General features: G+C 73.2%; 39 protein-coding genes and 1 pseudogene (1 of these 40 running past the window's edge). 23 read left to right on the forward strand and 17 right to left on the reverse strand.

What is annotated here, in order from left to right; genetic code table 11:
- The 3 genes in view from AB0F62_RS01340 to AB0F62_RS01350 are tightly spaced (each overlapping or abutting the next) and all read left to right on the forward strand, a layout consistent with a single transcriptional unit that may run on beyond the window.
- Positions 1 to 1,040, forward strand: the 3' portion of a protein-coding gene (locus AB0F62_RS01340; protein ID WP_361790656.1) for an acyl-CoA dehydrogenase family protein. Its footprint begins 106 nt before the window's first position; only the last 1,040 of its 1,146 coding nucleotides appear in the window; its start codon lies beyond the left edge, outside the window; its stop codon occupies positions 1,038 to 1,040.
- On the forward strand, positions 1,037 to 2,503 hold the full coding sequence (locus AB0F62_RS01345) for an aldehyde dehydrogenase family protein (protein WP_361790659.1): 1,467 nt from the start codon (positions 1,037 to 1,039) through the stop codon (positions 2,501 to 2,503). The genes AB0F62_RS01340 and AB0F62_RS01345 overlap by 4 nt, the downstream gene beginning before the upstream one ends.
- Complete coding sequence (locus AB0F62_RS01350) at positions 2,503 to 3,552, forward strand: Zn-dependent alcohol dehydrogenase (RefSeq protein ID WP_361790662.1); 1,050 nt, start codon at positions 2,503 to 2,505, stop codon at positions 3,550 to 3,552. The genes AB0F62_RS01345 and AB0F62_RS01350 overlap by 1 nt, the downstream gene beginning before the upstream one ends.
- A gap of 6 nt (positions 3,553 to 3,558) precedes the next feature.
- Here AB0F62_RS01350 and AB0F62_RS01355 read toward each other — a convergent pair whose 3' ends face one another.
- Complete coding sequence (locus AB0F62_RS01355; RefSeq protein ID WP_361790665.1) at positions 3,559 to 4,581, reverse strand: helix-turn-helix domain-containing protein; 1,023 nt, start codon at positions 4,579 to 4,581, stop codon at positions 3,559 to 3,561.
- A 70-nt stretch (positions 4,582 to 4,651) separates the two neighbouring features.
- Between AB0F62_RS01355 and AB0F62_RS01360 the strand changes: the two genes are divergently transcribed.
- Complete coding sequence (locus AB0F62_RS01360; protein WP_361790668.1) at positions 4,652 to 5,986, forward strand: MFS transporter; 1,335 nt, start codon at positions 4,652 to 4,654, stop codon at positions 5,984 to 5,986.
- 23 nt (positions 5,987 to 6,009) lie between these two features.
- Here the strand turns inward: AB0F62_RS01360 and AB0F62_RS01365 are convergent, their stop codons facing one another.
- Positions 6,010 to 6,633 (reverse strand): flavin reductase family protein, encoded by a 624-nt coding sequence (locus tag AB0F62_RS01365; protein ID WP_361790822.1) that lies wholly within the window; start codon positions 6,631 to 6,633, stop codon positions 6,010 to 6,012.
- An 82-nt stretch (positions 6,634 to 6,715) separates the two neighbouring features.
- Between AB0F62_RS01365 and AB0F62_RS01370 the strand changes: the two genes are divergently transcribed.
- Positions 6,716 to 7,342 carry a hypothetical protein gene (locus AB0F62_RS01370; protein ID WP_361790671.1) on the forward strand — a complete coding sequence of 209 codons (627 nt, stop codon included), beginning with the start codon at positions 6,716 to 6,718 and terminating at the stop codon, positions 7,340 to 7,342.
- A 10-nt stretch (positions 7,343 to 7,352) separates the two neighbouring features.
- On the opposite strand, the gene AB0F62_RS01375 is transcribed toward AB0F62_RS01370, so the two are convergent.
- From AB0F62_RS01375 to AB0F62_RS01385, 3 genes are all read right to left on the reverse strand, one after another.
- The gene (locus tag AB0F62_RS01375) at positions 7,353 to 8,189 is read right to left on the reverse strand and encodes an enoyl-CoA hydratase (RefSeq protein WP_361790673.1); all 837 of its coding nucleotides are present in this window, start codon (positions 8,187 to 8,189) and stop codon (positions 7,353 to 7,355) included.
- Entirely contained in the window at positions 8,182 to 10,389 is a 2,208-nt protein-coding gene (locus AB0F62_RS01380) for an acetate--CoA ligase family protein (protein ID WP_361790676.1), read from the reverse strand. Before AB0F62_RS01380 ends, AB0F62_RS01375 begins: the two co-directional genes overlap by 8 nt.
- Before the next feature lie 268 nt (positions 10,390 to 10,657).
- Entirely contained in the window at positions 10,658 to 11,851 is a 1,194-nt protein-coding gene (locus AB0F62_RS01385) for an NAD(P)/FAD-dependent oxidoreductase (RefSeq protein ID WP_361790679.1), read from the reverse strand.
- A 132-nt stretch (positions 11,852 to 11,983) separates the two neighbouring features.
- Between AB0F62_RS01385 and AB0F62_RS01390 the strand changes: the two genes are divergently transcribed.
- From AB0F62_RS01390 to AB0F62_RS01405, 4 genes are all read left to right on the forward strand, one after another.
- Entirely contained in the window at positions 11,984 to 12,436 is a 453-nt protein-coding gene (locus AB0F62_RS01390; RefSeq protein WP_361790825.1) for a DoxX family protein, read from the forward strand.
- Entirely contained in the window at positions 12,433 to 12,849 is a 417-nt protein-coding gene (locus AB0F62_RS01395) for a Zn-ribbon domain-containing OB-fold protein (RefSeq protein WP_361790681.1), read from the forward strand. The genes AB0F62_RS01390 and AB0F62_RS01395 overlap by 4 nt, the downstream gene beginning before the upstream one ends.
- Positions 12,850 to 12,866: 17 nt before the next feature.
- Complete coding sequence (locus AB0F62_RS01400) at positions 12,867 to 13,427, forward strand: GNAT family N-acetyltransferase (RefSeq protein ID WP_361790684.1); 561 nt, start codon at positions 12,867 to 12,869, stop codon at positions 13,425 to 13,427.
- A 313-nt stretch (positions 13,428 to 13,740) separates the two neighbouring features.
- Positions 13,741 to 14,571, forward strand: a complete 831-nt coding sequence (locus AB0F62_RS01405) for a glycoside hydrolase domain-containing protein (protein ID WP_361790687.1) — start codon at positions 13,741 to 13,743, stop codon at positions 14,569 to 14,571.
- 86 nt (positions 14,572 to 14,657) lie between these two features.
- Here AB0F62_RS01405 and AB0F62_RS01410 read toward each other — a convergent pair whose 3' ends face one another.
- Complete coding sequence (locus AB0F62_RS01410; RefSeq protein ID WP_361790690.1) at positions 14,658 to 15,824, reverse strand: acetyl-CoA acetyltransferase; 1,167 nt, start codon at positions 15,822 to 15,824, stop codon at positions 14,658 to 14,660.
- Between the two features lie 71 nt (positions 15,825 to 15,895).
- Here AB0F62_RS01410 and AB0F62_RS01415 point away from each other — a divergent pair, with 71 nt between their 5' ends.
- Positions 15,896 to 17,098 (forward strand): acyl-CoA dehydrogenase family protein, encoded by a 1,203-nt coding sequence (locus AB0F62_RS01415; RefSeq protein ID WP_361790693.1) that lies wholly within the window; start codon positions 15,896 to 15,898, stop codon positions 17,096 to 17,098.
- A pseudogene (locus AB0F62_RS01420) lies at positions 17,095 to 17,562 on the forward strand (nitroreductase family deazaflavin-dependent oxidoreductase); the annotation flags it as partial. The gene AB0F62_RS01415 and the pseudogene AB0F62_RS01420, both read left to right, overlap by 4 nt.
- A 382-nt stretch (positions 17,563 to 17,944) precedes the next feature.
- Here AB0F62_RS01420 and AB0F62_RS01425 read toward each other — a convergent pair.
- Positions 17,945 to 18,592, reverse strand: a complete 648-nt coding sequence (locus tag AB0F62_RS01425; RefSeq protein WP_361790696.1) for a TetR/AcrR family transcriptional regulator — start codon at positions 18,590 to 18,592, stop codon at positions 17,945 to 17,947.
- A 193-nt stretch (positions 18,593 to 18,785) separates the two neighbouring features.
- On the opposite strand from AB0F62_RS01425, the gene AB0F62_RS01430 reads away from it, so the two are divergent.
- Together AB0F62_RS01430 and AB0F62_RS01435 are read left to right on the forward strand one after the other, a co-directional pair.
- Entirely contained in the window at positions 18,786 to 19,586 is an 801-nt protein-coding gene (locus tag AB0F62_RS01430) for a VOC family protein (protein WP_361790699.1), read from the forward strand.
- A 135-nt stretch (positions 19,587 to 19,721) separates the two neighbouring features.
- On the forward strand, positions 19,722 to 22,091 hold the full coding sequence (locus tag AB0F62_RS01435) for a PQQ-binding-like beta-propeller repeat protein (protein ID WP_361790702.1): 2,370 nt from the start codon (positions 19,722 to 19,724) through the stop codon (positions 22,089 to 22,091).
- Positions 22,092 to 22,396: 305 nt separating this feature from the next.
- Here the strand turns inward: AB0F62_RS01435 and AB0F62_RS01440 are convergent, their stop codons facing one another.
- The 3 genes from AB0F62_RS01440 to AB0F62_RS01450 are packed head-to-tail and all read right to left on the reverse strand — an operon-like array spanning position 22,397 to position 24,702.
- A complete protein-coding gene (locus AB0F62_RS01440; RefSeq protein ID WP_361790705.1) occupies positions 22,397 to 23,176 on the reverse strand; it encodes an enoyl-CoA hydratase/isomerase family protein in 780 nt (259 codons plus the stop codon).
- Positions 23,145 to 23,552, reverse strand: coding sequence for an OB-fold domain-containing protein (locus tag AB0F62_RS01445; RefSeq protein WP_361790708.1), 408 nt, complete (start codon positions 23,550 to 23,552; stop codon positions 23,145 to 23,147). Before AB0F62_RS01445 ends, AB0F62_RS01440 begins: the two co-directional genes overlap by 32 nt.
- A gap of 1 nt (position 23,553) precedes the next feature.
- Positions 23,554 to 24,702, reverse strand: coding sequence for a lipid-transfer protein (locus AB0F62_RS01450; RefSeq protein WP_361790711.1), 1,149 nt, complete (start codon positions 24,700 to 24,702; stop codon positions 23,554 to 23,556).
- Positions 24,703 to 24,759: 57 nt separating this feature from the next.
- On the opposite strand from AB0F62_RS01450, the gene AB0F62_RS01455 reads away from it, so the two are divergent.
- Positions 24,760 to 26,328 (forward strand): FadD3 family acyl-CoA ligase, encoded by a 1,569-nt coding sequence (locus tag AB0F62_RS01455; RefSeq protein ID WP_361790714.1) that lies wholly within the window; start codon positions 24,760 to 24,762, stop codon positions 26,326 to 26,328.
- 58 nt (positions 26,329 to 26,386) lie between these two features.
- On the opposite strand, the gene AB0F62_RS01460 is transcribed toward AB0F62_RS01455, so the two are convergent.
- The 3 genes from AB0F62_RS01460 to AB0F62_RS01470 form a co-directional block, all read right to left on the reverse strand.
- The gene (locus tag AB0F62_RS01460; protein WP_361790717.1) at positions 26,387 to 26,530 is read right to left on the reverse strand and encodes a hypothetical protein; all 144 of its coding nucleotides are present in this window, start codon (positions 26,528 to 26,530) and stop codon (positions 26,387 to 26,389) included.
- Between the two features lie 424 nt (positions 26,531 to 26,954).
- Complete coding sequence (locus tag AB0F62_RS01465) at positions 26,955 to 27,089, reverse strand: hypothetical protein (RefSeq protein ID WP_361790720.1); 135 nt, start codon at positions 27,087 to 27,089, stop codon at positions 26,955 to 26,957.
- A 176-nt stretch (positions 27,090 to 27,265) separates the two neighbouring features.
- Entirely contained in the window at positions 27,266 to 30,202 is a 2,937-nt protein-coding gene (locus AB0F62_RS01470; RefSeq protein WP_361790723.1) for a BTAD domain-containing putative transcriptional regulator, read from the reverse strand.
- Between the two features lie 347 nt (positions 30,203 to 30,549).
- Here AB0F62_RS01470 and AB0F62_RS01475 point away from each other — a divergent pair, with 347 nt between their 5' ends.
- The 7 genes from AB0F62_RS01475 (at position 30,550) to AB0F62_RS01505 (ending at position 39,264) form a co-directional block, all read left to right on the forward strand.
- The gene (locus AB0F62_RS01475) at positions 30,550 to 31,218 is read left to right on the forward strand and encodes an AMP-binding protein (RefSeq protein WP_361790726.1); all 669 of its coding nucleotides are present in this window, start codon (positions 30,550 to 30,552) and stop codon (positions 31,216 to 31,218) included.
- An 888-nt stretch (positions 31,219 to 32,106) separates the two neighbouring features.
- The gene (locus tag AB0F62_RS01480; RefSeq protein WP_361790729.1) at positions 32,107 to 33,342 is read left to right on the forward strand and encodes an amidohydrolase family protein; all 1,236 of its coding nucleotides are present in this window, start codon (positions 32,107 to 32,109) and stop codon (positions 33,340 to 33,342) included.
- A 166-nt stretch (positions 33,343 to 33,508) separates the two neighbouring features.
- Positions 33,509 to 34,381 (forward strand): TIGR03619 family F420-dependent LLM class oxidoreductase, encoded by an 873-nt coding sequence (locus AB0F62_RS01485; protein WP_361790732.1) that lies wholly within the window; start codon positions 33,509 to 33,511, stop codon positions 34,379 to 34,381.
- Positions 34,382 to 34,393: 12 nt separating this feature from the next.
- Positions 34,394 to 35,158 carry an SDR family NAD(P)-dependent oxidoreductase gene (locus tag AB0F62_RS01490; protein ID WP_361790735.1) on the forward strand — a complete coding sequence of 255 codons (765 nt, stop codon included), beginning with the start codon at positions 34,394 to 34,396 and terminating at the stop codon, positions 35,156 to 35,158.
- 93 nt (positions 35,159 to 35,251) lie between these two features.
- On the forward strand, positions 35,252 to 36,373 hold the full coding sequence (locus AB0F62_RS01495; RefSeq protein WP_361790828.1) for an LLM class flavin-dependent oxidoreductase: 1,122 nt from the start codon (positions 35,252 to 35,254) through the stop codon (positions 36,371 to 36,373).
- 161 nt (positions 36,374 to 36,534) lie between these two features.
- The gene (locus tag AB0F62_RS01500) at positions 36,535 to 38,274 is read left to right on the forward strand and encodes a D-aminoacylase (RefSeq protein ID WP_361790738.1); all 1,740 of its coding nucleotides are present in this window, start codon (positions 36,535 to 36,537) and stop codon (positions 38,272 to 38,274) included.
- A gap of 159 nt (positions 38,275 to 38,433) precedes the next feature.
- Positions 38,434 to 39,264, forward strand: a complete 831-nt coding sequence (locus AB0F62_RS01505; RefSeq protein WP_361790741.1) for an LLM class F420-dependent oxidoreductase — start codon at positions 38,434 to 38,436, stop codon at positions 39,262 to 39,264.
- A 7-nt stretch (positions 39,265 to 39,271) separates the two neighbouring features.
- Here the strand turns inward: AB0F62_RS01505 and AB0F62_RS01510 are convergent, their stop codons facing one another.
- The 4 genes from AB0F62_RS01510 to AB0F62_RS01525 form a co-directional block, all read right to left on the reverse strand.
- A complete protein-coding gene (locus AB0F62_RS01510; protein ID WP_361790744.1) occupies positions 39,272 to 40,378 on the reverse strand; it encodes an ADP-ribosylglycohydrolase family protein in 1,107 nt (368 codons plus the stop codon).
- A gap of 141 nt (positions 40,379 to 40,519) precedes the next feature.
- A complete protein-coding gene (locus AB0F62_RS01515; RefSeq protein ID WP_361790747.1) occupies positions 40,520 to 40,999 on the reverse strand; it encodes a hypothetical protein in 480 nt (159 codons plus the stop codon).
- A gap of 17 nt (positions 41,000 to 41,016) precedes the next feature.
- On the reverse strand, positions 41,017 to 41,757 hold the full coding sequence (locus tag AB0F62_RS01520; protein WP_361790750.1) for a hypothetical protein: 741 nt from the start codon (positions 41,755 to 41,757) through the stop codon (positions 41,017 to 41,019).
- 204 nt (positions 41,758 to 41,961) lie between these two features.
- Positions 41,962 to 44,535, reverse strand: coding sequence for a bifunctional FO biosynthesis protein CofGH (locus AB0F62_RS01525; RefSeq protein ID WP_361790753.1), 2,574 nt, complete (start codon positions 44,533 to 44,535; stop codon positions 41,962 to 41,964).
- 123 nt (positions 44,536 to 44,658) lie between these two features.
- On the opposite strand from AB0F62_RS01525, the gene AB0F62_RS01530 reads away from it, so the two are divergent.
- Both AB0F62_RS01530 and trxA read left to right on the forward strand, forming a co-directional pair.
- Positions 44,659 to 45,078, forward strand: coding sequence for a MerR family transcriptional regulator (locus AB0F62_RS01530; protein WP_361790756.1), 420 nt, complete (start codon positions 44,659 to 44,661; stop codon positions 45,076 to 45,078).
- Positions 45,075 to 45,410, forward strand: a complete 336-nt coding sequence (trxA, locus tag AB0F62_RS01535) for a thioredoxin (RefSeq protein WP_361790759.1) — start codon at positions 45,075 to 45,077, stop codon at positions 45,408 to 45,410. The genes AB0F62_RS01530 and trxA overlap by 4 nt, the downstream gene beginning before the upstream one ends.
- The last annotated feature ends 164 nt before the right edge of the window (positions 45,411 to 45,574 follow it).

The raw sequence follows: 45,574 nt of genomic DNA on the forward strand, positions 1-45,574 counted from the left end.
TCGGCGCCGCCGGATGGATCGGCCTCGGATGGCGCGGCGACTACGGCAACCGGCGCGCCACCCTTCCCCAGCAGGTCGCCTGGGGCGAGGAGTACGCCCGGGCCGGGGCGCCCGCCCGTTCCGGGCACATCGGCGAGAACCTGCTCGCCCCCACCCTGGAGGCGCACGGCACCGATGCCCAGCGCGACCGCTTCCTGCCCGCGATCGCCCGGGGCGAGGAACTGTGGTGTCAGGGCTACAGCGAGCCCGGAGCGGGCTCCGACCTGGCCGGCGTCCGCACGGCGGCCACCGCGGACCGCGACGCCGAAGGCCCCTGCTATCGCGTGAGCGGCCAGAAGATCTGGACCTCACTCGCCCAGGACGCCGACTGGTGCTTCGTCCTGGCCCGCACCGACCCCGCCTCCCGCCGCCACCGCGGACTGAGCTTCCTGCTCGTGCCCATGGACCAGCCCGGCAGGATCGAGGTGCGCCCCATCCGCCAACTCACCGGCACCGCCGAGTTCAACGAGGTCTTCTTCGACGGGGCACGCGCCGACGCGGCCCATGTCGTCGGCGCGGAGGGCGACGGCTGGCAGGTGGCCATGGCCCTCCTGGGCTTCGAGCGCGGGGTCTCCACCCTTGTGCAGCAGATCGGCTTCGAACGCGAACTGCGCCAGGTCGTCGACCGTGCCGTGGCCTCCGGGGCGGCGGCCGACCCCGTGCTGCGGGACCGGCTGGTGCGCCAGTGGGCCGAACTGCGCACGATGCGCTGGAACGCCCTGCGGACGCTGGGCACCGCGGATCCGGCCGCCCCCAGCGTCGCCAAACTGCTGTGGGCCGGCTGGCACCAGCGGCTCGGCGAACTGGCCGTCGCCGTACGCGGAGCCCCCGCCGCGACCGGACCCGCGCCGTGGGAGCCGGAGCGGCCCTACGAACTCGACCAGGCCCAGCGGATGTTCCTCTTCAGCCGCGCCGACACCATCTACGGCGGCTCGGACGAGATCCAGCGCACGATCATCGCCGAGCGGGTGCTCGGCCTCCCGAAGGAGCCTCGCGGATGAACAGCGACGGGACGTACGCCCATTGGATCGGCGGCCGGTGGCACGAACCGGCCGGAGCTCACTATCCAGTTGTCAATCCGGCCACGGAGGAGACCGTCGGGCTCGCCCCCGAAGCGGGCCCGGCGGACGTGGACGCCGCGGTGCGCGCCGCCCGGGCGGCGTACGAGGACTGGTCGCGTACGAGCCCGGCGGAACGCGCCGCGATCCTGGAGCGGATCGCGGACGTCCTCGCCTCGCGGTCGGCGGATCTCATACCGCTGCTCCAGCAGGAGACGGGAGCGACGATCCGCGTCGCGTCGAGCATGCAGATTCCTACGGCGGTGGACCGCTTCCGTCGCTACGCGCGGGGCGCGCTGGAACCGGACATGATCCCCTTCGCGCCGCAGCCCGTGAAGGCCTCGCCGCTCGCCCCCGGCGGGCTGGTCAACGCGGCGGCGGCACGGCGTCCGCTGGGTGTGGTCGCCTGCATCACCTCCTACAACTTCCCCCTGGTGAATCTGGCCGGCAAGGTCGCCCCCGCCCTCGCCATGGGCAACACCGTCGTCGCCAAGCCCGCGCCCCAGGATCCGCTGACCTGCCTGCTGCTGGGCGGGATCATGCGGGAGGCGGGCCTGCCCGACGGGGTGTTCAACGTGATCACCGGCTCGGGCGCCGCGGCCGGCGAGGCACTGGTCGCGCACCCCGGTGTCGACATGATCAGCTTCACCGGCTCGACGGCGGTCGGGCGGGCGATCGCCCGCGTCGCGGGCGCGTCGATGAAGCGGACCCTGATGGAGCTGGGCGGCAAGGGGGCGGCGATCATCCTGGAGGACGCCGCGCCCGGCGTCCTCAGATCGGCGATATCAGCTGTCGGTTCAACATGGGCATTCCATTCAGGTCAGATCTGCACGGCGCCGACCCGTGTGCTCGTCCCCCGCGGTCAGTACGAGCAGGTGATCACCGCCCTTGAACAGTACGCCCGATCCCTCACCCTCGGGGACCCTGTGGATAACTCCACCGTCGTCGGTCCGTTGATCACCGCCGCCCAGCGCGACCACGTCGAGGCGTACATCGCCGGGGCCCGCGAGCAGGGTGCCCGCGTCGTCGCCGGCGGCACGCGCCCCGACCTCAAACCCGGCTACTACGTGGCCCCCACACTCCTCGCGGACGTCACGCCCGGCATGACCGTGGCCCAGGAGGAGATCTTCGGCCCGGTCGTCGCCGCCCTCCCGTACGACACCGAGGACGAGGCGGTCGAGATCGCCAACGGGACCCCGTACGGCCTGTACGACTACGTCTTCGGCACCGACACCGCGCGCGCCTGGGCCCTGGCCGCCCGCCTGCGCAGCGGCAACGTCGGCATCAACACCGTGCAGCGCCATCCCGAGACACCCTTCGGCGGCTTCAAGCACAGCGGGGTCGGCCGGGACGGCGGGAGCTTCGGGCTGCACGCCTACAGCGAACTCCAGGCGGTGGTGTGGTGATGAGAGGCGTGATCTTCGACGGAACGCAACCCGCGGTCGTGGACGACCTGGAGGTCCGGGCCCCGGGCCCCGGCGAGGTACTGGTCCGCATCCGGGCGGCCGGGCTCTGCCACAGCGACCTGTCCGTCATCGACGGGGTCATCCCCTTCCCCGTCCCCGTCGTCCTCGGTCACGAGGGCGCGGGGGTCGTGGAGGCGACCGGCGCCGGGGTCACCCATGTCGCGCCCGGCGACCACGTGGCCCTGTCGACCCTCGCCAACTGCGGCACCTGCCCGGACTGCGACCGGGGCCGCCCGACCATGTGCCGCAAGGCCATCGGCCGTCCCGGCAGGCCCTTCAGCCGGCAGGGGGAGCCGCTGTTCAACTTCGCCTCCAACTCCGCCTTCGCCGAACTGACCGTCGTCAAGGCCGTCCAGGCCGTGCGCATCCCCGCCGGGATCCCCCTGACCTCGGCCGCGCTCATCGGCTGCGGGGTGCTGACCGGGGTCGGCGCCGTTCTCAACCGCGCCCGGGTCGACCGCGGAGACACGGTCGTGGTCATCGGCACCGGGGGCGTCGGCCTGAACGTGCTGCAGGGCGCACGCCTCGCGGGCGCCTCGCGGATCGTCGCCGTCGACACCAATCCGGCGAAGGAGGAGCCGGCGACGCTGTTCGGCGCCACCGACTTCGTGGACTCGGCGGAGGCGGCGAGGGCGCTGCTGCCCACCGGCGCCGACCACGTCTTCGAATGCGTCGGCCATGTCGGGCTCATCCGGCAGGCCGTCGACCTCCTGGACCGCCACGGCCAGGCCGTCCTGCTCGGCGTGCCGCCGGCCGACGCCGAGGCGTCGTTCCTGGTGTCCTCCATGTACCTGGACAAGTCGATCCTGGGCTGCCGCTACGGTTCCTCGCGGCCGCAGCGCGACATCGCCCTCTACGCGGACCTGTACCGGCGGGGCCGGCTCCTGCTGGACGAACTGGTCACCCGTACCTACCCGGTGGAGGACTTCGCCAAGGCGGCGGAGGACGCCCGTGGCGGACGCGTGGCCCGGGGCGTGCTGACGTTCTGAGGAGGATCAGACCGCCGCCGTCGCCCGGAAGGTGCGCCGGTAGGCGGTGGGAGAGACGCCGAGGACGGTCTGCAGATGCTGCCGCATGGAGGCGGCCGTGCCGAACCCGGCCCTCTGGGCGACCTGGTCGACCGAGAGGTCGCTCGACTCCAGGAGGTGCCGGGCGCGCTCGACGCGCTGCTGCGTCAGCCACTGCCCCGGGCTGGTGCCCACCTCCTCCCGGAACCGGCGGGTGAAGGTGCGCACGCTCATCGCCTCGCGCTCGGCCAGCTCGCGCAGTGTCAGCGGCTGGTCGAGCCGGTCCAGCGCCCAGGAGCGTGCCGCGGCCGTGGTGGCCTGCTGGGGCTGGGGCACGGGCCGCTGGATGTACTGCGCCTGGCCGCCCTCCCGGTGCGGCGGTACGACCGTGCGGCGGGCGCTGGCGTTGGCGACGGCGGTGCCGTGGTCGCGGCGCACGATGTGCAGGCACAGGTCGATGCCGGAGGCGACACCGGCGGAGGTGAGGATGCCGCCGTTGTCGACGTACAGGACGTCGGGCTCGACCCTCACCTGGGGGAAGAGCCGTTGGAAGTGGTCCGTGCTCGACCAGTGCGTGGTCGCGCGCAGTCCGTCCAGGTAGCCGGCCGCGGCGAGGAAGTAGGAGCCGGTGCAGATGGAGACGAGCCGGGTGCCGGGGCGGATGCGGGCGAACGCGGCCGCCATCTCCTCCGGCAGCCGGCCCTCGGCATGCGCGACGGAGCGCTCGTGCGCGGCGGGGACGATGACGGTGTCGGCCGTCTCCAGCGCCTCGGGCCCGTGGGCGACGTTGATCTCGAAGTCGGCGTCGGCGCGCACCGGCCCGAGACCGTACGGGGAGCACGTCACCACCTCGTACAGATCGACCCCGCCGGCGTCCCTCGCGCCGCCGAAGATGCGGTGCGGGATGCCCACTTCGAAGGGGATCACGCCGTGCTGCACCAGGACGGCGACACGATGTGCCGGTGCCCGGAGACCGGCGGACTTCGAAGGCGTCTCCATGGATGCGGACATGGCCTGATCCTTGCACAACGTGGCCATCCGGCCACTCGTTCCGTGAAAAGCGATGCCGGATCCTGACCTGGTGACGCAGACCCCCGAGCTTCCCGCGCGGCCCCTGGCGGACAGCGGACCCTCCCTTCCCCGACCCCTCCGTACCCCCCGGATCCACCGCGCGTGGTCGGTGGCCGCCGCCGCCTTCGTCACGCTCATCGGCGCCGCGGGATTCGCCTCGCTGCCCGGCCTCCTGATCGAGCCGCTGAACGAGTCGTTCGGCTGGTCGCGGGGCATGATCGGTTTCGCCGTCTCGGTCAACCTGGCGCTGTACGGGCTCACCGCCCCCTTTGCCGCCGCCATGATGGACCGGTTCGGGATCCGCCGGGTCGTCGCGGCCGCGCTGCTCACCATCGCGACAGGCGCCGGGCTGACCGTCTTCATGACCGCGAGCTGGCAGCTCGTGCTGCTGTGGGGCGTGCTGGTCGGACTCGGCAGCGGCTCCATGGCGCTGGCCTTCGCCACCACCGTCACCAACCGGTGGTTCGAGCACCGGCGGGGCCTGGTCACGGGCATCCTGACCGCGGCCGGCGCGGCCGGCCAGCTGATCTTCCTGCCGCTGCTCGCGGTGATCGTGGACCACTCGGGCTGGCGGGCGGCCGCACTCACCGTCGCGGGCGCCGCGCTCGTCGTCGCGCCCTTTGTCTACCTGCTGCTGCGGGACCACCCGGCCGACGTGGGTCTGGCCCCCTACGGCGCCAAGGAGTTCGTGCCGAAGCCCCCTCCGGTGACGGGGGCGGCCACGCGTGCGCTCAAGGCGCTGGCGAGCGCCGCGCGCGGCGGCCCGTTCTGGCTGCTGGCGGGAACGTTCGCGATCTGCGGCGCGTCGACCAACGGCCTGGTCAAGACGCATTTCGTACCCGCCGCCCACGATCACGGGATGCCGGTGACGGCCGCCGCCTCCCTGCTCGCCGTGATCGGCGTCTTCGACATCGTGGGCACCGTCGCCTCCGGCTGGTTCACCGACCGCTTCAGCCCCCGGCGGCTGCTGGCCGCGTACTACGGACTGCGCGGACTGTCACTGGTGTTCCTGCCCGTGCTCCTGGGCGACGCCGTCCACCCGCCCATGGTGCTGTTCATCGTCTTCTACGGGCTCGACTGGGTCGCCACCGTGCCGCCCACCATCGCCTTGTGCCGCGAGTTCTACGGTGCCGACAGCGCCATCGTCTTCGGCTGGGTGCTCGCCTCCCACCAGGTGGGCGCGGCACTGGTCGCCTTCCTCGGCGGCGCGGCGCGCGACGCCTTCGGTTCCTACAACCTGGTCTGGTACGCCTCAGGGGCGCTGTGCGCGGTGGCGGCGCTGATGTCGCTGGTCATCCGGCGGAGGGCGACACCGGCCGCCGGGACGTTCCCCCTCGCGGCGTAGCCGGCCGGGAAGAGCGTCCGCGGTCAGGGCGCCAGATGGCCGAAGCGGCCGCGGTGGAAGAGCAGCGGGGCTCCGTCGTCGCCTTCGGCCGTGCAGCCCAGGTCCCGTACGCGGCCGACCACCACGAGGTGGTCGCCGCCCGTGTGCACGGCGTGGATCACGCAGTCGATCCACGCGGGCACGCCGTGCAGTCGGGGCGAGCCCGTCACGGGCGCCGGATCCCATGCCACGCCGGCGAACTTGTCCCCGCCGCTCACGGCGAAGGAACGGCACACTTCCTGCTGGCCGGCACCGAGGACGTTCACACAGAACACCCCGGCGCGTGCGATGCGCGGCCAGCTGGTGGACGTGCGCGCCACCATGAACACGACCAGCGGCGGATCGAGCGACAGCGACGCGAACGACTGGCAGGCGAACCCGGCGGGGCCGCCCTGGGCGCGGTCACCCGGCGCCGCGATCACCGTCACACCGCTCGCGAAGTTCCCCAGTACCTTGCGGAATTCGGTCTGGTCCACCGGCGCGCGCTCGTCCGGTCGTACGGCCCGCAGTTCGGGCGGCGGCAGCGGATCCACCCGTCCGGCCGTCGTCGCCGCCCCGGCCGACCGGAGGTAGCGGACGACGGCGGCCGCCATGCCTGCTTGTCCCATCACACCCCCATTGAAACTGACGGATCGTCAGATAGGAAGGGGCTCACAACACCCTTGGCGGTCCGGGCGTAGCGTGATCCGCATGGGGTGGAGTGGAGGGCCGAGGCCCGCGGCGGGGAGTGCGGACGACCCATGGGGCGACGCCGGTCGTGCGGCGGCGGTCGCGACGTACTGCGCGGTGGCGGTGGTGGCCGGAACGGCCGATCTCGTGGTGTCCCCTGCCCTGAAGTCGTCGTACGGGCCGTACGAGGGCGCGCTGGGCCTCTGCTTCCTCCCGCTGACGCTGATCCCCGTGTGGGCCTGCGTGGTCGCCGTATCCCTCCTGCACGCACTGCCCGCGACGGTCCTGGGGCACCGGCTGGCGGCGCGCACCGGTCTGCCGCGTCCACTGTGCCTTCTGGCGGTGGAGTCCGCGTTCGCGGCGGTGCTCGCGGTGCCGATCGTGTGGCTGGACGGTTCGTACCCGCTCGCCTGGGCGGTCATCGCGGCTGCCGGCGCGGTCCCGGTCCTGGTGACGTCGTTCTACGCCCGGCGTCCGGACCCGGAGGGGAAGTCGGGGTGGGCGCGTCAGAAGCAGGTCGCCCTCCAGGTCTCGGTCGCCACGATCGCGGTGGTCGGCCTGGTGCTCGCGGGCGGCCTGCTGGCCTACGGCACCGGCCTGCTGCAGGAGTACCGGCCGCCGTCCGGGGTCGGTCAGCCCGTCGAGTGAGCGCCGGGCGTCACCGCCCCCGGAAGTCCGGCGGGCGGCGCTCGAGGAAGGCGCGCAGGCCCTCGTGGGCGTCGGCGGTGGTCATGTTCTGTTCCTGGGCGGCGGCCTCGGCGGCGAAGGCCGTGGCACGGTCGGAGTCCGGCGCGGCGTTGACGAGCTGCTTGGTCAGGGCGAGGGCGCGGGTGGGGCCGGCGGCGAGGCGTTCGGCGAGGGCGCGGACGGCCTTGTCGAGGTCGCCGGCCGGGACGACGCGGTTGACCAGGCCGATGCGTTCGGCGGCCGCAGCGGGGAGGTCGTCGCCGAGGAAGAGGAGTTCCTTCGCGCGGTGCGGCCCGATCAGGCGGGGGAGGAGGTAGGCGCCGCCGCCGTCGGGGACGAGGCCGCGGCGGACGAAGACCTCGATGAACTTCGCGGTGTCGGCGGCGAGGACGAGGTCGCAGGCGAGGGCGAGATGGGCGCCGAGACCGGCGGCGGTGCCGTTGACGGCGGCGATCACGGGCTTCTCGCAGTCGAGGACGGCGGCGATCAGCCGCTGGGCCCCGGAACGGATCGTCCGCGCGACATCGCCCGCGACCCGGTCCGCGGCGGCCGGGCCGCCGCGGAGGTCGGCTCCGGCACAGAAGGCCCGATGGCCGGCACCGGTCAGGACGACGGCCCGTACGGCAGGGTCCGCGGAGGCCTCCAGAAATTTTTGGATGAGAAGTTCCCGCAGGTCAGGGGTGATGGCGTTCATCGCCTGGGGGCGGTTGAGGGTCAGCCGGGAGACCCCGTTGTCGGTGACGTGGAGTACAACGGAATCCGCGGAGCCGTCACGCTCCGTGTTCACTCCACGGGGGGAGTCAGTCATGTACGCACTCCTGACGACAGATCGCCAGCGCGTCGAGGGCACAGGCGCCCTGCCCGCGCGGCAGCACCATCAGCGGGTTGATGTCGAGTTCGGCGAGGCCGTCGCCGAGTTCCAGTGCCATGCGCTGTACGCGGAGGACGACGTCGACGAGCGCGTCCGTGTCGGCGGGCGGCGCGCCGCGCACGCCGTCGAGCAGACGGGCGCCGCGCAGCTGCCGCAGCATGTCCCGCGCGGTCGCGGCGCCGAAGGGCGGTACGCGGACGGCCGTGTCGGCCAGGACCTCGACGAGGACCCCGCCGATTCCGGCGGTGACGGTGGGGCCGAAGAGCGGGTCGTGGCTCATACCGACGACCATCTCCACGCCGCGCTCCACCATCTGGCAGACCAGGACGCCGTCGAGGTCCAGGCTCTCGTAGCGGGCGATGTCGGCGAGTTCGCGGTAGGCGTCGCGGACCTGGCTGGCGGACGTGAGCCCGATCTTGACCAGGCCCAGCTCGGTCTTGTGCGCGAGCCGGTCCGCGGAGGCCTTCATCACGACGGGGTAGCCCACGAGGGCGGCGGCCCGGACGGCGCCGGCGGCGCTGGTGACCAGTTGTTCGCGCGGGACGCGGATGCCGTAGGCCCGGAGCAGTTGCTTGGCGGCGTGCTCGCTCAGCCGGCGGCCGGGGTGCAGCAGGGCGCGGGCCTTGCGTGCGGAGGAGGAAGGTGTGCGGGGGGCGTCGTCGAAGGGAGAGCGGTAGCCGGCGGTGAAGCGGTGGTGGTCGAGCCAGGCGCGGACGGCGGTGACGCAGTTGCCGAAGGTGCGGAAGGTGGCGACCCGGGAGGAGCCGAGCAGGGTGGTCCGGTAGGCCTCCTCGGTGCCCACGGGAGAGCCCCAGATGACGCACACCAGCTTGTCCGTCTCTTCGGCCGCCGCGACGAGATCCCGGGCGAGCCGGTCGCTCATCGGCGGGAAGGGGCCGGTGATCGGGCAGATGAGGACGCCGACCGCGGGGTCGGCGAGGAGGGAGTCGATGATCTTCCGGCCGCGCCAGTCGCCCACGGGGTGGCCCCCGTTGTCCACGGGGTTGGCGACGTTCAGATACTCCGGTATCCACTGGTGGAGTTCGGCCTGCCTGGCCTCGGGGAGGGTGGGCAGCGGCAGCCCGGCGGCGGTGGCCAGGTCCGCGAAGTGCGCCCCGGTGCCACCGGAGATCGAGTAGACGACGACCCCCTCGGCGACCGGCGGCCGCGCCCGGGCCAGCAGGGCGGCGGTGTCCTGGAGTTCGTCCAGCGCGTCGACGCGGATCACGCCGAACTGGCGGAAGGCGGCGTCGGCGACCGCGTCGGAGCCGGTGAGTTTGCCGGTATGGGTGGCGGCGGCGCGGGTGCCCGTCTCGGTCCGGCCCACCTTGACCATGACCACCGGCACCTTGTTGCGGGCCGCGCGGTCGGCGGCGAGGGCGAACGAGCGGCCGTCCTTGAGGCCTTCGGCATAGATCGCGATCGCGCCGACCTCGGGCCGCTCGGCGAAGTAGGAGAGGAAGTCGGCGGTCTCCAGATCGGCCTCGTTGCCGGTCGGCGCCCAGTGGCTGAGCCGGATGCCCAGCTCCTGCAGGGCGTAGACGGGGCGGCCCTGGTGGCCGGACTGGGTGATCAGGGCGATCGCGGGTCCCGGGAGGTCCTCACGGAAGGACTGGAAGGCGTTGAGGTTGGTGTTCGGCCCCAGCAGCCGCAGGCCGCTGCCCGCGACGGCCCGGGCGAGCCGGTCCTGGGCGTCGGCGCCCGCCTCCCCCGTCTCTGCGAAGCCGGAGGCGAAGACGACCGCGAACCGCACCTTCGTCGCCGTGAGTTCCTCGAGCACGGGGAGGGGGTCGGCGACGAGCAGGACGGCGAGATCGACCGTCTCGGGGAGCTCGGCGACGGAGGGGTGGCAGGGCAGGCCGAACACGCTCGGGCGGCCGGGGTTGACCGGATGGAGGCGGGCGCCGACCCGTTCGGACCAGGCGATGAGCTGCCGGGTGATGCCGGTGTTGGGGCGGCCCTCGGCGTCGGAGGCGCCGACCACGGCCAGGGACTCCGGCCGGAAGAAGCGGTCGAGGTCGGGCACGCGGGCGTGCAGTGGGCGCCCGCTGACGTCCACGTCGTCCCCGCGGCGGCCCGGGCCGCCGGCGTCCGCCGTGGGGTCGGTGCCACGCGTGCTGTAGGTCGATCCAAGCATGTGTCTCGCCCGTCCTGCTCGAAGGTCCAGAGAACTGACGCAATGTCAGATTACTGAACTGACGAACCGTCAGGAACGGGGAGGGTGCGAGAAACCTGTGCATCCCACGGGAAGGCGGGCCGGCCGGCTGAGGGGGGAGAGGGCCGGCCGGTCCGCCGGACCGGGGTGACGCGGGGCGGAGCGGGGGTGCTCGGAGGTGGTGCGGAGGCGCTGTGCGGTGGCGCTTGTGCTCGTCCGTGCCCCTTCGCTACCCGCCGTGGCGGCTTCGCTACCGCCGCGCCACCGCTTTGGCGATCCGGCGCGCATCGATGGCCATTTCGCGGAACATGCCGCTGATGGGATTGGTGAATCCGGTGAAGAACAGGCCCGGGGCGTTCTTCGGGCTGCGACCGCCGTGCGCCACGGGGCGGCCCCGCCCGTCGAGGACCCCGAGATGTCCGACGAGCGGCTCCAGCCCCCGCCGGTAGCCGGTGGCCGCGATGACCACGTCGGGGGTGACGCGCGTGCCGTCGGCGAGCAGCACCTCGCCGCCGTCGAAGCCCTCGACGGCGGCGACGGGCTCGACCCTGCCCGAGCGGACGGCGTCGATGATGCCGACGTCCTGCACGGGGATGGAGCCCTCCCGCACCCGCGAGTACAGCCCGTTGTCCGGGCGGGGCAGCCCGTACGCGGCCAGGTCGGGCACGGAGATCCGCTCCACATAGGGCGCGATTCCGTCGACCAGCTTCGTCGGAAGGCGACGGACCATGATCCCGGTACGCTGCGCGGGCCACCCGGCGGTGGAGCGGCGCATGATGTGCGGGGGCGTCCGCACCGCCAGCCGGACGCGGGCGGCGCCGGCCTCGGCGAGGTCGACGGCGATCTCGGCGCCGGTGTTCCCCACGCCCACGACCAGGACGTCCCGGCCCGCGTAGGGTTCTCCGTTGCGGTAGGCGGAGGCGTGCAGCAACTCGCCGTCGAACGTGTCGCGCCCGGGCCAGGACGGTATGTGCGGCGAGTGGTTGTAGCCGGTGGCGATGACGACGCTCCGTGCGCCCAGCAGGCGTCCGCCGGTGGCCGGGAGCACCCAGCCCGCCGCCGGGTCCTCGGCGGGCTCGATCCGCCCCACCTCTATGCCGGTGGTGACGTCCAGCTCGTGGAACTCGGCGTACCGCTCCAGGTAGCGGACCACGTTGTCGCGGCTCACCCAGCGGCCGTAGGCCCGGGGGATCGCGAGCCCCGGGAGCGCGGACAGGCGTCTGGTGGTGTGCAGCCGCAGGCGGTCGTAGTGGCCGCGCCAGGAGGCGCCCACCGCGTCGGACCGTTCGACGACCAGGGTGCGCACACCCCGGTGCCGCAGCGAGGCCGCGACGGCGAGGCCACCGGGACCGGCGCCGACGACGATGGCGTCCGGCGCGGCCGTGTTCGGTGGGGGAGGGGCGGCGGATGTGGAGGTGCCGGCGGATGCCGAGGTGTCGGTCATGGCGTGCTCCCGTGCCTGCGGTGTGAGGGTCACTCCGGAAGGTAGCGCGCTTTCGCCCCGGCACCTTGCGGAGGTGCGTCCACATCAGGTCAACTGACGTTCCGTCAGATATTTGCCCCGGGGAGGCACATGATGCGGACGATCTGGCTGACCGGTGCCGAATGGCTTGCCGTCCTGCGTATCGGCCTCGGGCTGTGGTGGTTGGAGAGCTGGCGGCACAAGGACAAGAAGGGCTGGTTCGAGCGGGGTACCGGCATCGCCTGGGCCGCCGGCGTCGCCGCCAAGCACCGCTGGACCGTCGTCCAGGGCGGATTCTCCGCCGTCGTCGCGCCCCGCCCCAAGCTGATGGCCTACGTCGTCGTCTACGCCGAACTCGCCATCGGCCTCGGCCTCGTCGCCGGCCTCCTGACACCGGTCGCCCTGATCGGCGGCATCGTGCTCAACCTGCTCTATCTCGTCCTCATGATCCACGACTGGGCGGAGCAGGGGCAGAACGCCATGATGATCCTCGCCTCCGTCGTGCTCCTCTTCGCCATGGGCTGGCAGACCTGGTCGCTGGACAGCCTCTGGGGGCTCTTCCTGTGACCGGCCTGCCCGAGACCGACGCCTTCACCCTGCCCTACTGGCAGGCCGCCGCCGAGGGCCGGCTGCTGATCCGCCGCTGCCTCGCCCACGGTTGCGGCGCGGCCCACCACTACCCCCGGGAGTTTTGCCCCTACTGCTGGAGCGAGGAGGTCGCGTGGGAGGAGGCCCGCGGCCACGCCGTCCTCTACACCTGGTCCGTGGTGCACAGTAACGACCTGCGGCCCTTCGCCGGGCGCGTCCCCTATGTCGCCGCCGTCGTCGACCTCGACGAAGGACCGCGCATGATGACGGAGATCGTCGGCTGCGCCCATGAGGCGCTGCGCGTCGGCATGGACCTGCGCGTCTGCTTCCGCCCCGCCGCTCCCGGCAGCGCCCTCGCGATCCCGGTCTTCCGCCCCCGCCCGGATGCCTGAATGCTTGAATGCCGGGTGTGCTGAAGCCGGTGGAGTTGGAAGCGTACGGACTGCTGCTCAGGCCCTGGGAGGACACGCCGGCCGATCTCGACGCGGCAGCGCGCGGTCTCGGCGACCCGGACTTCCGCCGGTGGAACACCGCGCACGCCCCCGAGCCCGACGAGGCCGGCGCTCGCGCTTTCCTGCGGCGCCGGCGCGACGGCTGGGCGGCCGGAGACCTCGCGTCCTTCGCCGTCACCGAGGCCGGAGTGGTGCTCGGCCAGGCCGGTGTCGGAATGATCGACCACGCCATGCGCGGCGCACGCGTCAGTTACTGGACGCTCCCCGAGGCCCGGGGGCGTGGGGTCGCCTCACGTGCCCTGGAGACGGTGACCCGGTGGGCCTTCCGCGATCTCGGACTGCATCGGCTGGAACTCGGTCATGCCGTCGGCAACGAGCCCTCCTGCGGGGTCGCCCGGCGCTGCGGATACGTCCTCGAGGGGGTGCTGCGCGAGGCGATGGTCGATCTCTCCGGTGCGCTCCGCGACGTCCACCTGCACAGCCGCCTTGCGACCGACCCGCGTCCGCCGGCCGGCTGAACCCCGCCCCGCGCCGCTCTGCCCCGCCCCGCCTCGCCCCTCCCCCTGCCCGCGCGGATTTGCCGCGCCTTGAGGGAATCTTGTGGTGATCGGGACATGGGCTTTCCCGATCGGGGTGGAGGGCTTGGCTAGGGTGCGATCCGCCCCTCGCGCGCCGCGGGCCCGTACACCGGTGATCCGCAGGCCGTACGCGCTGCCGCGCATGTGCCCCGCACGTGCCGGACGCGCACCGCACGCGCGCCGTGTCCGGGGTCTCAGCAGTGCAGGCAGGCGCACCCGTGCGGTGCGTCCCGTGTCGTGAATGGGGTGGGGGATGTCCGGTCACCGGATGTCGAAGAGGCGTCGTTACCTCGCGTGGGCGGTGGCGGCGGTCGCGGTGCTGGTCGGCGGCGGTGTGGCGGCGGAGGCCTCGATGGCGACGACGGTGGCCCGCCCGGCGCCCAAGGTCTACATGGGGCGGGCGTTCGACACCTGCGCGGCACCGTCCGCGTCGGCCATGAAGGCCTGGCACACCGGGTTCTACGGTGCGGCGGCGGTGTACGTCGGCGGGAAGAACCGGGGGTGCGCGCAGCCGAACCTGACCGCGTCCTGGGTGAAGTCCGTCAGCGCCACGGGCTGGAAGCTGATCCCGCTGTACGTGGGCGCGCAGCCGCCGTGCCAGACCAGCCGCAACCCGGAGCGGCTGACGGCCTCGACCGCCGCCTCGCTCGGCGCGACGGACGGCGCGGACGCGGTGGCCAAGGCGTCGGTGCTGGGGATGAAGGCCGGCAGCCCGCTCTACCTGGACATGGAGTCGTACGACATCACCGACACCTCGTGCAACAACGCGGTGCTCACCTATGTCCGGGCCTGGGACAAGGCGGTGCACGCCAAGGGGTACTGGGCCGGTTTCTACGGCTTCCGCAGCTCCAGCGCCAAGGCCGTCGCCACGGCGGCGAACCGCACCGACCTGCCGGACATCCTCTGGTACGCGCTCTGGGACGAGCACAAGACCACGACCTCCGACTGGCCGTTCTCCGCCGCGCTGTGGACCGGGCACCGCCGCGGTCACCAGTACATCGTCAACAGCAAGGAGAGCCGCGGCGGTTACACCATAACCGTGGACCGCAGCTACTGGGACGCCCCGGTCGCCGTCACCGGCTGACACCCGACGCCCGACGCCCGACACCTGAAGTGCCCGATGCCTGACGCGCCCGACGCCCGCGGCCGGTGGTGCGCGAGGACGGACTCTCAGTCCCGCCCCAGCACCACCGTCCCCGAGGAGCAGAACCAGCCTCCCGTCCCCGAGGCGACGGCCAGCCCCGGCAGCGCCCCGTCCGGCCTGCGCACCTGCCGCTCGCCCGCCTCCCCCCGCAACTGCCGTACGGCCTCGACGAGCAGGAACAGCCCCCGCATGCCGGGATGGCAGGCCGAGAGCCCGCCGCCGTCCGTGTTGACCGGCAGCGCGGACGCGGCGAAGAAAGGGCCGCCCTCGCCCTTGGCGCAGAAACCGAGGTCCTCCAGGGTCACCAGGGTCATGTACGTGAAGGCGTCGTAGATCTCGGCGAGGTCGATCTCGGCCGGGGTGACCCCCGCGCGGGAGAAGGCCAGCCGACCGGAGACGGCGGCGGGCGAGACGGTGAAGTCGTCCCACTCCGACATCGTGGCGTGCGAGACGGCGGTGCCGGAGCCGAGTACCCACACCGGGGGCCGGGCCGCGTCGCGCGCGTACTCCTCGGCGGCCAGGAGCACCGCGCAACCGCCGTCGGAGCGGATGCAGCAGTGCAGCTTGGTGAACGGGTCGGAGATCATCGGCCCGGCCAGGACGTCGTCGACGGTGATCGGCGCGCGGTACATCGCGTCGGGGTTGCGGGCCGCGTTCGCCCGGGCCCGGACGGCGACGGCGGCGAGCTGTTCGGCGGTGGTCCCGTACTGGTGCATGTGACGGCGGGCCGCCATCGCGTACTTGGCGATCAGCGTGTGCCCGTACGGGGCCTCGAACTGCAGCGGGCCGCGCGCCCCGAAGGACAGATTGGCGGTGCGGCGCCCCGCCTTGAGGTCGGCGCGGGCGGTGGAGCCGTAGACGAGGAGCACGGCGTCGGCGTGCCCGGCGGCGATCGCGTCCGCGGCGTGCGCGGCCATGACCTCCCAGGTCGCGCCGCCGACGGAGGTCGAGTCGACCCAGCGCGGCCGCAGTCCGAGGTATTCGGCGACCTCGACCGGCGCGAGTGTGCCGAGCCCCGCCGAGGCGAAGCCGTCGATGGCCGAACGGGGCAGCCCGCTGTCGGCCAGGGCGCGCCGCGCCGCCTGTGCGTGGAGGGCGTAGGGGGTGGCGTCGTCGACCCTGCCGCAGTCGGACAACGCGACGCCGAGGACGGCGACTTTGCGGCCGGTGCGAGTACTCTGACCCTGAACCATGAATCTGACGGTACATCAGATACTGGGTTTCCGGGGGTGCCGGATGCCCCGAGGCGCGAGGAGGACTCGCCGTGGATGCCGCGTTCACCGAGGAGCAGGAGGGGATCCGCCGCACCCTGCGCGAGCTGCTCCGCACACGCTGCGGACCGGATGAGGTGAAGTCCGCCGTCCGCACCCCGGAAGGCCATGACGGCGCTCTGTGGGGCCTGCTGGCGCGATCGCTCGGCCTGCCCGGCCTCGCCCTTCCCGCCGCGTACGGGGGCGTCGGCTGCGGCCCGACCGAACTGGTGCTGGCCTGCGAGGAGACCGGACGTGCGCTGCTGCCCTCGCCCCTGCTGGGCACGGCCGTGCTCACCGCCCCGCTGATCGGGGAGCTCGGCACCGACGCCCAGCGCCGCGCCCTGCTCCCGCGTATCGCCTCCGGCGAGCCCGCCGCGCTGGCCGCACCGCCGGTGGCCCTCGGTCTCACCGGCCCCAACACCGGCGACTGGGCGGGCGGCGGCCGCGCCGGCGGCATGCAGGCCCGCCGGGCGGACGGCGTCTGGAGGCTGTACGGGCAGGCCGACCAGGTGCTCGGCGGCCCCGGCGCCGCGCTGCTCCTGGTCGCCGCCCACACCGGCGGTTACGCGCGCAGCCGTATCCGGCTCTTCCTGGTCCCGGGCGATGTGCCGGGCCTGGTCCGCAGGCGGTCGACCGCCCTGGACGAGACCCGGCCGCAGGCCCGTGTCGAGCTGCGCGACGTCCCCGCCGAACCCCTGGGCGGCGAGGAGGCGATCGATCCGCGCGCCGCACTCGCCCGTTCGGGTGTCCTCGCCGCCGCCGCGCTGGCCGCGGAGGCCGTCGGGGCGGCCGCCCAGGCGCTCGACGCCACCTTGGCGTACGTCCGGGTCAGGGAGCAGTTCGGGCGCCCCGTGGGCTCCTTCCAGGCCGTCAAGCACCGTCTCGCCGACCTGTACGTCCAGGTCCAGGCCGCGCGCTCGGCCGCCTACTACGCCGCCTGGGCCGTCGGGAGCGCCCCGGGGGAGGCGCCGGACGCGGCGGTGGCGGCCCCGCTCGCCCTCGCGCAGGGCCTGGAGACATTGCGCGCCACCGCGGCGCAGGCCGTCCAGCTGCACGGCGGCATCGGCTTCACGTGGGAGCACCACGCGCATCTGTACGTGAAGCGGGCCGCTTCCGACGAGCTGCTCTTCGGCCCCGTACACGCGCTGCGGGCCCACGCGGCCGAGCGGGCGGGCCTCTTCACCACCGCGACGGAAGGGAGGACGGCGGCATGAGCCTGCTGCGGACCGCCGTGCAGAAGGTGTCGTCGACCCGGGCGTTCGCCAGGGTCGGACCGCATGTCGTGCCGGCCGTGGACCGGTTCGTGCACCGGGCCACCCGCGGCAAGGTGCTGCTCAGCGCCCGGATGCTGCCCGGGGTGGTGCTCACCACCACCGGCGCGCGCAGCGGGCTGCCCCGGAGCACCCCGCTGGCCTGCATGCCCGAGGACGGCGGTGCCTTCGTGCTGGTGGGCAGCAACTTCGGGCGCACGGACCATCCCGCGTGGACGGCGAACCTGCTGAAGCACCCGGACGCGGAGATCAGCCGGCGTGGCCGGGACATCGCCGTTCGTGCGGAGTTGCTGACGGGCGAGGAGCGCGCGGCGGTGTGGGCGGCGCTGCTGGAGTTCTGGCCGCCGTACGCGACCTATGCGCGGCGTGTGGACCGGCAGATCAGGCTGTTCCGGCTCACCCCGAAGACGAGCCCGGTGGACGATCCGGAGGGCGGTCCGGTAGGAAGCCCGCAACAAGGCCCCGAAGGAAGCCCGCAACAAGGCCCGCAAGAAGGCCCCGGAGGAAGCCCGCAACAAGGCCCGCAAGAAGGCCCCGGAGGAGGCCCGCAACAAGGCCCGCAAGAAGGCCCCGGAGGAAGCCCGTCGCAGAGCACCGGGGAGAGCCCGTCGCAGAGCCCGCATCGCGGCCCGTCGGCGATGTGACCCGAGGCCTCCGGAAAAGACAACGCGGGCGCCTGGACCGGCAACCTCCCCCGAGGACCGGTAGGCACCCGCGTCGTTGCAGGCAGGACTTCGACGTGAACGTAATTCAACAAGGCCGCCGGAGGCGGGCGTCGGAGCGCAGGGGTCAGCGCGCCGGCTTCTTGCCCGTCACACCCAGGTGCACCAGGAGCGCCAGATTGGGCTTCAGCTCGGCCTGCTTGACACCCCAGCTCTGGAAGCCCTTCTGGTGCGCGGCGACCGCGGCGAGCATGGCCACCAGTGATCCGGCGACCGCCGCGGGGCTGACATCCTTGTCGACCCGGCCCTTGCCCTGGAGCTCCTTGATCGAGTCGGAAAGGGAGTTGGTGAGGGGGTTGAGGATCTTCATGCGGATCTTGTAGAACCGCTTGTCCCCTTCGGCAGCGCCCAGGTCGACGACGCGCAGGATGGCGTCGTGCTTGCGCCAGAAGGAGAGGAAGCCCTCGACCAGTTCCTCCGCCGCCGTGGCGCCGGACTTGCCGGCCCAGGAGCGGCCGGCGACGAGGTCCGTCAGCGCGGCGCCCTCCTTGGCCATCTCGTCTGCCAGCTCGAGGACGGCGCCCTCGACGTCGGGGAAGTATTGGTAGAACGTTGCGGGGGAGGTACCCGCCATCCGGGCGACGTCGATGACCTTGACGTCCCGGTACGGCGACGTGCTGAGCATTTCGCCGAGGCAGTCGAGCAGCTTCTGCCGCGTCGCCTGTCCCCGGCGCCCTGCCACACGGCCGTCGACGGTGCGAACTTGTCCTGTCATGCCGTCAGTTTACGGGCTGGTGATCAGCGCGCGATTCGGTGCCTGCAAATGGGGAAGGCCATGTGTTCGATTTCTCCTCGGGCGCGGCGGAGGATCCGCCGATAACGTGTCAAGCCAGACACTCCGTCGATCCGCGCGAATCCCCACGTGAATCGGGATCGACCGCAGCTTCATCGGACGAATCGAGGACGAGATGGCCGCATATCCCGACGGCGCACCCTGCTGGGCCGACGCCATGCTCAACGACCTGGAGGCGGGCAAGCGCTTCTACGGCGAACTGCTCGGCTGGACCTTCGGGGCGGGGGAGGAGCAGTACGGCCAGTACACCCAGGCGTTCGGTCCGGACGGCAAGAACGTCGCGGCCCTCTCCCCCAAACCGGACGGCCGGATGCCGACGGTCTGGAACCTCTACCTCGCCTCCTCCGACATCCAGGCCACCGCGCGCAGGATTCGCGACTCCGGCGGTCAACTCATCATGGATCCCATGGCCGTCGGCCCCTTCGGCACGATGCTCATGGCGGCCGATCCGGGCGGCGCGGTGTTCGGGGTGTGGCAGGCCGGCACGCACCTCGGCTTCGAGGCGACCGGCCGGCCGGGCACGTACGTGTGGAGCGAGGTCTACACGCGCGAGACGGAGCGGACCGATGCCTTCTACGAGCAGGTATTCGGCTACGGCAGCAAGCGGATCGACGACGAGGCCATCGACTTCCGCGTCTTCGTCCCCGAGGGCAGGGAGATCACCCCGGACAACGCGGTCTTCGGCCGCTTCCGGATGGGGGAGGGCTTCCCGGAGGAGTTGCCCGCGCACTTCATCGTCTATTTCGCCGTCTCCGACGCCGACCGGGCCGCGGAGACCGTCGCGCGACTCGGCGGCAGGGTCACGATGGGTCCGATCGATTCGCCTTTCGGCCGTTTTCTCCTGGCGAGCGATGACCAGGGTGCCCATTTCGCCCTGATCGACACCGGCACCACGGTGGGCGAGAAGCCGTCCTGAACGCGGGCGGATCCGCAACCGAATCAAAGGTAATCGCGTGTCGACACCGCCCCGGGTTCGCAACTGATACTCATCCCAGGAAGAATCAGGGACGGACCCCGGGATGGGGGAAACCCACGGGGAGGTGGCAGGGCAGTGGTGCAGCAGCTGACGCAGCACGATCCGAGACGGATCGGCCCTTTCGAGGTGCTGGGCAGGCTGGGCGCCGGCGGTATGGGCCTGGTCTATCTCGCGCGCTCGGCATCCGGCCGGCGCGTGGCGATCAAGACCGTACGGGCGGAGCTCGCCGAGGACCAGCTGTTCCGCGTGCGCTTCGCCCGTGAGGTCGAGGCGGCTCGCGCGGTCAGCGGTTTCTACACGGCGGCGGTCGTCGACGCCGATCCCAGGGCCGCCGTGCCCTGGCTGGCGACGGCCTTCGTGCCGGCGCCCTCGCTCGAGGAGATCGTCAACGAGTCCGGGCCGCTGCCCGTTCAGGCCGTACGGTGGCTGGCGGCCGGTGTCGCGGAGGCGCTGCAGTCCATCCACGGGGCGGGGCTGGTCCACCGGGACCTGAAGCCCTCCAACGTCCTCGTCGTCGAGGACGGCCCGCGGGTGATCGACTTCGGCATCGCGAGCGGAGTCTCCAACACACGGCTGACGATGACGAACGTCGCCGTCGGCACGCCCGCGTACATGTCGCCGGAGCAGGCCAAGGACTCGCGCAGCGTCACCGGGTCGAGCGATGTCTTCTCGCTGGGCTCGACGCTGGTGTTCGCCGCGACCGGGCACGCGCCCTACCACGGGGCGAACCCCGTGGAGACCGTCTTCATGCTGCTCCGGGAGGGCCCGGACGTGTCGGGCCTGCCCGACGAGCTGCGCCCGCTGATCGAGGCGTGCATGCGCATGGAGGCAGAGCGCCGGCCCAGCCCCGCGGATCTCCAGGCGCAGCTGGCGCCGCATCTGTTCTCCTCCGCGGGGGACGACACCGGTACGGCGTCCGCGTGGCTGCCGCCCGCGGCGGTCGGCCTGATAGAGGAGCGGCGCAGTGGCGGCCGTCCCGGCGCGGGGCCGGGCGCCCCCGGCGGCGGTGCGGGTGCCGGTGCAGGCGGCGCGGGGGCCGCGGTGCCCCCGATGCCCGCGCAGCCCCCCGGGCCCCCCGTGGCGCCCCAGCCGGCTCCCGCCGAGGGCGGAGCGGGGCCGGTGCAGCTCGCCGGGTCGGCGCCGATAGGGCCCGGGATGAGGATCGCCGAGCGCAAGAACCAGGCCGCAGCCGCCGCGGCCGCCGGGGGCGGTCTCGGCTGGGCCGGCCGCGGTGGCCCGGGCGGAGCTCCGGCGGCGGTGCCCGGTCAGGGGAGCGCCCAGGGCGCGCCGCAGGGCGTCCCGCAGGCGCCGTCGGTCCCGCCGGGCGAGTGGCGGCCGTGGCGCTTCCGTATGTCGAACGACGTGTGGGGCACCCCGATCGTCTCCTCGGGGCGGCTCTACGTGACCTCCTTCGAGGTGCACGCGCTGGACGTGGCCACCGGGCGGCGGCAGTTCAAGACCCGTGACGTGGCGTGGACCATGGCCGTCTCGGAGGGCAGGATCCACGGCTCCGACGGGCCGAGCCTGTACTCCCTGGACGCCGCGGACGGCTCCGAGCGCTGGCGCACCGGCGTGGACGGCTGGATCTACTCGCTCCGCGCCGACTCCGGCACCGTCGTGACCGGTACGCGCGGCGGCGGAGTCCAGGTCTGGGACGCGGCGGCCGGACGGCTGCGCTGGGAACGCGGCGGGGCGCAGACGGAGTTCGAGGCGCCCGAGTCGGGCCCGAGCGTCGTGGACGGGGTCGTGTACTTCCACGGCGGCGGCCGGCTGCACGCGCTGGACGCGGGCAGCGGAACCGAGCAGTGGTCGTACCCGACCGGGGACGGCGGGGCCATGCCGACCCGGCCGGTGGTCGCGGACGGGGCGGTCTACGTGACCGTCGGGAACCGCGTGCTCGCCCTGGACGCCCGCAGCGGCACCGAGCGGTGGCGCTTCGACGCGCCCGCGGTGATGTTCGCGCCGCCCTCCTACGTGCCGGGGCCCGGCGTCTCGGGCGGTGGCGTCTACGTCGCCGACTACCTGGGCACCGTGTACGCCCTGGACCCGTCCGACGGGCGGGACCGCTGGCGGGTCGCGACCGAGCAGCGGCAGAGCGTGGAGCCGGTGCTCGTCGCGGGCGGCTCGGTGATGCTGGGCGCGGGCGGCGCGCTCTACACGCTCGACGCGGTCTCCGGCACCCCGAAGTGGCGTTTCGCCGCCCAGGGCGAGATCGTCGGCTCCCCGGTCGTCGCGGACGGGCGGGTGCACTTCGGCTCGAAGGACCACTGTCTCTACACGGTCGACGCGGGCGGCGGTCAGCTGCGCTGGAAGCTGGAGACCGGCGGCGAGATCACCGGTTCCCCGGTCGTCGCGGACGGTGTGGTCTACGCGAGCAGCAAGGACCGCTGCGTGTACGCCCTCAACGCGGTCAAGGGCACCGAGGCGGCCACCCGGCGCGCGTGAGGATCCCGGATGACGGCCGTCGTCGCCTCACACGGAAGGGGCTGACGACGGCCGTCGCTGGTCAACTTACGCGGCGGGGGCCGGGGGCGCCACGCGAGGGGCCGTCAGGGTGACCTCGGCCGTGGCGCCGAGCCGGTACGTCACCGGGAGGTTCGGCGGGGCATGCCCCGGCGCCGCCGTCCCCGGCGGCCACGCCCACGACCACGACGGCGGCCACGGGAGCAGGCATCGGGTGGCCCGTACTCCGCCCGCCGCGGCGGGACTTCCGCCACCGGGCCGGACGGCGGCGCGCGAAGCCGCCGCCCTCAGCGCACCCGGTGCTCCCGGTCGCGGTGCGCGAAGAGCCGGGCCTGACGCCCGGGCGGGAGGTTGCCGAGGGCGATGAGGTGCGGCGCGTGCGCGAATGCCTGGGCCCGGGCTGCCTCGTGGGCCGACCAGACGGCGCGGATCGTGCCCTGCACGGCCTCGGTGGGGTGGGCGGCCACGACGGCGGCCGCGCGCAGGGCGGTCTCGAGCAGCAGCGGTCCGGGCACGACCTCCGACACCAGCCCCGTCTCATGGGCGCGCCGGGCGCCGATCCGCTCCGCGGTGCCCATCAGGGCCATGCGCATCACCTCGCCGTACGGCATGCGCTGCGCCATGGCGATGGCCTCGTACGCGCTGACCATGCCGTAGCTGGTGTGCGGGTCGAAGAAGGTGGCGTGCTCGGCGGCGATGACGAACTCGCACTCGCCGAGCAGGTAGAAGGCACCGCCGCAGGCCATGCCGTTCACGGCGGCGATGACGGGCTTCCACAGGTCGTTGGCCTTGGGCCCGACGGACAGCAGCGGATCGTCGATGGCGTACGGGGTGGGCGGCTGCGGGACCTCGGCCGAGCGGTCCAGGCCGGTGCAGAAGGCGCGGTCGCCGGCGCCGGTCAGGACGACGGCGCGGACCTCGTCGCCGGCGCGGAACTCCCGCCAGAGCGCGCCGAGCCGCGCGGCGGTGGCGAGATCGAGGGCGTTGTGCCGCTCCGGCCGGTCGAGGGTGACGACGGCGATGCCGTCCTTCGTCTCACAGCGCAAGCCAGCGCGGGATGCCGTCATGGAACACCGCCTTCACGGGGGCGCCGATGCGGATGCGGGCGGGGTCGACGGAGTCCAGCGGGGCGTCCGGTGCCGTGACCAGGTTGCCCACCAGCCGGATCCGGGGGTCCTCGGCGAGCTCGACGAGGATCACGTTGTACGGGGCCTGCTCGGCGTAGCCGGGCAGCAGCGGCGGATGCGGGACGACGTACGACCAGACGCGTCCGCGGCCGCTCACCGGCCGCCACTGCCCGGCGAAGGAGCGGCAGTACGGGCAGCACGGACGGGGCGGGAACCGCAGCCGACCGCAGTCGGCGCATGCCTGGACGCGCAGTTCGCCGGCGCGGGCGTACTCCCAGAAGGGGGCGCCGTCGTCGTCGGGGACGGGGCTCAGCATGTCAGCTCCTCAGGATCAGGGCGGAGGTCGGTACGCCCTCGCCCGCGGTGACCAGGCAGGTCCGCGCGCCGGGCACCTGGGCGGTGGAGGTGCCGCGCAGCTGCCGCACACCCTCGGTGATCAGGTTGAAGCCGTGGACGTACGCCTCGCTCAGCCCGCCGCCGGAGGTGTTCAGCGGCAGCCGCCCGCCGATCTCCAGCGCACCGCCCTCGGTGAAGGCGGCGCCCTCGCCGCGGGCGCAGAAGCCGTAGCCCTCCAGGGAGAGCGGGACGAGGGCGGTGAAGGCGTCGTAGATCTGGGCGACGTCGATGTCCTCGGGGGTGAGGTCGGCGTGCTTCCACAGATGGCGGGCGGCGGTCCAGGCGGGGCCCGTGAGGGGGTCGTCGGTCCAGTAGTTGACCATGCCGTGGTGCTGGGCCGGCAGGCCCTGGGCGGCGGAGTGGACGTAGACGGGGCGCTGCCGGCAGTCGCGGGCCCGGTCGGCGGAGACCACGACGCAGGCCAGGGCGCCGTCGGTCTCCAGGCAGTTGTCGAAGAGGCAGAGCGGTTCGCTGATCCAGCGCGAGGTCATGTACATCTCGCGGGTGAGCGGTCGCTCGTACATGATCGCGGCCGGGTTCTGGTTGGCGCGGTTGCGGCAGGCGAGGGCGACGTTGAAGAGGTGGTCGCGGGTCGCGCCGTACTCGTGCATGTAGCGCCGGGCCAGCATGCCGATCTCGTCGGCGGGCCGGAGCAGGCCGAAGGGCCGGGTCCACTGGGCGGGGGTGGGCAGCTGGACGGTGGTGTTGGTCCAGGGGCGCGGACCGCTGCCGCGTTTGCGGGAGCGCCAGGCGACGCCCACGGTGGCCTGGCCGGTGGCGACGGCGGCGGCGAGGTGGGCGACAGTGGCGCAGGAGCCGCCCCCGCCGAAGCCCGCCTTGGAGAAGAAGGTGAGGTCGCCGAGGCCGACGGCCTTGGCCAGCTCGACCTCGTCGGTCTCCTCCATGGTGTACGAGGCGAGGGCGTCGACCTCGCCCGGCTCGATGCCCGCGTCGTCGAGCGCCGCCAGGATCGCCCGGCAGGCGAGGGCCTTCTCGGACTCGGGAAGATGCCTGGCGAAGGGCGTCGTGCCTATGCCCGCGATCGCGGTGGCGTCCTTCAATGCTGACATTCCGTCAGGCTATCGCTAATCTGACGGATAGTCAGCTCATGGGGAGGTGCCTGGCGCATGCGCGGTGACCTGGAGTGGGGCAGCGTTCCACGGCTCGTGCGGGAGGCCGCGCGGCGCTGGGGGGAGCGCGAGGCGGTGGTGGACGGCCGCATCCGCGTCACCTACGCGGAACTCGGCGCCAGGGTCGAGCGGGCCGCCGCCGCGGCCGTCGCGGCCGGCATAGGCCCGGGGGACCGCGTCGCGATCTGGGCCCCCAACACCCTCGACTGGATCACCGCGGCCCTCGGCTCCGTCACCGCCGGCGGCGTCCTCGTCCCGCTCAACACCCGCTTCAAGGGCGCCGAGGCGGCCTACGTCCTGCGCCGCACCCGTGCCCGGCTGCTCTTCGTCACCGGCACCTTCCTCGGCACCTCCTACGTCGCCTCGCTGCGGCGCGCGACGGAGGAGCACCCGTTGCCGGACCTGGAACAGGTGGTCGTCCTCTCCGACGCCGCGCCCGAGGGCCACGGCTACCGGCGGTGGAGGGACTTCCTGGCGGCCGGCGACCCGGTGTCCGGCGCGGCGGTACGGGCGCGTTCCGACGCGATCGACGGCTCCGCGCCCTCCGACATCACCTTCACCTCCGGGACGACCGGCCACCCCAAGGGCGCCGTGATCACCCATGCCCAGACCCTGCGCGTCTACGACGTGTGGGCGGACCTCGCGGGGCTGGCGGAGGGCGACCGCTACCTGATCGTCAACCCGTTCTTCCACACCTTCGGCTACAAGGCCGGGATCGTCGCCTGCCTCATGCGGGGCGCGACGATGATCCCGCAGCCGGTGTTCGACGTGGGCACGGTCCTGGCCAACATCGCCGCCGAGCGCGTCACCGTGCTGCCCGGCCCGCCCACGCTCCACCAGTCGATCCTCGACCACCCCGAACGCGCCCAGCACGACCTGAGTTCGCTGCGGCTGGTGGTGACGGGGGCGTCGGTGATCCCGCTGCAGCTGGTCGAACGGCTGCGCAGCGAGCTGAAGATCGCCACGGTGCTGACCGCGTACGGGCTGACGGAGGCGAGCGGCACCGTGACCATGTGCCGCCGCGGTGACCCCGCGGGGGTGGTGGCCGAGACCTCCGGGCGGGCCATCCCCGACACGGAGGTGCGGGTGCTGTCCGGCGGCCCGGGGCAGCCCGGGGAGGTCCTGGTGCGCGGCTACCACGTGATGTCCGGCTACTGGGAGGATCCCGGGGCCACGGCCGAGGCCGTCGACGCGGACGGCTGGCTGCACACGGGGGACGTGGGCGTGATGGACGCCGACGGGAACCTGCGCATCACCGACCGCATCAAGGACATGTTCATCGTCGGCGGGTTCAACGCCTACCCGGCGGAGATCGAGCAGGCGCTCGCCCGGCACCCGGACGTGGTGGAGGCGGCGGTGGTGGGCGTCCCCGACCGGCGGCTCGGGGAGGTCGGCCGGGCGTACGTCGTCCGGCGGGACGGGGCCGTGGTCACCGCGGACGACCTGATCGCCTGGTCCCGGCGGGAGATGGCCAACTACAAGGTGCCGCGCGAGGTGGAGTTCCTGGCGGAGCTGCCGCGCAACGCGAGCGGGAAGGTGCTCAAGACGGCGCTGCGGGCCCGCTGAACGTCAGGCGGTGGCCCTCCCGCAGGACGCGGGAGGGCCACCGACCCGCAGGACGGGATCAGGGCGCGTGCCAGTTGTCGGGGCCGACGACCGTCTGGTGCCAGGCGTCCGGGCTGTCCGCGGCGGCGGCCGGGAGCGCGGCGGAGAGGAGTCCGGCCGCCACGGCGGCGAGGACGACGGCGGCCTTGCGTACGAACTTCATGACGCCTCCGGAGGAGAGGCCGGGTGCGGGCACCCGGCGGCAGCATGCGTACAGGTGGTGCCGGCGAGACGGCCCGGGCCGCAGGACGGCGTGGGGCCAACTCGGGCGTGAAACATACCGTGTTGGGCCCCCGGGCCCGCAAGTGTCGTGGGGTGCCGGGGGCCGCCCCCTGGCGCACGCGAAGAAGGACCGACTGCGGCGCCCCCTCCGCGCCGCAGTCGGTCCGTGGTTCTTTCGTGCTCCCCCGGAAGCGCTCCCCCCTTGGTGCGCTCCTCAGGCCGTGCCGTCCCCCGTGCTGCTTCCCCCGTGCTGCTTCCCCCGTGGTGCTGTCCCCCGTGGTGTTTCCCTCGTGCTGCTTCCCCCGTGGTGGTGCTGTCCCCCGTGCCCCCCCCTCGGGCCGACCGTCCCCCGTGTCAGGCGCCGGTCAGGGCGTGTGCCAGTTGTCGGGCTTGACCGTGGTGTCGTCGCCCTTGACCTTGGGCTCCTCGGTGTCCTCGGTGGTGACGACTTCCGGCTCTTCCTCGACGGTGGAGCCGGACTCGGGTGCCGTCTCGCTCATGGTGCCTCCCCTGGTGGGTGGAACTGGGCCGATATGAAGCCCGCCTGGCAACGACCCCCGTGCGCTACCAGGCGGGCAGCTCTTGCAGTGATGGAATCGTGGCAGGCGTCGATAATCAACCGATAAACGGAACTGTTGATGTCCTGTATCAGCGGTGTTGCGCAGCGCGGAACCGGCTAGACGGCGACGGCCGGAGCGGCGGGACCGTCCAGCAGGCGCTCGACCTCGTCCGCCTCGGGGGAGCCCAGCGCGACGAAGGCCGCCAGGGCGTCCCGCCAGCAGGCGCGGGCACGGTCCACCTGGCCGACCTCGGCGAGCGCGCGCCCGAGGACGGTGAGCACCTTCGCGCGGTAGAGCTCGCCCCCCAGGTCGCGGAGCGCGTTCAGCGACTGCTCGGCAAGCGCCGCCGACTGACGGTGGGCGCCGGAGGACAGGTGCACCTCCGCCATGCGGAAGAGGGACATGGCCTCCCAGAACTGCTGCCGCGCCGCTCTGAAGACGGGCAGCGCCTCGGAGAGCGACGCCAGGGCCTCCTCGCGGCGACCGGCCGCGGTGAGCGCGATGGCGAACGCGTAGAGACCGTTGCCGAGGCGGAACCCGGCGCGCAGCTCACGGTAGATCGACAGGGCCTGCTCCGCCGAGGCCACGGCGGCGGAGACGTCCCCGAGCTCGATCTGGGCGCGGGACAGATTGCTCAGCGCGGCGGCGCCGCCGTGCCGGTTGCCGTCGGCCATGAAGGCTTCGAGGGCCTGGGAATGGTGGTCCGCGCAGTCCTGGAAGCGCCGTCTCGGGAAGGCCACCATGCCGCGCAGATTGGGGGCGTAGCTGCTGGTCAGGGGATCGCCGACGGATCGCCCCAGCACGAGGCTGCGTTCGGCCTCCCGGTCCGCCTCCTCCAGCCGTCCGGCCAGACTGTTCAGCTGGCCGAGCAGTACGCGGGCCCGGCCCTCCACGAGCGGCTCGCCGCAGGCACCGGCCGTGGCGACGATGGCACGCGTGGCCTGCTCGTACTGGCGCGCGTAGATGCCGGACTCCATCAGGTCCTGCGAGGTGAACAGCAGGTCGACGGCCCGCCGCATCGGCCCCTTGCAACCGCCGCCCGCGCTCTGCCGGACGGCGGCGAGGAGGCTGGGCGCCTCGGTGAAGAGCCAGTCGAGTCCCTCCTCGCGGGAGGCGAAGGCGAGGCCGGGCCGGCCGACGGGGCTCAGGTGGTCCAGGACACGGTCGCCCGGGTTCTCCAGCTCGTAGGCGAGGGCGGCGGACGCCAGGTAGAAGTCGAGCAGCCGGGAGAGGGCCGCACACCCGGAGTCCTCGCTCTCGTGACGCTCGGCGCAGTCGCGGGCGTAGAGGCGCACCAGGTCGTGGTAGCGGTAGCGGGCGGGCGCGGCGGACTCGATGAGGCTGATGTCGACCAGGGCCTCGAGCAGTTCCTCGGCGTCGTAGACGTCCATGTCGAGGACGGCCGCGGCCGCGTCCAAGGAGATGTCCGGGCCGTCGGCGAGGGCCAGCAGCCGGAAGGCACGGGCCTGCTGCGGGGTGAGCTGGCCGTAGCCGAGCTCGAAGGTGGCCTTGACGGCGAGGTCGCCGGCCTTGAGCTCGTCCAGGCGGCGGCGTTCGTCGCTGAGCTTGCGGGCGAGGAAGGAGACCGTCCAGGTACGGCGGGTGGCCAGGCGGGAGGCGGCGATGCGGATGGCGAGCGGAAGGAAGCCGCAGGCGGCGACCACGTCCAGGGCGGCCTGGCGTTCGGCGGCGACGCGCTCCTCCCCGACGATGCGGGTGAAGAGCAGCAGGGCCTCTTCCGGGCTCATGACGTCGAGGTCGACCAGGTGGGCCCCGGCCAGGTCGACCATCCGGGTCCGGCTGGTGATCAGCGCGGCGCAGCCGGGCGTGCCCGGCAGGAGGTGGCGGACCTGGGCGGCGTCGTGGGCGTTGTCCAGCAGGGCCAGGATCCGGCGGCCCGCGAGGGTGGAGCGGTAGAGCGCGGCACGGTCGGCGAGGGACTCGGGTATCGCGGAGTCGGTGACGCCGAGGGAGCGCAGGAAGGAGGCGAGCACCGCCTCGGGTTCGGCGGGCCGGGCGTCGGTGCCCTGGAGGTCGACGTAGAGCTGGCCGTCGGGGAAGGTGTCCGCGACGGCGTGGGCCACGTGGACGGCGAGGGTCGTCTTGCCGACGCCGCCGATGCCGGCGACCGCGGAGACCGACATGACGCCGCCCTCAGCGGAGGCCCCGGCCAGCCGCTCGCCGAGGTCGCGGACGAAGGCGGCGCGACCGGTGAAGTCGGCGACGGTGGCCGGCAGCTGGGCCGGCCGCACCGGCTCGGCGACGGTCTCGGCCTGGGGGACCGGCGGCGGAAGCAGCGCGGGGTCGGCCTCCAGCACGCGCTGGTGCAGCTCGGCGAGTTCGGCGCCCGGGTCGACGCCCAGCTCGTCGTCGAGGAGACGGCGTGTGTCGGCGTAGACGCCCAGCGCTTCGGCCTGCCGCCCGCTGCGGTACAGGGCGAGCATCAGCAGGGCGCGCGGGCGCTCGCGCAGCGGGTGCTCCGCGGACAGCACGGTGAGCTCGGAGACGGCCTCGGCATGGCAGCCGGCCAGCAGGTCCAGGTCGAGGCAGGTCTCGGTGAGCTGCAGCCGCCATTCCTGCAGGCGGGTGCGCTGGGTCTCGGCGTACGGCCCGGGGAGCCCCGCCAGCGGCTCGCCGTCGAAGAGGGCGAGGGCGCCGCGCAGTTCCTCCCGGGCCGTGGCCAGGTCGCCCGCCGCGCGGGCCTTCTCGGCGGCGGCCTGGTGGCGTTCGGCGAGGAAGAGGTCGAACCCCTCGCCGGGGTGCAGCACATAGCCGCCGTCGACGGTGGCCAGCGCTTCGGCGCCGAGGGCCTTGCGCAGGCGGAAGGCGTAACTGCGCAGAGCCGCGAGCGCGGTGGGCGGCGGGTCCTCTCCCCAGACGGCGTCCATCAGCTCCTGCGCGGTGGCCGTGCGGCCGCCGCGCAGGAGCAGCGCGCCGAGCAACGCCTTCTGCTGTGGAGACCCGGCGGAGATCGGCTCCTTGCCGCGCCAGGCCCGCACCGGGCCGAGGACCGCGAAGCGCAGCGCTCCGCCGTGGTCCTTACCGCTTGCCATGCCTGCCCCCAGGTGCCGCCGAACCTTCCCGACGAGCGCGTATATCGATCGTTCATCACGAGACGGAACAGTCTTCACGGACGGTGGGACCGACCCGGTCGGTTCCGTCGCCTGTGCCAGTTTGCCGCCTCAACCTGTACGCGGTCACCTATGGGCGGCTTTCGGGAGGGGCGTTCCCAGGAGTTGCGAGGAATGTTCGGTCCATTTTCATGTGAAGTGCGGGCATATGCCGTCGTCCTGACGCGTGTTACGTCCGGGGAGGTGGAGGGCCGCCCATGTGTGCGCGTTGTGTGCCGCAGGCCGTGAGCGGGCCGCGGAGTCGGGGCGGAGGGGCGCCGGCGCCGTCGGTGTACCGGCTGCCCGGCCCCGCGCTGCGCCGGCGGGCGGTCCGGCATCCGGAGGGGCGCCCGTACGAGCCGTACGACTGCGACTTCGCCGGGCTCGACCGCCGTGCCCGCGCCGTCGCGGCCCGGCTGGGGCGGCTGTTGCCGCCGGGCAGCCGGGTGCTGCTCGCCTATCCGCAGGGCGCGGACCTCACCGGGGCCTTCTACGGCTGCCTGTACGCCGGGATGGCGGCGGTGCCGCTGGTCGGGGGCGGCCCGGACGGCGCGGGGACGGTCGCGGAGGCCGTCGAGCGCTGCCGTCCGGCGGCCGTACTGACCGGCGCCGACGCGTGGACGGCCCTGTCCGTGGACCGCTCGCGCACGCAGGTCGTGGAGGCCGACGGGCGGCGGGTGGGCGGCGAGCCGGTGGGGCGGCTGGCGGAGGAGTGGCGTCCGGTCGGGGTCCTGCGCACGGCGCCGGGCTACGAGCGGTATGTCGCCGACGGTCTTGGCGGGGGCCGCATGGAACCCGCCCTGCGGCACGGCGACCTCGCGGACGCGGCCGGTGAGTTGGCGGTCGCGGCGGGCCGGGGGACCCCGGAGGAGAGTCTGGGGTGGATCGCGTCCGTGCGCGGGCTGGAGGACGCGGTGTGGCGCATGCTGCTTCTTGCGCCGGGTGGCGGTGCCGCCTAAGCGTTCTGCGGGCCCGGTGGTTGTGTGCGGGTTCGTTGCGCCTGCGGCGGGCGGTTTCCCCGCCCGCCCGCCCGATTGCCCGGCGCGGTCGGTGCGGGCCTGCGCTCTGTTGGCGTGGGGTCGGTGCCGCGCCGGCGCACTCCCCCAGCCTCCGGCCGGGGGGACCCCCACCAACGCTCGCGGTTCACCCCCACATCATTCGGCACCGGGTCCGCCGCTCGTCTCCCCCAGCCTTCGGCCGGGGGGACCCCCATGGGCGCACCCCGCCACACCCCCTCCGGTCGTTGACGCGCACGACGGCCGGAGGGGGTTTGGTTGGGCACTCGCGGCAACCCCGAACCGCTTCCTCACCCCGCACTTCCCCAGTTACCGCTGGGCGGTACCCCCCACGGGGGCGCCCGACCCGGTGGGGGTGAGTTGGGTGCTTGCGGCAACCCCGGACCGCTTGCTCGCCCCCTGCGTCCCCGAGCTACCGCTGGGCGGTGCCTCCGGGGTGCCTGACCCGGTGGGGGTGAGTTGGGTGCTTGCGGTGACCCCGGACCGCCTTCTGTACCCACCCTCCGGGGATCAGGCGCGCTACGAGAGGGAGGGGGCGGGGTCGGAGGGGTGGGCGTTCTGGACACTGGGCGTATTTGTGTGCGGCACCCGGGGTGAGAAGAGCAGGTGCCCGCCATGCACGTAAATATGCGTCCAGAATGGCCAGCCCCGGAGGCCCCGCACCCGGCCCACCCTCACACGCGCGAGGCGGTGCCTGACCGCGCCGGGCAATCGGGCGGGAGGGCGGGGAAAAACCCCACCGCAACCACAACGGCGCCGCACGCGACAACGGCCCGCACCGGGGAACCGCCAACTACTGACGCACCGTCAGATTCGCGCTACCGTGACCCCATGGAGACCTTCCCGAGGATCATTTCGGTGGACGATCACACGGTCGAGCCCCCCGACGTCTGGCGGGACCGGCTCCCGTCGGCGTACCGGGACCGCGCACCCCGCATCGTGCGCGCGCCCCTGAAGTCGATGAGCTTCGTCGGCGGCAGGTTCGCCCCGCGCATGGGCGAGCCCGGCGACGACGGCCCCATCGCCGACTGGTGGGTCTACGAGGACCTGCGGCGCCCCCTGACCCGCCTGGACACCGCCGTCGGCTACAGCAGGGACGAGGTGCGCCTCGAGGCGATCACCTACGAGCAGATGCGCCCCGGCTCCTACAGCGTCCCCGAGCGGCTGGCGGACATGGACGTCAACCACGTGCAGTCCGCCCTGTGCTTCCCCACGTTCCCCCGTTTCTGCGGCCAGACCTTCACCGAGGCGAAGGATCGGGAGCTGGGGCTGCTGTGCGTGCGCGCCTACAACGACTGGATGGTCGAGGAGTGGTGCGGGCCGCGGGCCGGCGGCCGGCTGATCCCGCTCACCCTCATCCCGCTGTGGGACGCGGAGCTGGCCGCCGCCGAGGTGCGCCGCAACGCCGACCGCGGGGTGCGCGCCGTCTGCTTCTCCGAGATCCCGCCGCACCTCGGGCTGCCGTCCGTCCACACCGACGCGTGGGATCCGTTCCTGCGCGCCTGCGACGAGACCGGCACCGTCATCGCGATGCACATCGGCTCCTCCTCGCGCATGCCGTCGACCTCCGCCGACGCGCCGCCCGCGGTCGGCTCCACGATCACCTTCGCCAACTGCTGCTTCTCGATGGTCGACTGGCTGATGTCCGGCGTCTTCGACCGCTTCCCGAATCTGCGGATCATGTACGCGGAGGGCCAGATCGGCTGGATCCCGTACATCCTGGAGCGGGCCGACGTCGTGTGGGAGGAGAACCGCGGCTGGGGCGGCGTCGCCGACAAGGTGTTGCGGCCGCCCTCGGAGCTGTTCCGGGAGCACATATACGGGTGCTTCTTCGACGACGCGGTGGGCCTGCGCAACATCGACGCGATCGGTGTCGGCAACGTCCTGTACGAGACCGACTACCCGCACTCCGACTCGACCTGGCCCAAGTCCCGCGAGGTCGGCGAGGCCCAGATGGGCCACCTCGCCCCGGACGTCGTCGAGCGGATCGTGCGCGGCAACGCGATCGAGCTGCTGGGGCTGACCCCGGAGGGCCTGTGGCCGCGGCAGGCGGGGGCCGCGGGCTGAGAGGGTTCGCCCGCCGGTGGCGGCCTCGCCTCCCCCGGCACCGGGGGAGGCGAGGCGGCGTTCGCCGCGGACGCCGGCGGCTCGCGCCGCCACCCGGTGCGAGGCCCGTCCGCGAGGCACCGCCGGACCCCTTGTCTGACGGACCGTCAGGTCCGACCATGGCGGCATGACCAAGACCGCGTACGGCATGCAGTTGCCGGTGCAATCCCTGAGCACCCTCTACGCGGAGCCGTGGGAGGCCGCGGCGCCGCCGGGCGACCTGGTGGACGTGGCGCGGGCCGCGGACCGGCTCGGCTTCGCGTACATCGGGTGCTGCGACCATGTGGCCATCCCGCCCCGGCTCGCCCCCGCGATGAGCCCCACCTGGTACGACCCCGTCGCCACGCTGGCCTTCCTGGCCGCCGTGACGACGCGGGTCCGGCTGCTGAGCCATGTCGCGGTGATCGGGCTGCGGCATCCACTGCTGACCGCCAAGCAGTACGCGACCCTGGACCACCTCTCCGGCGGCCGGCTGATCCTCGGGGTCGGGGCCGGGCACGTCCGGGAGGAGTTCGAGGCCCTCGGGGTGGACTTCGAGCGGCGCGGGCCGCTGCTGGACGAGGCCATCGACGCGGTCCGGGCGCACTTCGCGGCGGGGGAGCAGAAGCCGGAACCGGTGCAGCGGCCGGTGCCGGTGTGGGTCGGCGGGTCCTCGCCCGCGGCGGTGCGGCGCGCGGCGCTGAGGGGGGACGGCTGGCTGCCGCAGGGGGACTCCCGGGAGGCCATGCCCGGGCAGATCGCCCGGCTGAGGGAGTTGCGCGGCGGGGCGCCGATCACCATCGGGGTGATCGCGGAGCCGCTGTACGTCGGCGAGCCGGAGTGGCCGGTGGGGCGGCGGACGCTGACCGGCAAGCCGGAGGCGCTGGCGGAGTCGCTGCGGGAGTACGGCGCGATGGGGGTGGACCAGATCCAGGTGCGGTTCCGCAGCCGCGGGACGGCGGAGCTGCTCGACCAGATGGAGGCGTTCGCCGACGGCGTGGCGCCGCACCTCGACGCGTAGGGAGTGACGGGCATGGGCAAGCTGGACGGCCGGGTCGTACTGATCACCGGCGCGGCGCGCGGGCAGGGCGAGCAGGAGGCGCTGCTCTTCGCGGCGGAGGGGGCGCGGGTCGTCCTCGGGGACGTGCTGGACGAGCGGGGCGCGGCCGTGGCGGAGGGGATCGGCACCGACCGGGCGCGCTACGTCCACCTCGACGTGACCAAGGAGGCGGACTGGGCGGCCGCACTGGACGCCGCCACGGAGTCGTTCGGCCGGCTCGACGGGCTGGTCAACAACGCCGGCATCCTGCGCTTCAACGAGCTCGCGGCCACTCCGCTGGCGGAGTTCCAGGAGGTCGTCCTGGTCAACCAGGTCGGCGCCTTCCTGGGGATGCGGACCGTGATCCCGCTGCTGACGGCGGCCGGCGGGGGCACGATCGTGAACACCGCCTCCTATGTGGCGCTGGCCGGCCTGGCCGGGGTCACCTCGTACGCCGCGACCAAGGCCGCCGTCGTCGGCATGACGCGGGTGGCCGCGATGGAGCTGGCCCCCAAGGGGATCCGGGTCAACGCGATGTGCCCGGGCGCGATCGACACCCCGATGTCCAACCCGGGGGAGTCCGTCCCCGCGGAGGCCCTGGACCGGCTGTACGGCAAACTCGTGCCGCTCGGCAGGATCGGGCGCCCGGAGGAGGTCGCGCGGCTGGCGCTCTTCCTGACCAGCGACGACTCCTCGTACATCACCGGGCAGCCGTTCGTCGTCGACGGTGGGTGGCTGGCCGGGGTCCAGCCCTTCTGACGTTCCATCAGGTATTGACCTCCCTCGTCGCCGGTGGAAGAGTCGGAGCGGGAATCTGACGATCCGTCAGAAAAGCTAGGGACGGTGAACCCCTTGGAATTCGGGATCTTCGTACAGGGATATGTGCCCAAGTTCCGCTCGGAGGTCGATCCGCAGGCGGAGCACCACGCGCTGATGGAGGAGACCGAGTACGTCGTCCAGGCGGATCGGTCGGGCTTCAAGTACGCGTGGTTCAGCGAGCACCACTTCCTCGAGGAGTACTCGCATCTGTCCGCCAACGACGTCTACATCGGCTACCTCACCCACGCCACCGAGCGGATCCACCTCGGGTCGGGCATCTTCAACCCGCTCCCGCAGGTCAACCACCCGGTCAAGGTCGCCGAGAAGGTCGCCATGCTCGACCACCTCTCCGACGGGCGCTTCGAGTTCGGCACCGGCCGGGGCGCCGGCAGCCACGAGATCCTCGGCTTCCTCCCCGGCGTCACGGACATGAACGCCACCAAGGAGATCTGGGAGGAGACCGTCGGCGAGTTCCCGAAGATGTGGCTCAACGACGAGTACCCGGGCTTCCAGGGCAAACACTGGTCCCTGCCGCCCCGCAAGGTCTTCCCCAAGCCGCACGGGAAGTCGCACCCCGCCATGTGGTACGCCGCGGGCTCCCCGCCCTCCTACGCCATGGCCGCCCGCAAGGGCCTGGGCGTGCTGGGGTTCAGCGTCCAGAAGGTCTCCGACATGGAGTGGGTGCTGGAGCAGTACAAGACCGCGGTGCGCGACGCCGAGCCGATCGGCGACTTCGTCAACGACAACGTCATGGTGACGACCACCGCGATCGTCGCCGAGACCCGCAAGGAGGCGATCCGCGTCGCGGCGAGCAGCAACCTCAACTACCTGCAGTCGCTGGTCTTCCGTTACCACGACACCTTCCCGCGCCCGGAGTACATCCCGCAGTGGCCCGAACTGCTGCCGACGTACACCGAGGAGCTCATCGAGATGCTCCTGGACGAGGAGCTGATGATCTGCGGCGATCCCGACGACGCGCTCAAGCAGTGCAAGCGCTGGGAGTCGGCGGGGGCCGACCAGCTCTCCTTCGGGCTGCCGGTGGGCGTCCCCTTCGAGGACACGATGCGCACGATCAAGCTGGTGGGGGAGCACGTCATCCCCAAGATCGACACGGACCCGGTGCACCGGACCACCCGCTTCCGCCGGGCGGCGTGACGCCGCGGGCCACCGACAGGGCGGCGCCTTCCCGGACCGCCGCCCGGCCCCCGGACCGGGACCGGTACCGCGGCGGCGGCCGCCGCGCCCGGGGCCGGCCGGGGGCCACACACCGTGCGGCGGGGACGCCCCCGCGGCCCCAGCAGGAGGAGGGACCACGCATGCTCGACCACCTGATCCGCGGCGCGACGCTCGTCGACGGCACCGGTGCCCCGGCCCGCACGGCCGACGTCGGCCTGCGGGACGGCCGGGTCGTCGCGGTGGCGCCGCCCGGCGGGGCCGAGGAGCCCGCACGGACCACCGAGGACGCGACCGGACTGGTCCTGGCGCCCGGCTTCGTCGACCCGCACACCCACTACGACGCCCAGTTGTTCTGGGACCCCTTCGCGACACCCTCTATGGACCACGGGGTCACCACGGTCGCGGGCGGCAACTGCGGCTTCACCCTGGCGCCGCTCAAACCGGAGGACGCCGACTACACCCGCCGGATGATGTCCAAGGTCGAGGGCATGTCGCTGACGGCCCTGGAATCCGGTGTCGACTGGAACTGGCACGGCTTCGGCGACTACCTCGACGCCCTGGAGGGCCGGATCGCCGTCAACGCCGGCTTCATGGTGGGCCACTGCGCGCTGCGCCGCTATGTGATGGGCCCCGACGCCGTCGGCGGACAGCCCTCACCGGCCCAGCTGGAGTCCATGCTGCGGCTCTTCCACGAGTCCATGGAGGCCGGCGGCTGGGGCCTGTCGACGACCCAGTCCGCCACCCACTCCGACGGCGACGGCAGCCCGGTGGCCTCGCGGCACGCGAGGCCCGCGGAACTGCTCGCGCTCTCCCGGGCCGTCGGCGAGCACGAGGGCACGCAACTCGAGGCCATCGTCGCCGGGTGCCTGGACACCTTCTCGGACGAGGAGATCGACCTGTTCGTCGACATGACGGTGGCCGCCGGACGCCCGCTCAACTGGAACGTCCTCACGATCGACGCCGCCGTACCGGACCGGGTTCCCCGTCAGTTGCAGGCCTCCGAGCGGGCCCGCAAGGCCGGCGGCCGCATCGTCGCGCTGACGATGCCGATCCTGACCCCCATGAACATGTCGCTCGGCACCTTCTGCGCCCTCAACCTCATCCCCGGCTGGGGCGAGATCCTCTCCCTCCCGGTGCCCGAGCGGATCGCCCGGCTCCGCGACCCCGAGGTCCGCGCCGCGATGCTGCGGCGTGCCGGGAGCCCCGAGGCGGGCGTCTTCCGCCGGCTGGCGGACTTCGGCCGGTACGTCATCGGCGACACCTACTCCGAGGAGAACCGGCGCGCCGGCGTGAGCGGCAGGGTGGTGCGGGACATCGCCGCCGAGCGGGGCCAGGACCCCTTCCACACCCTCGTCGAGATCTGCGCCGCCGACGACCTGCGGACGGTGCTGTGGCCCATGCCCACCGACAACGACCCGGACAGCTGGGAGCTGCGGCGCACCACCTGGGAGCACGAGGACGTCCTGCTCGGCGGTTCCGACGCGGGCGCCCACCTGGACCGCATGTGCGGGGCGCCGTACACCACGCGCTTCCTGGGCGACTGCCTGCGCGGCCGCCGGCTCGTGCCGCTGGAGAAGGCGGTACGGATGCTCAGCGACGACCCGGCGCGGCTGTTCGGGCTGCGGGGGCGCGGCCGGGTCGCCGAGGGCTACCACGCCGACCTGGTCCTCTTCGACCCCGAGCGGATCGACGCGGGCACCGCCACGTTGGTGCACGACCTGCCCGGCGACAGCCCCCGACTGGACTCCAGGGCGCGGGGGGTGGTCAGCGTCCGGGTCAACGGCGTCGAGACGATCCGGGACGACTCCGTCACCGGGGCGGTCCCGGGCCGGGTCCTGCGCTCCGGACGGGACACCCGTACCGTCCCGACCTCATGGTGAGGCCCCGCAGGCCGTCGGGCTCCAGGGGGCGGCCCGCGGCGACCCCGCCACGACCATGGTGACCGGTGCCGCACCGTGGTCCGGCACCGTGTCGCGGCCCCGCGCGCCGCGCGCCACGGGCATACGGTTGGCCCACACCACGGGAGGTGCGACGACGCCATGCGGATCGCCACGACGATCTTCCTGACCGACCACTCCGTCCCCGCCGTCCGGCTCGCCCGCGAGCTGGAGGAGCGCGGCTTCGACGGCCTCTACCTCCCCGAGCACACGCACATCCCGGTGAGCCGGCGCACCCCGGCGCCGATGGGCGATCCGCTGCCTCCCGAGTACGGCAGGACCCTCGACCCCTTCGTCGGGCTGTCCGCGGCCGCGGCCGTCACCCACCGGTTGCGACTCGGCACCGGCATCACACTGGTCGCCCAGCACGATCCGATCGTGCTGGCCAAGCAGGTAGCGAGCCTGGACTTCCTCTCCGGCGGCCGCTTCACCCTCGGCGTCGGCTTCGGCTGGAACGTGGAGGAGGTCGCCGACCACGGGGTCGACTGGCCGCGCCGCCGGGAACTGGTGCGGGAACGGATGGCCCTGATGGGCGCCTTGTGGGCGCCCGAACCGACGGCGTACAAGGGCGAGTCCTGCCGCGTGGAGGCCAGTCACGCCTGGCCCAAGCCGGTCTCGGGCGGACGGCCGCGCATCCTGTGCGGCGGCGCCGCGGGTCCCCTGCTCTTCGCGCACATCGCCGAGTACGCCGACGGCTGGATGCCCATCGGCGGCGGCGGGCTGGCGGAGAGCATCCCGCGCCTGCGGCGGGTGTGGGCTGACGCCGGCCGCGACCCGGCCGCGCTCCAGGTCGTGCCGTACGCGGTCCGGCCGAACGCCGGCAAGCTGGCGTACTACCGGGAGCAGGGCCTGGAGGAGGTCGTGCTGCAACTGCCCTCCGCCGGGACGGCGGACGTGCTGCGCACCCTGGACGAGTACGCCCGCTACCTGTGACGGGCGGTCACGCGTCGGGGTAGCGTTCCAGCCACGCCGCGGACGCGCCGCCCGGCCCGTGCAGGGCTGGGCCCTGCGTCATCTCCATGGCGAAGTCGTCGGCGAGCTGGAGGATCGTGCCCCGCCCCTCCAACTCCGCGATCCACGCCGGGGACAGGGCGGTCTCGCCGTGCCGCACGCCGAGCAGGTTGCCGCAGATCGATCCGGTGGAGCCGCTGTCGCCGGAGTGGTTGACGGCGAGCAGCAGGCCGTGCCGGACGTCCTCGGCGACCAGGGCGCAGTAGACGCCGACGGCGAGCGCCTCTCCGGCGGTCCGGCCCTCGCCCAGGGACTCCACCCGGTCGGCGGTGGGCAGTCCCTGCCGTACCGCACCGAGGGCGGCCTGCAGGGCCGCGGAGGTCTCCTCGTGGCCGGGGCGCGCCGCGATCAGGGCCAGCGCCTGCTGCACGGCGCCGTCCAGGGTCTCGCCGCGGGCCAGTCCGTGCACGATGACGGCGAACGCCCCCGCGGCGAGGACGCCGGTGGGGTGGCCGTGCGTCTGCGCCGCGCACTCGACCGCGAGCTGGAACACCAGATGCGGCTCCCAGCCGACCAGCAGGCCGAAGGGTGCCGAGCGCACGACCGTGCCGCAGTCCTTGGACTCCGGGTTCTTGGGACGGTCGAGGGTGCCCATGCGCTCGTCGCCCAGCCCGGTCAGACAGGCTCTCCCGGGTGCGCGCCGCGAGTACAGCCACTCCTCGCGGGCGAGCCAGCCGGTGTCCTTGCGGCGCTCGTCGGGCCCCCAGTCGTTCTGGGTGCCGGCCCAGCGCAGGTACGCCCGGTGCAGATCGGTCGGCGGGTGCCAGGCGCCCGCGTCGCGCCGCACCTGGGCGCGTATCAGGCCCTCGGCGGTGAACAGCGTCATCTGGGTGCCGTCGGTGACGGCTCCGCGCCGCCCGTAGGCGGGGACGTAGTCGGTGACGCCGTCCTTCCCGTGGGCCTGCCGTATGGCGGACAGGGAGTCGAACTCGACACCGGCACCCAGCGCGTCGCCGATCGCGCCGCCGAGCAGACAACCCCGCACCCGGCTGCGGAAGTCCTGTTGCTCGGCACGCCCCCATACGGCAACGGCCATGACCACGCCTCTCTGCTCCGTCTGCCCGAGCACTGTAATCGACACGGATCGGTCGCCATCCGGTCAGGAACGGAATGTGGTGGGTCGCACGGACGAAGGCCCCCGCTGCCGGGCAGCGGGGGCCTTCGGGAGGTTCCGGATCTACCAGCGGCCCTGCCACGCGGGCTGCGGGGTCCGCACACCGCGCGTCAGCGCCCAGCGGGCCGCGCTCGCGAGCAGCGTGGTGACGATCAACCCGATGAAGAAGTTGACCACACAGGTGGCGAGCATCTCGTTGGAGCGGTGCAGGGCCAGCGGGATCACCACCGCGAAGAGGGTCAGCGCGGCCATGATCCAGCCGAAGAACAGCATGGCGCGCGGCGTCGTCGCGAGCAGGACGCGCAGCAGGACCGTCGCGGCGAGGGCGACCAGGCCGGCTCCGAGGACGTAGGCGGTGGCGGCCGCGTCGCGCCACAGCCCGTAGCCCTGGGGGGCGAAGACCGGAAGCAGCAGGAATCTCTGCGCGACCACGATGCCGGCCCTGGCCAGTAGTCCGGCCAGTACCGCGGTCGCCAGTCCGACGCCCCACAACCGCCATGAGTGGACACGGAGGCGGTCGTGTTCGGCGTAGCTGCTTGTCACGTGTGGTTCCTTTCGCGTCAGCCGATGCAGAGGACCAGCAGGCAGAGCTGCATCGGCGACTTCGTTGCCGACGGCGTGGGGGCCGCCGTCGTTGTGGGGGGTGTGGCCGGGACGTCCGCGGGGGTGTGGGGTGCGGACGAGGGCGCGGTGGTGGGGACACCGGGGTGCGCGGGGGCGGGGTCGGCGGTGGCCGTGCGGACCCGCGGTCCGGCGTCGCCCTGGGGGGCGGTGTGCGCCGGCGCGGTGGTGCTCGTGGCGGACGGCTCGGTGCGCGGCGCGTCGCCGCGCGGCGCGGTGCCGGCGGGGTGCGCGCGCTGACCGGGGCGGCTGGTGGCGTCGCCGTCCGGCTGCGCCGGGATCGAGGAGAGCGGAAGCGTGCGCGCCGTGGCCGGCGTCAGGGGCCGGTCCGCCGCCGCCGTGTCGGCCGGGCCCTTGGACCCGCCGGTGGGCAGCGCGGCGACGGTCAGGCCGCCGCCGACGAGCGCCACCGCCGTGACCGCCGCGGCCCGGCGCCGGTTCTTCTTCCAGCGCTCCATCTGCCGCCGCCGGGCCGCACGGCCGCCAGGCGCGAGGTCGGCGGCGTCCGGGTCGGGGTCGTCGGGGTCGTCCGGGAAGTCCGCGCCGCCGCGCGGCTCCCACTCCGCCGTCGACTGCGGACCGCGCCACACGGGCGGTGCGATGTCCGGTGCGTACGCGCCGCACCCCGGGCACACCAGAGCGCCGTTGAGATGCCGACGGCAGGAGGAGCAGTAGTCCATCTCCGAGTCTCTCTCTGCTGACCGCGCCGCCGGGGGACGTCGGCGGCCCGTCCGGCCTTGCACGTTCCCCGTGCGAGGCCGGACGGCCAGCAACGCTAACGACACCACCCGAAGGAGGTGCGCAGCCTGTGTGACGCTTTTGGAGAGTTGCTCGGACTCTTTTGGAGAGGTTGCCGAGGGCGCGGCCAGGGGCCGCGCCCCAGGTCAGTCCTCCAGCACCGGCAGCAGTTCCGGCAGGTGACCGTCGGAGGCCAGCCCCGCGGCGACACGCTCGGCGGGCACCTCCCCGTAGGTCGTCGTCCGCTGCCGGGACGGACGGCCGGCGGCGTCGGCGATGGCGACCAGATCGCGGATGGAGCGGTACGAGCCGTAACTCGAGCCCGCCATCCGGGAGATCGTCTCCTCCATCAGCGTGCCGCCCAGGTCGTTCGCACCGGAGCGCAGCATCTCGGCCGCGCCGTCGGTGCCCAGCTTGACCCAGCTGGTCTGGATGTTGCGGATGTGCGGGTGGAGCAGGAGGCGGGCCATCGCCGTCACGGCGCGGTTGTCGCGCAGCGTCGGGCCGGGCCGGGCGATGCCGGCCAGGTAGACGGGCGCGTTGGTGTGGATGAAGGGCAGGGTCACGAACTCCGTGAAGCCGCCCGTCTCCTGCTGGATCCGGGCCAGCAGCCGCAGATGGCCCAGCCAGTGGTGGGGCTGGTCCACATGGCCGTACATCATGGTCGAGGAGGAGGGCAGGCCCAGTTCGTGCGCGGTCCTGACGACCTCGACCCAGGTGGCGGCGGGCAGCTTGCCCTTGGTCAGGACCCAGCGGACCTCGTCGTCGAGGATCTCGGCGGCCGTCCCGGGGACGGAGTCGAGACCGGCCTCCTTGGCGGCGGTCAGCCATTCGCGGATCGACATGCCCGTGCGGGTGGCGCCGTTGACGACCTCCATCGGGGAGAAGGCGTGCACGTGCATGCCGGGCACGCGCTCCTTCACCGCCCGCGCGATGTCGAAGTAGGCGGTGCCCGGCAGGTCGGGGTGGATGCCGCCCTGCATGCACACCTCGGTCGCGCCGACCTCCCAGGCCTGCTCCGCCCGGTCGGCGACCTGGGACAGCGACAGGGTGTAGGCGTCGGCGTCGGTACGGCGCTGGGCGAAGGCGCAGAAGCGGCAGCCGGTGTAGCAGACGTTGGTGAAGTTGATGTTCCGTGTGACGACGTAGGTGACCTCGTCGCCGACCGCGTCGCGGCGGACGTCGTCGGCGATCCGGCACAGCGCGTCCAGTGCCGCACCGTCGGCGTGCAGCAGCGCGAGCGCCTCGGCGTCCGTCAGCTTCGTCGGGTCGTCGGCGGCCACGGAGAGCGCGGTCCGCACATCGGCCTCGATGCGGTCCGGGACCAGGCCGGGCGCCGCCTGCTCGCGCAGCGCCTCCCAGTCCCCGTACACCTCGTCGAAGTCCTCCCGGCGGTCGCCGGTGCGGCCGTCGGTGTCGATGGTGCGGTGCAGGTCGGTGCGGCCCGCGGCGGTGAAGACCTCCTCGGGCTCCTGCCACGGCCGGCCGGTGACCTCGGCTTCCTCGCGCGCCAGCCCCGTCTCCGGATCGGCCAGCGCCCGGACGTGCGGCAGCAGCCGCGGGTCCAGCCACGGCTCGCCCCGCCGTACGAACTCGGGGTAGACGCAGAGCCGTTCCCGCAGGGCGAAGCCCGCCTCCGCCGAGTGCGCCGCGAGTTCGTCGATCTGCGGCCAGGGGCGCTCGGGGTTGACGTGGTCCGGGGTGAGCGGCGAGACCCCGCCCCAGTCGTCGATGCCGGCCCCGATCAGCCGGGCGTACTCCGCGTCCACCAGGTTCGGCGGCGCCTGCAGGCAGGCCGACGGCCCCATGATGTGCCGGGCGACGGCCACCGCCGCCAGCAGATCGTCCAGTTCCGCGTCCGGCATGCCGCGCATCGCGGTGTCCGGCTTGGCGCGGAAGTTCTGGATGATCAGTTCCTGGATGCCGTGGTACGACCGGGCGACGCGGCGCAGCGCGAACAGCGACTCGGCGCGCTCCTCGTAGGTCTCCCCGATGCCGATCAGCAGCCCGCTGGTGAACGGTACGGAGCTGCGTCCCGCGTCCTCCAGCACCCGCAGCCGTACGGCCGGTTCCTTGTCGGGGGAGCCGTGGTGCGGGCCGCCGGGCTCGCTCCACAGCCGGGTCGCCGTCGTCTCCAGCATCATGCCCATCGACGGGGCGACCGGCTTCAGCCGCTGGAAGTCCGTCCAGCTCATCACCCCGGGGTTGAGGTGCGGCAGCAGCCCCGTCTCCTCCAGGATGCGGATGGACATCGCCCGGACGTACGCGATGGTGTCGTCGTAGCCGTGCGCGTCCAGCCACTCGCGGGCCTCGGGCCAGCGGTCCTCCGGCTTGTCCCCGAGCGTGATCAGGGCTTCCTTGCAGCCGAGTTCGGCGCCACGCCGGGCGATCTCCAGCACCTCGTCGGGGGACATGAACATCCCGTGCCCGGCCCGCCGGAGTTTGCCGGGCACGGTCACGAAGGTGCAGTAGTGGCACTTGTCGCGGCACAGGCGCGTGAGCGGGATGAACACGCTCTTGGAGTAGGTGATGATCCCGGGCCGTCCGGCCGCCTCCAGGCCCGCGTCCCGTACCCGGGCCGCGCTCTCCATCAGCGAGGTGAGGTCCTCCCCCCGCGCCTGGAGCAGCACCGCGGCCTCCGCGGTGTCGAGCGCGACGCCGTCACGTGCACGCTTGAGCGCACGCCGCATGCTGTTGGTGGTCGGCGGAGTGTGGGTCATTCTCCGAGCATAGGTGCGGGATACGTCACCCGGCGCTGTCGGGAGGATCACCCCCGCCGGCGGTCCCGGACGGGGAATATCCGGGCTGGCCTTGACGTCGGCGTCAAGGTCTACCGTCGGGTCATGCGGATCGGAGAACTCGCCGAACGGGCCGGGACCACCACCCGTGCCCTGCGCCACTACGAGTCACTGGGGCTGCTGCGCGCCCGTCGCGCGGGCAACGGCTACCGGGCCTACGACGACCAGGACCTGCGTCTGCTGCGGCAGATCCAGGTGCTGCGCGACTTCGGCTTCGAACTGGAGGACACCCGGCCGTTCGTGGACTGTCTGCGGGCCGGCCACCCGGAGGGTGATTCCTGCGCCGCTTCGATCGAGGTCTACCGGCGCAAGCTGGCGGAGCTGGACGAGTGCATCGACCGCCTGAGGGAGGTCCGCGAACGGCTCGGCTCTCAGCTCGTCCGCGCGGAACTGGCCTCGGCCGGGGGCGCCGCCGAACCGCGTTGTGAGTTCAGCTGCCAGGCAGACGAGGGGAGTACGCGATGACGACGCACATCGAGGGCCTGACCGAGGTGACCGACGCGACGTTCGCCGAGGAGGTGCTGGGCGCCGAGGGCCCGGTGCTGGTGGAGTTCACCGCCGACTGGTGCGGGCCCTGCCGCCAGATCGCCCCGGTCCTGGCGGAGGTCGCCCGCGAGGAGGCGGGCCGGCTGAAGGTCGTCCTGCTGGACGTGGACCACAACCCGCAGGTCACGTCGGCGTACGGAGTCCTGTCGATGCCGACCCTGATGGTCTTCCGGTCGGGGGAGCCGGTGAGGTCCCTGGTGGGGGCGCGGCCGAAGCGGCGGCTGCTGCAGGAGCTCGCCGACGTCATGTGAAAGGGGGCCGCCTTGAGCGCTCCGGAGGCGGACCGAGCCGCCGGCGCGCCGGCGCCCGGGTGTCCCCGGGGGGGGGGGGGGCCGCCCCGCGGGGCGCGCCGGGTGGGGGTGGGCGGCGGCGGCGGGGCGGGCGGCCGCCGGGGCCGCGCCGGGCCCGGGCCGGG

Origin of the sequence: Streptomyces sp. NPDC026673 (assembly GCF_040638135.1) — a bacterium.
In the GTDB taxonomy this organism is placed as follows: Bacteria; Actinomycetota; Actinomycetes; order Streptomycetales; family Streptomycetaceae; genus Actinacidiphila.

Excerpts from the sequence above, each read along its gene's own strand:
- AB0F62_RS01345 (WP_361790659.1), top strand. The coding sequence starts at position 1,037 with ATGAACAGCGACGGGACGTACGCCCATTGGATCGGCGGCCGGTGGCAC.
- AB0F62_RS01350 (WP_361790662.1), top strand. The coding sequence starts at position 2,503 with ATGAGAGGCGTGATCTTCGACGGAACGCAACCCGCGGTCGTGGACGAC.
- AB0F62_RS01355 (WP_361790665.1), bottom strand. The coding sequence starts at position 4,581 with ATGTCCGCATCCATGGAGACGCCTTCGAAGTCCGCCGGTCTCCGGGCA.
- AB0F62_RS01365 (WP_361790822.1), bottom strand. The coding sequence starts at position 6,633 with ATGGGACAAGCAGGCATGGCGGCCGCCGTCGTCCGCTACCTCCGGTCG.
- AB0F62_RS01370 (WP_361790671.1), top strand. The coding sequence starts at position 6,716 with ATGGGGTGGAGTGGAGGGCCGAGGCCCGCGGCGGGGAGTGCGGACGAC.
- AB0F62_RS01375 (WP_361790673.1), bottom strand. The coding sequence starts at position 8,189 with ATGACTGACTCCCCCCGTGGAGTGAACACGGAGCGTGACGGCTCCGCG.
- AB0F62_RS01380 (WP_361790676.1), bottom strand. The coding sequence starts at position 10,389 with ATGCTTGGATCGACCTACAGCACGCGTGGCACCGACCCCACGGCGGAC.
- AB0F62_RS01385 (WP_361790679.1), bottom strand. The coding sequence starts at position 11,851 with ATGACCGACACCTCGGCATCCGCCGGCACCTCCACATCCGCCGCCCCT.
- AB0F62_RS01390 (WP_361790825.1), top strand. The coding sequence starts at position 11,984 with ATGCGGACGATCTGGCTGACCGGTGCCGAATGGCTTGCCGTCCTGCGT.
- AB0F62_RS01405 (WP_361790687.1), top strand. The coding sequence starts at position 13,741 with ATGTCCGGTCACCGGATGTCGAAGAGGCGTCGTTACCTCGCGTGGGCG.
- AB0F62_RS01410 (WP_361790690.1), bottom strand. The coding sequence starts at position 15,824 with ATGGTTCAGGGTCAGAGTACTCGCACCGGCCGCAAAGTCGCCGTCCTC.
- AB0F62_RS01425 (WP_361790696.1), bottom strand. The coding sequence starts at position 18,592 with ATGACAGGACAAGTTCGCACCGTCGACGGCCGTGTGGCAGGGCGCCGG.
- AB0F62_RS01430 (WP_361790699.1), top strand. The coding sequence starts at position 18,786 with ATGGCCGCATATCCCGACGGCGCACCCTGCTGGGCCGACGCCATGCTC.
- AB0F62_RS01440 (WP_361790705.1), bottom strand. The coding sequence starts at position 23,176 with ATGACGGCATCCCGCGCTGGCTTGCGCTGTGAGACGAAGGACGGCATC.
- AB0F62_RS01445 (WP_361790708.1), bottom strand. The coding sequence starts at position 23,552 with ATGCTGAGCCCCGTCCCCGACGACGACGGCGCCCCCTTCTGGGAGTAC.
- AB0F62_RS01450 (WP_361790711.1), bottom strand. The coding sequence starts at position 24,702 with ATGTCAGCATTGAAGGACGCCACCGCGATCGCGGGCATAGGCACGACG.
- AB0F62_RS01455 (WP_361790714.1), top strand. The coding sequence starts at position 24,760 with ATGCGCGGTGACCTGGAGTGGGGCAGCGTTCCACGGCTCGTGCGGGAG.
- AB0F62_RS01460 (WP_361790717.1), bottom strand. The coding sequence starts at position 26,530 with ATGAAGTTCGTACGCAAGGCCGCCGTCGTCCTCGCCGCCGTGGCGGCC.
- AB0F62_RS01465 (WP_361790720.1), bottom strand. The coding sequence starts at position 27,089 with ATGAGCGAGACGGCACCCGAGTCCGGCTCCACCGTCGAGGAAGAGCCG.
- AB0F62_RS01470 (WP_361790723.1), bottom strand. The coding sequence starts at position 30,202 with ATGGCAAGCGGTAAGGACCACGGCGGAGCGCTGCGCTTCGCGGTCCTC.
- AB0F62_RS01480 (WP_361790729.1), top strand. The coding sequence starts at position 32,107 with ATGGAGACCTTCCCGAGGATCATTTCGGTGGACGATCACACGGTCGAG.
- AB0F62_RS01485 (WP_361790732.1), top strand. The coding sequence starts at position 33,509 with ATGACCAAGACCGCGTACGGCATGCAGTTGCCGGTGCAATCCCTGAGC.
- AB0F62_RS01490 (WP_361790735.1), top strand. The coding sequence starts at position 34,394 with ATGGGCAAGCTGGACGGCCGGGTCGTACTGATCACCGGCGCGGCGCGC.
- AB0F62_RS01500 (WP_361790738.1), top strand. The coding sequence starts at position 36,535 with ATGCTCGACCACCTGATCCGCGGCGCGACGCTCGTCGACGGCACCGGT.
- AB0F62_RS01505 (WP_361790741.1), top strand. The coding sequence starts at position 38,434 with ATGCGGATCGCCACGACGATCTTCCTGACCGACCACTCCGTCCCCGCC.
- AB0F62_RS01510 (WP_361790744.1), bottom strand. The coding sequence starts at position 40,378 with ATGGCCGTTGCCGTATGGGGGCGTGCCGAGCAACAGGACTTCCGCAGC.
- AB0F62_RS01520 (WP_361790750.1), bottom strand. The coding sequence starts at position 41,757 with ATGGACTACTGCTCCTCCTGCCGTCGGCATCTCAACGGCGCTCTGGTG.
- AB0F62_RS01525 (WP_361790753.1), bottom strand. The coding sequence starts at position 44,535 with ATGACCCACACTCCGCCGACCACCAACAGCATGCGGCGTGCGCTCAAG.
- AB0F62_RS01530 (WP_361790756.1), top strand. The coding sequence starts at position 44,659 with ATGCGGATCGGAGAACTCGCCGAACGGGCCGGGACCACCACCCGTGCC.
- trxA (WP_361790759.1), top strand. The coding sequence starts at position 45,075 with ATGACGACGCACATCGAGGGCCTGACCGAGGTGACCGACGCGACGTTC.